This window comes from Candidatus Nanopelagicales bacterium, assembly GCA_041393815.1.
Taxonomy (GTDB): domain Bacteria; phylum Actinomycetota; class Actinomycetes; order S36-B12; family JAWKJK01; genus JAWKJK01.
In genome coordinates this window covers 55,913-112,210 of sequence record JAWKJK010000003.1, presented here as the reverse complement: position 1 = coordinate 112,210, position 56,298 = coordinate 55,913, and the positions used below count along the sequence as shown (strand labels likewise).

The 56,298-nt window shown below is 72.9% G+C and carries 58 protein-coding genes (2 of these 58 only partly in view); 37 read left to right on the top strand and 21 right to left on the bottom strand.

The window, feature by feature from the left end; all coding sequences use genetic code 11:
- Positions 1-600 carry the 5' portion of an endonuclease V gene (locus tag R2737_10145; GenBank protein ID MEZ5116616.1) on the bottom strand. It extends 114 nt beyond the left edge of the window, so only the first 600 of its 714 coding nucleotides appear in the window; it begins with the start codon at positions 598-600; its stop codon lies beyond the left edge, outside the window.
- Between the two features lie 61 nt (positions 601-661).
- Here R2737_10145 and R2737_10140 point away from each other — a divergent pair, with 61 nt between their 5' ends.
- On the top strand, positions 662-1,132 hold the full coding sequence (locus R2737_10140; protein ID MEZ5116615.1) for an SgcJ/EcaC family oxidoreductase: 471 nt from the start codon (positions 662-664) through the stop codon (positions 1,130-1,132).
- A 2-nt stretch (positions 1,133-1,134) separates the two neighbouring features.
- Here the strand turns inward: R2737_10140 and ligD are convergent, their stop codons facing one another.
- Both ligD and R2737_10130 read right to left on the bottom strand, forming a co-directional pair.
- A complete protein-coding gene (gene ligD / locus R2737_10135; GenBank protein ID MEZ5116614.1) occupies positions 1,135-2,097 on the bottom strand; it encodes a non-homologous end-joining DNA ligase in 963 nt (320 codons plus the stop codon).
- Complete coding sequence (locus tag R2737_10130; protein ID MEZ5116613.1) at positions 2,094-3,071, bottom strand: hypothetical protein; 978 nt, start codon at positions 3,069-3,071, stop codon at positions 2,094-2,096. Before R2737_10130 ends, ligD begins: the two co-directional genes overlap by 4 nt.
- A gap of 76 nt (positions 3,072-3,147) precedes the next feature.
- On the opposite strand from R2737_10130, the gene R2737_10125 reads away from it, so the two are divergent.
- The gene (locus tag R2737_10125; GenBank protein MEZ5116612.1) at positions 3,148-4,059 is read left to right on the top strand and encodes a Ku protein; all 912 of its coding nucleotides are present in this window, start codon (positions 3,148-3,150) and stop codon (positions 4,057-4,059) included.
- Between the two features lie 18 nt (positions 4,060-4,077).
- Here the strand turns inward: R2737_10125 and R2737_10120 are convergent, their stop codons facing one another.
- From R2737_10120 to R2737_10105, 4 genes are all read right to left on the bottom strand, one after another.
- Positions 4,078-4,293, bottom strand: a complete 216-nt coding sequence (locus R2737_10120) for a peptidoglycan-binding domain-containing protein (GenBank protein MEZ5116611.1) — start codon at positions 4,291-4,293, stop codon at positions 4,078-4,080.
- 92 nt (positions 4,294-4,385) lie between these two features.
- The gene (locus tag R2737_10115; GenBank protein ID MEZ5116610.1) at positions 4,386-7,289 is read right to left on the bottom strand and encodes a molybdopterin-dependent oxidoreductase; all 2,904 of its coding nucleotides are present in this window, start codon (positions 7,287-7,289) and stop codon (positions 4,386-4,388) included.
- Positions 7,290-7,332: 43 nt separating this feature from the next.
- A complete protein-coding gene (locus tag R2737_10110) occupies positions 7,333-8,850 on the bottom strand; it encodes a 4Fe-4S dicluster domain-containing protein (protein MEZ5116609.1) in 1,518 nt (505 codons plus the stop codon).
- A gap of 129 nt (positions 8,851-8,979) precedes the next feature.
- The gene (locus tag R2737_10105; protein ID MEZ5116608.1) at positions 8,980-9,381 is read right to left on the bottom strand and encodes a hypothetical protein; all 402 of its coding nucleotides are present in this window, start codon (positions 9,379-9,381) and stop codon (positions 8,980-8,982) included.
- A gap of 129 nt (positions 9,382-9,510) precedes the next feature.
- Between R2737_10105 and R2737_10100 the strand changes: the two genes are divergently transcribed.
- From R2737_10100 to R2737_10005, 20 genes are all read left to right on the top strand, one after another.
- Positions 9,511-9,747, top strand: a complete 237-nt coding sequence (locus R2737_10100) for a sulfurtransferase TusA family protein (protein MEZ5116607.1) — start codon at positions 9,511-9,513, stop codon at positions 9,745-9,747.
- Between the two features lie 6 nt (positions 9,748-9,753).
- Positions 9,754-10,137 carry a DsrE/DsrF/DrsH-like family protein gene (locus tag R2737_10095; GenBank protein MEZ5116606.1) on the top strand — a complete coding sequence of 128 codons (384 nt, stop codon included), beginning with the start codon at positions 9,754-9,756 and terminating at the stop codon, positions 10,135-10,137.
- 13 nt (positions 10,138-10,150) lie between these two features.
- Entirely contained in the window at positions 10,151-10,870 is a 720-nt protein-coding gene (locus R2737_10090) for a 4Fe-4S dicluster domain-containing protein (protein ID MEZ5116605.1), read from the top strand.
- Entirely contained in the window at positions 10,867-12,051 is a 1,185-nt protein-coding gene (locus tag R2737_10085) for a heterodisulfide reductase-related iron-sulfur binding cluster (GenBank protein MEZ5116604.1), read from the top strand. The genes R2737_10090 and R2737_10085 overlap by 4 nt, the downstream gene beginning before the upstream one ends.
- A 107-nt stretch (positions 12,052-12,158) precedes the next feature.
- Positions 12,159-13,220 (top strand): FAD-dependent oxidoreductase, encoded by a 1,062-nt coding sequence (locus tag R2737_10080; GenBank protein MEZ5116603.1) that lies wholly within the window; start codon positions 12,159-12,161, stop codon positions 13,218-13,220.
- A 10-nt stretch (positions 13,221-13,230) separates the two neighbouring features.
- Positions 13,231-13,968 carry a hypothetical protein gene (locus R2737_10075; GenBank protein ID MEZ5116602.1) on the top strand — a complete coding sequence of 246 codons (738 nt, stop codon included), beginning with the start codon at positions 13,231-13,233 and terminating at the stop codon, positions 13,966-13,968.
- 2 nt (positions 13,969-13,970) lie between these two features.
- Positions 13,971-15,269, top strand: coding sequence for a (Fe-S)-binding protein (locus tag R2737_10070; GenBank protein ID MEZ5116601.1), 1,299 nt, complete (start codon positions 13,971-13,973; stop codon positions 15,267-15,269).
- Entirely contained in the window at positions 15,262-16,260 is a 999-nt protein-coding gene (locus tag R2737_10065; protein ID MEZ5116600.1) for a hypothetical protein, read from the top strand. The genes R2737_10070 and R2737_10065 overlap by 8 nt, the downstream gene beginning before the upstream one ends.
- Positions 16,257-16,736, top strand: a complete 480-nt coding sequence (locus R2737_10060) for a hypothetical protein (protein ID MEZ5116599.1) — start codon at positions 16,257-16,259, stop codon at positions 16,734-16,736. The genes R2737_10065 and R2737_10060 overlap by 4 nt, the downstream gene beginning before the upstream one ends.
- A complete protein-coding gene (locus R2737_10055; GenBank protein ID MEZ5116598.1) occupies positions 16,733-17,707 on the top strand; it encodes a radical SAM protein in 975 nt (324 codons plus the stop codon). Before R2737_10060 ends, R2737_10055 begins: the two co-directional genes overlap by 4 nt.
- A complete protein-coding gene (locus R2737_10050) occupies positions 17,704-18,831 on the top strand; it encodes a biotin/lipoate A/B protein ligase family protein (protein MEZ5116597.1) in 1,128 nt (375 codons plus the stop codon). Before R2737_10055 ends, R2737_10050 begins: the two co-directional genes overlap by 4 nt.
- Positions 18,832-18,836: 5 nt before the next feature.
- Positions 18,837-19,937, top strand: a complete 1,101-nt coding sequence (locus R2737_10045; GenBank protein ID MEZ5116596.1) for a radical SAM protein — start codon at positions 18,837-18,839, stop codon at positions 19,935-19,937.
- Between the two features lie 9 nt (positions 19,938-19,946).
- Complete coding sequence (locus R2737_10040; protein MEZ5116595.1) at positions 19,947-20,714, top strand: hypothetical protein; 768 nt, start codon at positions 19,947-19,949, stop codon at positions 20,712-20,714.
- 5 nt (positions 20,715-20,719) lie between these two features.
- Positions 20,720-21,682, top strand: a complete 963-nt coding sequence (locus tag R2737_10035) for an electron transfer flavoprotein subunit alpha/FixB family protein (protein MEZ5116594.1) — start codon at positions 20,720-20,722, stop codon at positions 21,680-21,682.
- A 6-nt stretch (positions 21,683-21,688) separates the two neighbouring features.
- A complete protein-coding gene (locus R2737_10030; protein ID MEZ5116593.1) occupies positions 21,689-23,845 on the top strand; it encodes a heterodisulfide reductase-related iron-sulfur binding cluster in 2,157 nt (718 codons plus the stop codon).
- A complete protein-coding gene (locus tag R2737_10025) occupies positions 23,842-24,126 on the top strand; it encodes a hypothetical protein (GenBank protein MEZ5116592.1) in 285 nt (94 codons plus the stop codon). The genes R2737_10030 and R2737_10025 overlap by 4 nt, the downstream gene beginning before the upstream one ends.
- Position 24,127: 1 nt before the next feature.
- Positions 24,128-24,565: a glycine cleavage system protein GcvH gene (gene gcvH / locus R2737_10020; protein ID MEZ5116591.1), complete on the top strand. Its 438-nt coding sequence runs from the start codon at positions 24,128-24,130 to the stop codon at positions 24,563-24,565.
- Complete coding sequence (locus R2737_10015) at positions 24,566-25,021, top strand: hypothetical protein (GenBank protein ID MEZ5116590.1); 456 nt, start codon at positions 24,566-24,568, stop codon at positions 25,019-25,021.
- Positions 25,022-25,060: 39 nt separating this feature from the next.
- Complete coding sequence (locus tag R2737_10010; protein MEZ5116589.1) at positions 25,061-25,570, top strand: DsrE/DsrF/DrsH-like family protein; 510 nt, start codon at positions 25,061-25,063, stop codon at positions 25,568-25,570.
- Positions 25,571-25,572: 2 nt separating this feature from the next.
- Positions 25,573-26,292, top strand: a complete 720-nt coding sequence (locus R2737_10005; protein MEZ5116588.1) for a Rieske 2Fe-2S domain-containing protein — start codon at positions 25,573-25,575, stop codon at positions 26,290-26,292.
- Here R2737_10005 and R2737_10000 read toward each other — a convergent pair.
- A complete protein-coding gene (locus R2737_10000; GenBank protein ID MEZ5116587.1) occupies positions 26,279-27,811 on the bottom strand; it encodes a SulP family inorganic anion transporter in 1,533 nt (510 codons plus the stop codon). The two genes, R2737_10005 and R2737_10000, sit on opposite strands and share 14 nt — an antisense overlap.
- 82 nt (positions 27,812-27,893) lie before the next feature.
- Between R2737_10000 and R2737_09995 the strand changes: the two genes are divergently transcribed.
- The 5 genes from R2737_09995 (at position 27,894) to R2737_09975 (ending at position 33,081) form a co-directional block, all read left to right on the top strand.
- A complete protein-coding gene (locus R2737_09995; GenBank protein ID MEZ5116586.1) occupies positions 27,894-28,253 on the top strand; it encodes a metalloregulator ArsR/SmtB family transcription factor in 360 nt (119 codons plus the stop codon).
- Positions 28,254-28,351: 98 nt separating this feature from the next.
- Positions 28,352-30,010, top strand: a complete 1,659-nt coding sequence (gene pgm / locus R2737_09990; protein MEZ5116585.1) for a phosphoglucomutase (alpha-D-glucose-1,6-bisphosphate-dependent) — start codon at positions 28,352-28,354, stop codon at positions 30,008-30,010.
- Between the two features lie 283 nt (positions 30,011-30,293).
- On the top strand, positions 30,294-31,985 hold the full coding sequence (locus R2737_09985) for a TIGR03767 family metallophosphoesterase (protein ID MEZ5116584.1): 1,692 nt from the start codon (positions 30,294-30,296) through the stop codon (positions 31,983-31,985).
- Entirely contained in the window at positions 31,982-32,377 is a 396-nt protein-coding gene (locus R2737_09980) for a hypothetical protein (GenBank protein ID MEZ5116583.1), read from the top strand. Before R2737_09985 ends, R2737_09980 begins: the two co-directional genes overlap by 4 nt.
- Positions 32,374-33,081 carry a hypothetical protein gene (locus R2737_09975; protein MEZ5116582.1) on the top strand — a complete coding sequence of 236 codons (708 nt, stop codon included), beginning with the start codon at positions 32,374-32,376 and terminating at the stop codon, positions 33,079-33,081. Before R2737_09980 ends, R2737_09975 begins: the two co-directional genes overlap by 4 nt.
- Here the strand turns inward: R2737_09975 and R2737_09970 are convergent.
- The 5 genes from R2737_09970 to R2737_09950 form a co-directional block, all read right to left on the bottom strand.
- Positions 33,065-33,808: an SDR family oxidoreductase gene (locus R2737_09970; GenBank protein MEZ5116581.1), complete on the bottom strand. Its 744-nt coding sequence runs from the start codon at positions 33,806-33,808 to the stop codon at positions 33,065-33,067. The two genes, R2737_09975 and R2737_09970, sit on opposite strands and share 17 nt — an antisense overlap.
- Before the next feature lie 26 nt (positions 33,809-33,834).
- A complete protein-coding gene (locus R2737_09965) occupies positions 33,835-34,857 on the bottom strand; it encodes an alcohol dehydrogenase catalytic domain-containing protein (GenBank protein MEZ5116580.1) in 1,023 nt (340 codons plus the stop codon).
- A 10-nt stretch (positions 34,858-34,867) separates the two neighbouring features.
- Positions 34,868-35,698, bottom strand: a complete 831-nt coding sequence (locus R2737_09960) for a universal stress protein (GenBank protein MEZ5116579.1) — start codon at positions 35,696-35,698, stop codon at positions 34,868-34,870.
- Positions 35,699-35,835: 137 nt separating this feature from the next.
- Entirely contained in the window at positions 35,836-36,699 is an 864-nt protein-coding gene (locus R2737_09955) for a fumarylacetoacetate hydrolase family protein (protein ID MEZ5116578.1), read from the bottom strand.
- Positions 36,696-37,649, bottom strand: coding sequence for a haloalkane dehalogenase (locus tag R2737_09950; protein MEZ5116577.1), 954 nt, complete (start codon positions 37,647-37,649; stop codon positions 36,696-36,698). Before R2737_09950 ends, R2737_09955 begins: the two co-directional genes overlap by 4 nt.
- 104 nt (positions 37,650-37,753) lie before the next feature.
- On the opposite strand from R2737_09950, the gene acsA reads away from it, so the two are divergent.
- The 5 genes from acsA to R2737_09925 are packed head-to-tail and all read left to right on the top strand — an operon-like array spanning position 37,754 to position 43,369.
- Positions 37,754-39,538, top strand: coding sequence for an acetate--CoA ligase (gene acsA / locus R2737_09945; GenBank protein ID MEZ5116576.1), 1,785 nt, complete (start codon positions 37,754-37,756; stop codon positions 39,536-39,538).
- Complete coding sequence (gene pdhA / locus R2737_09940) at positions 39,535-40,530, top strand: pyruvate dehydrogenase (acetyl-transferring) E1 component subunit alpha (GenBank protein ID MEZ5116575.1); 996 nt, start codon at positions 39,535-39,537, stop codon at positions 40,528-40,530. The genes acsA and pdhA overlap by 4 nt, the downstream gene beginning before the upstream one ends.
- A complete protein-coding gene (locus tag R2737_09935) occupies positions 40,527-41,552 on the top strand; it encodes a pyruvate dehydrogenase complex E1 component subunit beta (GenBank protein MEZ5116574.1) in 1,026 nt (341 codons plus the stop codon). Before pdhA ends, R2737_09935 begins: the two co-directional genes overlap by 4 nt.
- Positions 41,545-43,086 carry a dihydrolipoamide acetyltransferase family protein gene (locus R2737_09930; GenBank protein MEZ5116573.1) on the top strand — a complete coding sequence of 514 codons (1,542 nt, stop codon included), beginning with the start codon at positions 41,545-41,547 and terminating at the stop codon, positions 43,084-43,086. The genes R2737_09935 and R2737_09930 overlap by 8 nt, the downstream gene beginning before the upstream one ends.
- A 37-nt stretch (positions 43,087-43,123) precedes the next feature.
- The gene (locus tag R2737_09925) at positions 43,124-43,369 is read left to right on the top strand and encodes an acyl carrier protein (protein ID MEZ5116572.1); all 246 of its coding nucleotides are present in this window, start codon (positions 43,124-43,126) and stop codon (positions 43,367-43,369) included.
- 141 nt (positions 43,370-43,510) lie between these two features.
- Here the strand turns inward: R2737_09925 and R2737_09920 are convergent, their stop codons facing one another.
- The gene (locus R2737_09920; protein ID MEZ5116571.1) at positions 43,511-44,446 is read right to left on the bottom strand and encodes a class I fructose-bisphosphate aldolase; all 936 of its coding nucleotides are present in this window, start codon (positions 44,444-44,446) and stop codon (positions 43,511-43,513) included.
- A gap of 148 nt (positions 44,447-44,594) precedes the next feature.
- Here R2737_09920 and R2737_09915 point away from each other — a divergent pair, with 148 nt between their 5' ends.
- Positions 44,595-45,101, top strand: a complete 507-nt coding sequence (locus tag R2737_09915) for a macro domain-containing protein (protein MEZ5116570.1) — start codon at positions 44,595-44,597, stop codon at positions 45,099-45,101.
- Positions 45,102-45,134: 33 nt separating this feature from the next.
- Here R2737_09915 and R2737_09910 read toward each other — a convergent pair whose 3' ends face one another.
- The 3 genes from R2737_09910 to R2737_09900 form a co-directional block, all read right to left on the bottom strand.
- Positions 45,135-46,718, bottom strand: coding sequence for a sulfatase (locus R2737_09910; protein MEZ5116569.1), 1,584 nt, complete (start codon positions 46,716-46,718; stop codon positions 45,135-45,137).
- 144 nt (positions 46,719-46,862) lie between these two features.
- Positions 46,863-47,843: a DUF6206 family protein gene (locus R2737_09905; protein ID MEZ5116568.1), complete on the bottom strand. Its 981-nt coding sequence runs from the start codon at positions 47,841-47,843 to the stop codon at positions 46,863-46,865.
- Positions 47,840-49,102 (bottom strand): aminotransferase class III-fold pyridoxal phosphate-dependent enzyme, encoded by a 1,263-nt coding sequence (locus R2737_09900; protein ID MEZ5116567.1) that lies wholly within the window; start codon positions 49,100-49,102, stop codon positions 47,840-47,842. The genes R2737_09905 and R2737_09900 overlap by 4 nt, the downstream gene beginning before the upstream one ends.
- Positions 49,103-49,339: 237 nt before the next feature.
- On the opposite strand from R2737_09900, the gene R2737_09895 reads away from it, so the two are divergent.
- Together R2737_09895 and R2737_09890 are read left to right on the top strand one after the other, a co-directional pair.
- Entirely contained in the window at positions 49,340-49,870 is a 531-nt protein-coding gene (locus R2737_09895; protein ID MEZ5116566.1) for a hypothetical protein, read from the top strand.
- A gap of 34 nt (positions 49,871-49,904) precedes the next feature.
- The gene (locus tag R2737_09890; protein MEZ5116565.1) at positions 49,905-51,386 is read left to right on the top strand and encodes an AAA family ATPase; all 1,482 of its coding nucleotides are present in this window, start codon (positions 49,905-49,907) and stop codon (positions 51,384-51,386) included.
- Between the two features lie 18 nt (positions 51,387-51,404).
- Here the strand turns inward: R2737_09890 and R2737_09885 are convergent, their stop codons facing one another.
- Complete coding sequence (locus R2737_09885) at positions 51,405-51,680, bottom strand: hypothetical protein (GenBank protein ID MEZ5116564.1); 276 nt, start codon at positions 51,678-51,680, stop codon at positions 51,405-51,407.
- Positions 51,681-51,782: 102 nt separating this feature from the next.
- On the opposite strand from R2737_09885, the gene R2737_09880 reads away from it, so the two are divergent.
- A complete protein-coding gene (locus R2737_09880; protein ID MEZ5116563.1) occupies positions 51,783-52,253 on the top strand; it encodes a pyridoxamine 5'-phosphate oxidase family protein in 471 nt (156 codons plus the stop codon).
- 22 nt (positions 52,254-52,275) lie between these two features.
- Here the strand turns inward: R2737_09880 and R2737_09875 are convergent, their stop codons facing one another.
- The 3 genes from R2737_09875 to R2737_09865 form a co-directional block, all read right to left on the bottom strand.
- Positions 52,276-52,641 (bottom strand): STAS/SEC14 domain-containing protein, encoded by a 366-nt coding sequence (locus R2737_09875; GenBank protein ID MEZ5116562.1) that lies wholly within the window; start codon positions 52,639-52,641, stop codon positions 52,276-52,278.
- Positions 52,638-54,272 (bottom strand): MFS transporter, encoded by a 1,635-nt coding sequence (locus R2737_09870; protein ID MEZ5116561.1) that lies wholly within the window; start codon positions 54,270-54,272, stop codon positions 52,638-52,640. The genes R2737_09875 and R2737_09870 overlap by 4 nt, the downstream gene beginning before the upstream one ends.
- Positions 54,273-54,344: 72 nt before the next feature.
- Positions 54,345-55,775 carry a wax ester/triacylglycerol synthase family O-acyltransferase gene (locus R2737_09865; protein ID MEZ5116560.1) on the bottom strand — a complete coding sequence of 477 codons (1,431 nt, stop codon included), beginning with the start codon at positions 55,773-55,775 and terminating at the stop codon, positions 54,345-54,347.
- 135 nt (positions 55,776-55,910) lie between these two features.
- On the opposite strand from R2737_09865, the gene R2737_09860 reads away from it, so the two are divergent.
- Positions 55,911-56,298: the 5' portion of a DUF6325 family protein gene (locus tag R2737_09860; protein MEZ5116559.1), read on the top strand. It continues 62 nt past the right edge of the window; the window shows 388 of its 450 coding nt (coding positions 1-388); the start codon lies at positions 55,911-55,913; its stop codon lies off the right edge, out of view.

Sequence of the window (56,298 nt, the reverse complement as noted above, 5' to 3'; positions counted from 1 at the left end):
GGCGGCGTCCGTACGCCAGCCGGCGTGCGCGACCACCGGGCGGGCGCCGGGCACGGTGCGGATCCAGCGCGCCACCTCGACCCCCGCCAGCAACAGCGCCGAGGAGTCCCCGCGGGCCGGCCCCGGCGGGTCCCCGGTCGCCCGCAGAGGCCGGTGCGTCACTCCGACCGAGGGCAGGTCGAGCAGCGCCCCCAGCTGCAGCGCCAGGCCCGCGCCGCGTTCGTGGTCCCGGCCGGTGCCATCCACCAGCAGCATGTCCGGCCGGCGTGGCAGGGCCTCCACCGCTGCGGCGAGCATCGGACCCTCGCGCAGCGCGAGCAGCCCAGGGACGTACGTCGCCCCCGCCACCCCCTCGACCACCCGCTCGGCCACGACCCGGGTCCCCTCCGTGAGCACTGCGCCGACCCAGGCCCGGTCCCCTGGCTGCCCCGGTCCCTGCTGCCCGCGCAGGAACGCGACGAACGCCGCACCGACCAGCAGCGGTCGGTCGGGCGGGGACCACGGCGGCGCGGTCAGTCCACCCAGCCGGCGCTGCTCCGCGACCAGCGCGTCGGCGTCAGCCGGCCACTCCAGGCGCGAGGCCCTTCCGACCGTGGTCACGGCCACTCTCCCGTCGTCGCGAGCCGCGCCACCGGTACGGCCCGGTGACTATCGTCCCGCCATGCGCACGCTCCGTACCCGCCTCGTGGTCTCGGCTGCGTCCGCGGCCGTCCTGGTGACGTCGCTCCCGGTTCCGGCCCACGCCGGTGACGCGTCCCCCGGGTCCGTACGAGCCGCCTACGACGGCTGGGTACGTGTCCTCGAGGACGCCGAGTGCGACGGGACTGCGGTCGCTCGCCGCTACACGTCCGACGCCATCCTGCTCGCGACGTTCACGTCCTACGTGCAGGGTCGCAGGGCCATCACCGGCTACTTCGACGGCCTCACCTGCAAGGAGGACCTGCGGGTCAGCACCCAGCGCATCACCGTCGCCCGTGAGGGCGCGATGGCCTACGCGACCGGCCTGTACGCGTTCAGCTACACCTCCGACGACGGGCAGCGGGTCCGCGTCCCCGCCCGCTTCACGTTCGTCTTCGTGGCGCGGAACGGGTCGTGGCGGATCGCGAACCACCACTCCTCGCAGGTCCCCTGAGTTCACCGCAGCCCGCGGGTGGGGTCGATCCCGCGTGCGAGCCGCCGCAGCGCCTCGTCGTACGTCGCATGCGCCAGCGTCCCGGCCTCGACCTCATCCCAGGTCACGGGTGTCGCGACCGTCGGGAGCTCGGTGCCGCGCAGCGACCAGGGGCAGATCGTCGTCTTCCCCGGGTTGTTCTGGCTCCAGTCGACGAACACCTTCCCCGGCCGGGCCTCCCGCGCCATCCGCGTGATGACCAGGGCTGGGAACGCGCGCACCAGGGCCTCGCCGAGCGCGTGCGCGTAGTCCGAGGTGCTCCCCGCCCGCGCCAGCACGTCACGGCCCTGCTCGTTGCCGGGCGGCAAGGGCGCGTAGAGCTGCATCCCCTTGCGCCCGCTGGTGACCGCTACCGGGTCCATCCCGTGGGCCACCAGCATCCGGCGCGCGACCAGCGCGACCTCCGCGCACTCCCGCAGCCCCGCGGGCGGTCCCGGGTCGAGGTCGAGGACGAGCCGGTCGGGTGGCAGCACGGGGTCCGTGCCCGCGGCGGCCCCGCGGTCCACGCGCCACTGCGGCGCGTGCCACTCCAGCGCCCCGGTCTGCACGAACCAGGCCAGGGTGGCCACCTCGTCCACCAGCGGGTAGGTGATCTCCCCGGGACCCTTCCCCGAGCGCCTGCCGCTGGTCGGTAGCGCGACCCGGGCCACCCAGTCCGGCACGCCCGCCGGGATGTTCTTCTCGAAGAACGACTCCTGCGCTACGCCGTGCGGCCAGCGGATCCGGGTGACCGGGCGGTCGCGGACCAGCGGCAGCACGGCGTCGGCCACCCCGACCGCGTACTGCAGCAGCTCGGCCTTGGTGGTCCCGGTCTCGGGGTACATCACCTTGTCCAGGAAGGTGACCCGCAGGGTGCGGCCGCCGACCGAGACCGTCGTGGCCTCTCCGTCGCCCGGCGGCCCGGCCGTCGTCGGTCCGGGAGTCACGGGGACACCTCCTGGTCGAGCACGTCGTCGTACGTCAGGTCCGGTCGCAGCCGCACGACCGCCGGCTGGCGCAGCCGCCCGTGCCCGCTCCTGCCCAGGTGCGCGACGTCGACGACGAGCACCGGCTCGCTCCAGCGCACCACGGCGGCGTCGACCCCGTCGGGCACGCCGGTCCCCACGGCGCCGGACTCCGCCTCGAACGGGGAGTCCGGCCGCTCGAGGTCCGCGAGCACCCGGAGCAGCGCCGACCTCTCGGCCGCACCGAGCCCGGACCCCACCGCTCCGTCGTACGCCAGCAGGTCCTCCCCCACCGGCGTTCCGACCAGGAGGGACCCGAGCCGGTCCCGCGAGCCGGTCTCCGCCTTCCAACCGCCGACGACGAACGACCGGGTGCGCCGGTGCGGGACCTTGACCCAGTCCGGGCTGCGCACGCCGGGCCGGTACGGCGAGCCCCGACGCTTGGCCATCACGCCCTCCACGCCCGCGTCCCGGGTCGCGTCGAGCAGGGCCTCGCCGTCCTCGAAGCGGCCCGGCACCTGCCAGCGCGAACCGGCCAGGCCCAGGGACTCCAGCAGGTCCCGGCGCCGGTCGTACGGCTCGCCGAGCAGATCGGCGCCGGCGCGCGCCAGGAGGTCGAAGGCCACGAACGTGGCCGGTACGGACGCGGCGAGGGCCGCGGCCCGCCCGGAGCGGGCCACGTGCAACCGCGGCGCCAGCGCGGCGAACCGGGGAACCCCGGCCTCGTCCATGCAGACCAGCTCGCCGTCCAGCACCGGGTCGCCCAGCCCGGCGAGCACCGTGCCCAGAGCGGCCAGCTCGGGGAACGCACCGGTCAGGTCGGACCCGCTGCGGCCGGTGATCCGCAGCCGTCCGGAGGCCCCCGAGCACAGCGCCCGGACCCCGTCCCACTTGACCTCGTACGACCACTCCGGCCCCACGGGTAACGCTCCAGGGGTAGCCAGCATGGGGCGCATGGGGCCATCCTGGGTGATCACGGCCCGGTCGCAGGGGTACTCCTGCGGTCTTCCCCCCGCCGTCGAGGAGGAGCCCATGCGGGCGATGTGGAAGGGCGCGCTGTCCTTCGGCCTGGTCAACGTGCCGGTCAAGCTGTACTCGGCGACCGAGGACCACGACGTCCGCTTCCACCAGGTGCACGCCGCCGACGGCGGTCGGATCCGGATGAAGCGGGTCTGCACGGTGTGCGGGGAGACGGTGGACTACAAGGACCTGGCCAAGGCGTACGAGGCGGACGACGGCCGGGTCGTGGTCATGGACGACTCCGACTTCGCCGACCTGCCGGTCCCGGGCCGCCAGGACATCGAGATCGTCGAGTTCGTGCCGCGCGAGCAGGTCGACCCGCTGCTGTTCGACCGCTCCTACTACCTCGAGCCCGACGGCCGCTCGGTCAAGCCGTACGTCCTGCTCCGCGAGGCGCTGCAGACCACCGAACGCACCGCCATCGCGCGCGTGGTGCTGCGCAGCAAGCAGCAGCTCGCGGCGCTGCGGGTGCGCGACGACGTGCTGGTGCTACAGACGATGCTGTGGCCCGACGAGGTGCGCCAGCCCGACTTCGGCGCGCTCGAGGAGGACGTGGAGATCCGGCCGCAGGAGCTGCAGATGGCCGAGTCCCTCATCGACAACCTGGCGGCCGACTTCGACCCGTCGCAGTTCCACGACGAGTACCGCGAGGCGCTGCTCGCCGTCATCGAGGGCAAGCTCGCCGGCGGCGAGGGCGTGCAGACCGCGGTCGTGGTGGACCAGCCCGAGGGCCCCGTGGTGGTGGACCTGATGGCCGCGCTGCAGGAGTCGGTGGAGCGGACCCGCGCCGCCCGCGCCGCCAAGGAGGGCGAGGGTGCCACCCCCACCCCTGCGGCGCGTACGCGGACGACCGCCGCGAAGGTGGACGACGCCGAGGTGGCCGAGAAGCCGGCCAAGCCGGCCCGCAAGCGCCGCAGCGCCTGACCGCGGGGGCGGGGTCGGCTACGGGAAGCAGACCACCCGCTGCAGCGAGCGCCAAGTCTGCAGGCCGGTGATGCCGTCGACGACGAGCCGGTGGTCGCGCTGGTACGCCTTCACGGCGCGCCGGGTCACCGGCCCGTAGCCCCCGTCCACCGGGCCGACGCGGTAGTCCAGGAAGCGCAGCGAGTACTGAAGCAGCCTCGTCCCGCCGGACGGCGCGGAGGCGTTGCGCAGCACCGGGAGCTGGCGCGCCGGCGTCTCGCACAGCGCCTCGAGGACACCACCGGGGTCGAGGTCCCACGTGCACCGACGGCGGAACCGTACGCCGGTCAGCCCTGCTCCGCCGCCCCGTCCGCGTAGAAGGCGCGCCGCACCGGCTTGACCGGGCGCATCAGGAACTCCGGGCGCCGCAGCCCGCTGGCCGACGGACCGGGCCGGGTCATCGCCATCCACTCCCGGTAGACCTCGCGGGAGCGGGCGGTGTCGACCACGACGTCGCCGTAGCGGTCCTCCGCGTGCGCCCGCTCCACGGTCACCTTCTGGTGCCAGCAGTGCATGCCGGACCAGGGGTCGGGGTGCACGCCGAAGGCCAGGTTCTGGTGGACGCCCGGGTCGTCCCAGTAGATCCGGGAGGAGTCCGGGTCGTCGCTGGCGAACGGGCCGACGCCGCCCTTGTAGCGCAGCCGCCACCGGCCGTCGGGCAGCTTGCCGATGTCCACCAGGCCCATCACCCAGCGGCTGCCGGCGTTCTCCGTCGTCCGCCAGCGGCCCATGTGGTGGGACAGCGCCACGACGCCGGGACGGATCGCCTCGGTGGACCAGATCCGCGCCACGAAGTACCCGATCTCGGTGCTGACCCGGACCATGTCCCCGGTCCGCAGCCCCATCCGGTCCGCATCCGCGGAGTTCATCCACATCGGGTGCTTGTTGCTGATCTCGTTGAGGTACTTGGCGTTGCCCGAGCGGGTGTGGATCAGTGTCGGTAGCCGGAACGTCGGCACCAGCACCATCTCGCCCTTCGCCGGGTCCACCTGACGGGCGCTGACGTGCGACTCGATGTAGCCGGGGGTCGCGTGCTCGGGCCAGCCGAAGTCGGCCATCGCCGAGGAGTACAGCTCCAGCCGCCGGGACGGGGTCAGCCAGCCGGCCACCTGCGACCCGTCGTCGAGCACCACGCCCACCGCACCCGCCTCGCCGACCAGCGGCGGGGTGGAGTCCATCGTGGTGGGCTTGCGCAGGACCCCCTTGTCGTCGGGCGCGGCGCCGTCCAGCTCCGCAGCCGTCAGCGGGCGCTCGTCCTGGCGATACAGGTCGCTGACCACCTCGACGACGCCGTAGCGCCGCATGTACTCCAGCGGCGTCATCCCCTCGGCGGCCGCCTTCTCCGGCAGCCCGGGGACGTTGTTCTCGAACACCCAGCCGTAGTAGTCGTCGATCGTCACCTTCTCGCCGGGCCGGCCGGGCGCCTCGAAGTAGCGCCGGATCCCCAGGGACCCGTCCGGGTCGATGCGCCAGGACAGCTCGAACCAGAACTCGTTCTCCTCCCACACCTGGCCGGGATTGGTCTCGCGGGTGTCGTCGACCTGCTTGCCCAGGCGCTCCTGCGCGACCCGCAGCACCGGCTGTCGGAAGCCGAGCCACTTGCCGGCGTACTGCTCGTAGGACTGGGTGTCGTGCCGCTCGGTGCTGTGCCCCATCGGCAGCACGTAGTCGGCGAAGGTCGCCGTCTCCGACCAGGTGGGCGTCAGGGCGACGTGCAGGCCGACCTTGCTCTCGTCGGTGAGGGCCTCGATCCAGCTGAACCCGTCGGGGTTGGTCCAGATCGGGTTGTAGACCCGGGAGAAGTAGACCTCCACGTGGCCGCGACCGTCCTGGAGAAGGTGCGGGAGCAGGATCGACATCTCGTTGGTGGACAGCGGGAACTCGCGCGGCCAGAGCAGCTCGTTCCAGACGTCGTGGCCGCCGGGCATGTCCGGGCCGTGCGGGATGATCTTGTTCCAGCCGTTGGGGCTGGTGCCGCCCTTGGTGCCGACGCTGCCGGTCAGGACGGTGAGGAAGAACAGCGCCCGCGACACCATCCAGCCGCCGAGGTTGCCGGCGGTGGCGGAGCGCCACACGTGGGCGGCCAGCCGCCCGTCGGCGGACGCCACGGTGCGGGCCAGCCGATCGACGTCGGCGACCGGGATGTCGCACTCCGCCGCCGCGTACTCGAACGTGTAGCGGTCGTAGTCGGCGGTCAGCCGCTGCTGGAACGCCGCGAAGTCGGTGGGGTCGACGTCGGGGTGCAGCGCGCGCAGGTAGTCCTGCCAGTTCACCCATCGGCGTACGTAGTCCCAGGCCACCGTCCCCGTGCGCAGCAGGTACGAGGCCACGGCGAGCAGCAGGGCGGCCTCGCTGCCGGGCCACGGGGAGATCCACTGGTCGGCGTGGGACGCGGTGTTGGACAGCCGCGGGTCGACCACGACCAGGGTCGCGTCGCCGTGGATCTTGCCCTCCATGATCCGCTGGGCGTGCGGGTTGAAGTAGTGCCCCGCCTCGAGGTGGCTGGAGATCAGCAGCACGACCTTGGCGTTGGCGTAGTCCGGTGAGGGCCGGTCGTAGCCGCCCCACAGCGTGTAGCCCAGGCGCGCCCCGGCGGAGCAGATGTTGGTGTGGCTGTTGTGCCCGTCCACCCCCCAGGCGAGCAGCACCCGCTCGGCGAACCCGTCCTCCCCCGGTCGGCCGACGTGGTAGATCACCTCGTCGCGCCGGTCGTCGACGATGGCCTGCCGGATCCGGGCGGCGATGTCGTCCAGCGCCTCGTCCCAGGACACCGGCTCGAACTGCGCGCTACCGCGCTCCCCCACCCGCTTCAGCGGGGTCAGGATCCGCTCCGGGTCGGACAGCTGGTTGATCGTCGCCGGACCCTTGGCGCAGTTGCGGCCTCGCGAGCCCGGATGGGCCGGGTTGCCCTCGACCTTGCGGACCTCCATCGTCTCCTTGTCCACGTACGCCAGCAGGCCGCAGGCGGACTCGCAGTTGAAGCACGTCGTCGGCACCAGCATGTAGTGCTTCTCGACCTTCCGCGGGTGGGCCTTCGCGTCGTACAGGACGACGTCGTCCCAGGTGTCCACCGGAGGGAAGTTCGAGACGGTCTCGCGGATGCGCAGGCCGTGCCGCTCCGGCCGGTCGCTCCCCACGGGGGACGCGGCGGGCGTGCCGGCCGTCCCGGTCCTCGTGTCGCGAGGCGTCATGGGCGGTGTGCTCCTTCGGTGCCGAGCGGGCGGACGGGACGGGCTAGGAGAGCGGGACGTCCTGGCCGGCCTTGATGAACACGGTCTCGTGGGCGAGCAGACCGACCTGGACCACGACCCCGGCGACCACCCCGAACCACACAGACGCGCCGAGCGCCGTGGGGATCGCGACCGCCGCGGCCACCGCCGTGAGCAGGACCGAGCCGGACCAGAAGGTCCGGGCGTAGCGGCCGTGGGTGATCATGTGCGCCGCCACCGACGCCTGCCGGGTGGGGTGCTTGCCGCCGAACTCGACCGCCGTGATCAGCAGGTGCGCGACGACGCCGGCGACCAGGGCCCATGCCAGCCAGCGCACGCTGGCGTCGTCCGGCCGGATCGCCGCGGCGAGCACCAGCAGTGCGCCGGCACCGGTCATGACGGCCTGGGCCTGCAGATGCCAGAAGAGGACCGGGGACTGCCACAGGTCGCGGCCCTCGGCCTGCCCGAGGAGGAAGGCCGTGTAGCCGGCCGTCATCACGCCCGCGGGGATGGCGACCCACGCGAGCCAGGGGATGGCGGACTCCAGCCCGAACACCCCGGCCAGGAACCACAGCCCGCCGACCGCCGCGAAGATGCCGAGGAAGATGCCGCCGAGCGCGAGCCACGAGGTCAGGTGCGGCTTGGTCAGCAGGAACCAGAAGCGCTCGGGGCGCTTGAGGTCCCACACCAGCAGCACCGCGGTGGCCAGCAGGAACACCTCGGTCGTCAGCGGTGCCGCGATGGTGAGCAGCCCGGACCGGTCGGTCGACATCAGCACCAGGAGTGCCGCCAGCGCGAGGACGCCGGACGCGACGGACTTGGTCCACAGGTAGGTCCAGACCTTCCAGCCCCACGGCCGCGGGTGCGCCGTGTTGAGGGTGGTCCGGGCCGAGGAGACCGGGTCGCCGGGTAGCTCCGCGGCCGTCTCCAGCCGCAGCGGGTCGGCGTCGGCCCACAGGTAGGTGCCGTCCACCGGCGCGGCCAGCGGGTCGAGGACCGTCTGGTCGGCGCCCACGTAGTAGACGTTGGGGCCGGTGTTCTGCTCCGGCGCCCGGACGCTCACCGGCTCGATCGACAGGAACCGGTTGATGCTGCTCAGCGGGTTGTCGAGGTCCCCGACATGGATCGACTCGGTCGGGCAGACGACGACGCACGCCGGCTCCAGGCCCTGGTCGATCCGGTGCGCGCAGAAGTTGCACTTCGCAGCGGTGTGCGTGTTCTCGTCGATGTAGATCGCGTCGTACGGGCACGCCTGCATGCACATCTTGCAGCCGATGCAGCGCTCGTTGTCGAAGTCCACGATCCCGTCGTCGCGCGTGAACAGTGCCGTGGTGGGACAGGCCTTCACGCACGGGGCGTCGGTGCAGTGGTTGCACCGCAGCACCGCCATCTCGCGTGTGGTCGACGGGTACTTGCCCTTGTCGACGTACTTCACCCAGGTGCGGAACTGGCCCAGCGGCACCTCGTGCTCGGTCTTGCACGCGACCGTGCACGCGTGGCAGCCGATGCAGGTGCGCTGGTCGATGGCGAAGCCGTAGCGCACGTCAGACACTCCTCGGTGGACTGGCCGCGACTGTAGGACGCGGGCGGACCGGACGGAAGCACTTCGGCCCATCAGCGTGTGCGCATACGCGGGCGCGTGCCGGACGGCGGGACCAAGGTCCCGGGAGGCTCACGACGACGGTCCCTCGCGGTCGGCGAAGGGCATCCGGAAGGTCGCCGGGTCGAGCTTGGGCTCGACCGTGCCGAGCCGGTTCAGGAACTCGGCTGCGTGGGGCGCGCACAGCCGCCAGTGCTCGTCGGCGCCCGAGCGGCGCAGGTGCAGTGCCTCCCAGCGACCGCAGACCGCCCCGCAGGCCGAGCACCGCCCGGCCTCGCGGTGCTGCAGCCCCTCGGTCCACCGCAGCCAGCAGTCCGGGCAGGCCAGGCCGGCCGAGTCCTGCAGGGCCACGTCCCCGGGGTGGTAGGCGAAGCGCACCCCCAGGACGCCCCCGGGGACGAGGTCGGCGTCGGCGGGGAGCGGCCCCCCGAGCAGCCGGTCGCAGCCGTCGCAGCGCAGATTCATCACAGTCACTCGGCGGAACTCCTAGCCCTCGGCGGCTTCGTGATGTAGAACACATACCCACACCAGAACATACGCATCCACTGATATGTCCGTCCCGGCTTCGGCCGGTCACCCCAGCTCCCCGACGAAGGGTCCCCCATGAGCCAGACCGCCGACCAGGTCCTGGACTGCTCGGGCCTGCAGTGCCCGCTTCCGGTGATCAAGACCTCCCAGAAGATCAAGGAGATGGAGGTCGGTCAGGTCCTCGAGCTGCTCGCCACCGACCCGGGGGTGGAGCCGGACATGAACGCCTGGACGAAGCGGACCGGAAACGAGCTGCTGGGGATCACCCGCGACGGCGAGGTATTCCACGTCCTCATCCGCCGGGCCCGGTGACCCCCCGTGTGGACCGGTGACTACGACGCGAAGGTGCTCTACGTGCAGACGCACGGGGTCAACGACCCCGGGCGCAGCGCCACCCCGTTCTTCCTCGCCGCCTCGGCCGCCGCGATGGACTCCGAGGTGATGATCTACTTCACGATGTACGGCCCGACGCTGCTGCAGAAGGACGTCGTCGACAAGATCGGTCCCAAGGGCGACCGCGGCCAGCCGCTGCGGTACTTCATCGAGCAGGCCACCAACCTGGGCGTGCGGCTGCTCGTCTGCCAGCCGTCGCTGGACCTCAACGACCTCGCCCTGGACGACCTGATCGAGGGCACCGAGATGATCGGCGGGGCCGCGTTCAACGACCTGGCCATCAACGCCGACGCCGTGATCAGCTTCTGAGGCCGGGGCCGACGTGACCGAGACCGAGACCTCCGCGATCTACAAGGCCCCGAACGTCGCCGGCTTCGCCGACGTCCCGTTCGAGGAGAAGCAGCGCCTGTTCGACGAGGTCCGGGCGGACCTTCGCTTCGACGACTACCTGTACGGCTGCTACGAGTGCGGCATCTGCGTCGCGGTCTGCCCGTCGGCGAAGTTCTACGACTACAGCCCGCGGCGGATCGCCCAGGCCCTCGCCCGCGAGGACGTCGAGCTGGTCTACCAGCAGATGCAGGAGGACATCTGGGACTGCTCCCAGTGCTTCTCCTGCCTGCGCTGCCCGCGCGGCAACAACCCCGGCGGGCTGGTGACGATCATGCGCGAGGTCGCGGTCAACAACGGGCTGGCGTCGGCCAAGGAGGCCCTCGGGGGCTACTCCCGCATCATCTACAAGATCATGTCGACGGGGACCCAGGTCTCGCCGGACATGCTGCAGCCCGACGCGTTCCCCGACTGGGGCCCGGAGACGGCCGACGTCAGCCTCAACCTGGACCTGTGGCGCCGGGCGCTGCCGTCGGAGACCCTGCACACGACGTCCACCGGCTGGGACGTCGCCGACTCGACCCTGGTCGAGCTGTACCTGATCTGGTTCCACACCGGCGCACTGGACGTCATCTCCGACGTCGACTCCGGCCTGCACTCGATCCTGCAGGAGATCATGGAGGAGCGCCTCGAGGACGAGGGCATCGAGCTATGACCATTCCCCTGGAAGCGCTCCGGCAGAAGAAGGCCTCGTTCTCGCGGGACCCCGACCGCTACCCCGACTTCCGCGAGGAGCTGTTCGCGCTCGCCGACGCCGGGGAGATCGTGGTGCAGCGGGTGCACGGCGACGTCGCCGAGGTCCCGACGAGGTACGGCCGCCCCAAGGTGATCCAGAAGGGCCACCTGTGGCACCACAAGTCCTGCGGCCAGTGCGGGCACATCCCGGGCTACTCGACCTCGATCTTCTGGATCATGCGGAAGCTGGGCTACGAGTACCTCGACCCGCGCGACCAGACGTCGTGCACGGCGTGGAACTACTACGCCAGCGCCACGTCGAACGCCGCCGCCCAGGCGTCGGTGGCGGTGCGCAACTTCGCCGCCGCCTACGAGACCGGCTACTACCCGCTGATCCACTGCGGCACCTCCTACGGCCACTACAAGGAGGTCCGGCACGAGCTGCTCCACCACAAGGAGTTGCGCGACGAGGTCCGCGGCGTGATGGACAAGCTGGGCAAGCCGCTGGTGCTGCCGGAGGAGATCGTCCACTACTCCGAGTGGCTGCACGCCCTGCGGCACGAGATCAAGGCGCTGCAGGTCCGCGACCTGTCCAACATCGCCGTGACGGTGCACCCGGCCTGCCACTACTACAAGCTGGTGGAGGGCGACGCGATCTACGACGAGGACGTCTACGGCGGCCAGCGCACCGCGATCGTCAGCGGCCTGGCGCAGGAGCTCGGCGCCGAGGTGCGCGACTACTCGACCTGGTTCGACTGCTGCGGCTTCGGGTTCCGCCACATCCTGGTGCAGCGCGACTTCACCCGGTCGTTCGCGACGCTGCGCAAGATCGAGCGGATGAAGGAGGAGGCCGACCCCGACGTCGTGCTCACCCACGACACCGGCTGCGTGACGACGCTGGACAAGAGCCAGTTCGCCGCGCAGGCACACGGCCGCAACGTCGGCGTGGCCGTCCTCAGCGAGGCCCAGTTCGCGGCGCTCGCGATGGGTGCGCACCCCTACAAGGTCTGCCAGCTGCACTGGCACACCGCCGACTACCGCCCGCTGCTGGAGAAGATGGGCATCGACCACGAGAAGGCCTGGGCCGACTTCCAGGTCGACCTGGCCCGGCTCGAGCGCGGCGACAAGCGCTACCTGGACTGGGACGACGTCGACTCCTGACGGTCCCGCACCCGGCATCGCCGATCGCGGGCCGATCCCACCCGCCGTTCTCGAACGCGCCAACCCCCACGACCCCGACCCGTCCCGCCGACACGAACGAGGTAGGTATGCCGTCCGAAACCGTCGCCGTCATCGGCGGTGGCCCCGCCGGCCTCCGCGCCGCGCAGGTCGCCTCCGACCTGGGCCAGCGGGTCGCGCTGATCGAGGCGCGCGAGCGCCTCGGCGGTCGCCCGATCCTGGAGAACTACGCCGGTATCACCCCGCACGGCGAGCCGGCCGAGCCGCTGCTGCTGGGGATGGCCGCGTCGGTGACCGACTCCCCGCTGGTCGACGTGCACCTGTCCAGCGAGGTCGTGGCGGTCGAGGGTGACGCCGGCGACTTCCGGCTGACGCTGCACGGCCCCGACGGCGAGCGGCACGTCGAGGCGGGGTCGATCGTCCTGGCCACCGGGTTCCAGCACTTCGACCCGGGCCGCGAGACCCAGATGTACGGCTACTACGAGTTCGACGACGTCCTCGCGCTGCAGGACCTCGAGGCGATGCTCAAGCAGCACCAGGTCGTCCGGCCGTCCAATGGGCAGCCGCCGCGCAGCCTGTGCTTCGTCCAGTGCGTCGGAAGCCGCGACCGGCGCATCGGCAACGAGTACTGCTCGAAGGTGTGCTGCGGCGTCGCCTCCAAGGAGGCGATCGAGGTCCGCCAGCTGGTGCCCGACTGCAAGGTCTACATCTTCTACATCGACATGCGCACCTACGGGTACTGGGAGAACCAGATCTACTGGCCCGCGCAGGAGCAGCACCACGTCCAGTACGTCAAGGGCGTCATCACCGAGGTCCTGCCCAAGGGCGACCGCCTGGTCGTCCGTGGCGAGGACACCACGATGGGCCGGCCGATGGAGCTGGAGATGGACATGGTGATCCTGTCCGTCGGGATGGAGCCGTCGCCCGGCACCAAGGCGATGGCGCAGCTGTTCGGCGTGCAGCAGAACAAGTACGGCTTCATCGACGCCAGCGGCGCGCCGCTGGACCCGGTGGGCACCAGCCGCGAGGGGATCTTCGTCTGCGGCGCCGCGCAGGGACCGGCCGACCTCGAGGACAGCGTCTCGTCCGGCGCCAACGCCGCGGCCCGGGCCGTGGCATCGCTGCGCCGCGCCGCTGCCGTCACCGGCTGAGCGGGTCGTCATGCCCTCGGGTCCGGTCGTCGACACCCTCACCGCGCAGGACTTCCTGGCGGAGGCGCTCGCTCGCGCCTCCGCCGAGGACCTGCGCGCGGTGGGCGCCGACCTGCGCACCAAGACCGAGTCGGTGCGCCGGATCCTGGGCGACTCCCCCGAGCGCCTCGACGCCGAGGCGCTCGCCCGGCTGATGGGCTGGACCTTCTCCACCCGACGGCACGCAGCCGAGGTCCTGGAGGCCACCGGTGCCGACGAGCTGGCCGCGGCGGTCGCCGACCTGGTCACGTCGACGGACGCACCCGACGAGCGGGTGCGGCGCTTCGACGCGGCGGTCCCGACGCCCCGGGCGTTCGACCTGCCCGGCGAGATCCTGCACTTCTCCGCCCCGGACTCGTTCTGGCTGTGGACCCGATGGATGTGGGACCCCGACAACGACACCGGCGCCCTGCGGCTGGTCACGCTCGACGAGGTCGAGCTGGCCGGCGCCGACCGCGGGGAGACCTACCTGCTCGTCGGGCAGGCGCTCGCCTTCGTGGAGGAGACCGGCAAGGCCCGCGGCTTCACCGCCCTCGGCGAGGGCCTCTACGGCACCGACGTCTTCCTCGCCAGCGTCTACGCGGTGTACCTGCACACCGTGCTCGGCATGCGCATGACCCGCGAGTTCACCCGGCTCGCGCCACCCGTCGCCGAGCTGGTCCGTCGCCTGCTCGGCGTCCACTCCCGCACCACGGTCCAGGAGGGCTGACCATGCCGGTATCCGGCCGCAAGATCGCGCCCGAGGTCGTCGAGGTCGAGACGGCCACGGTCGCCTCCCCCATCAGCGGGCGGACGGTCGACCTCAGCGGCATGTGGAACCGGATGTTCGAGCCACGGGTGCTCGACGAGACCGGGCCGGACGGGTTCCTGCGCCTCAACGAGCTGCCCGGAGCGGAGTCGCTCGAGCGGTGCTACGGCTGCGGGAAGTGCGTCCCGGTCTGCCCGGTGGACGTGGTGGGCGAGTACGGGCCGCGCAAGCTGCACCGCAAGGTGCAGACCGGCACCGACCTGATCAGCGACGACGCCCTGTGGATGTGCACCACCTGCGGCAACTGCCTGCGGGTGTGCCCCAAGGAGGTCGACATGATCCAGATCATGCCGGCCGTCCGCGAGGAGGCGCTGGCCCAGGGATCGGTCCCGGCCGAGCTGCAGACCGTCTTCGAGAACACGTTCCGCTACGGCAACGCCCTGGGCGCCAACCCTCGCCGTCGCCCGGCGTGGGCGAAGACGTCCGGCATCCACGTACCGATCATGGCCGACCTCGGCCGCCCGGTGGACGTGCTGTTCTACGTCGAGGACTACTGGAGCTACCACCCGCGCGGCAACGCCGCGGCCCGGGCGATGGTGCGGGTCCTGCACGCCCTCGGGATCGACTTCGCGATCCTCGGCGCAGAGGAGAAGACGATCGGCGACTCGCAGCGGATGGCGGGCGAGAAGGGCCTGTTCGACGCCCTGGTCGAGGACGTGACGGCCACCCTGTCGAAGTACGAGTTCAACCGCATCGTCACCCCTGACCCGCACGCGTTCAACGCGCTGGTGAAGGAGTACCCCAAGCGCGGGTTCAACTACGACGTCCTGCACTACACCCAGCTGCTCGCGCCGCTGGTCGACCAGATGCACTTCAGCGGGACGATCGAGTCCAAGGTCACCTTCCACGACCCTTGCTACCTCGGCCGCCACAACGGGGAGTACGACGCGCCCCGCACCCTGCTCAACGCCATCCCCGGCCTGGAGCTGGTGGAGATGGGCCGCTGCAAGGCCGCCGCCTACTGCTGCGGCGGTGGCGGCGGCGGCATGTGGCTGGACGGCTTCATGAGCGGCCACGTCAGCGAGCGGCTGTCGGAGCGCCGGGTCCGCGAGGCGGTCGAGTACGGCGCCGAGATCCTGGCCGTCGCCTGCCCGTACGAGGTGTCCCGGTTCGAGGACGCCGCGAAGTCCACCGGCAACGAGGAGCTGCAGGTTCGCGACGTCATCGAGCTGATCGACGCTGCCATGGGCCACGGTGAGTAGCCCGCGCACGCTGCGGGTCCTCGACCTGGGCCACGTCGACGGCCTCCGCAGCCAGACCGCGTGGCATGCCCTCGGGCACGTCGCGCCGCGGCCCGGTGAGGTCACGCTGTCCTTCCAGCGCTCGCGCGACCCGTACGTGTGCCTGGGCCGGCACCGTTCCCGCGACGAGCTCGACCTCGAGTACGTGGCCGCCCAGGCACTGCCGGTCTTCCGGCGGATGGTGGGCGGCGGTCCCGTTTACCTGGACCGCGACCAGGTGTTCTTCCAGCTGTCGCTGCCCGCCGCGGAGGTCTCGCCCCGCCGCGACGTGGCGCTGGCCACGCTGCTCGAGCCCGCGGCGGCGGCGCTGCGGACCTGCGGCGTGGACGCCGTGCTGGACGCCGCGGGTGAGATCAGCGTCGGTGCGGCGAAGGTGTGCGGCCACGGGGCCGGCCAGATCGAGGACATGGTGCTCGTGGTGGGCAACCTGATCCTCGGGTTCGACCACGAGCGGGCCGCCCGCGTCCTGCGCACGTCGTGCGAGGCCACGACCGACGAGCTGCTGCGGCTGATGCGGCGGTACGTGCACCCGACGCCCGTCGACGCGGGCACGTGGCAGCGGGCGATGGTCGACGCGTACTCGGCCGCGCTGGCGGTAGACCCCGTCGCCGGCGGCCTGCGCCCGGACGAGGTCCGCGAGATGGAACGACTCGACGGGGTACTGGCCCGCCCGGACTGGGTCGACGCGGTGCGCCGTCAGGCCCGCGACGTCCGCACGCTGAAGGTCCGTGCCGGGGTCTGGGTGCACGAGTGGACCCACGAGGCCGGCTGCCTCGTCGTCAGCGTGGCGGACGGGCATGTCGACAACGTCCTGGCCGTCGGGTCGGGCCCGCAGCCGCGGGCGCTCGTCGGCGCCCCCGTCGACCGGGCCCGCGAGGCGCTGACCCGCGACCGGATCGAACCCCTGGCCGCGGCGCTCGCGGCCGTCCCGACAGGAGGCGTGAGCCGATGACCGCGGAGCCGCAGCCGCAGGTGGAGAGCGTGACCGTCGAGGGCTTCACGCTGCCGGCCGACCGCCTCTACGACCCGGTCACCCACGTGTGGGCGCTCCCGATGCCCGACGGGACGGTCCGGCTGGGCCTGGACGCCCTGAGCGTGGAGACGACGGGGACCCTGGCCGGCCTGGACTTCCTGCCGGAGGGCACGCCCCTGCAGCGGGGCACCGCCTACGGCACGATCGAGGCGGCCAAGTTTGTGGGACCGCTGGCCTGCCCGCTGTCGGCGACGTTCGTGCGGGGCAACGCCGCCGTGCTCGCCGACCCCGGCCTCATCGAGCGCGACCCGTACGGCGAGGGCTGGCTGGCCGACGTCGCCCCGGCCGACCTCGACGGCGAGCGGGTCCTGCTGCTGTCCGAGCCCGGCGAGCTGCTCACCTGGCTGACCGGCGAGGTGGCCGACTACCGCGAGCGGGGGCTGATCGCCGAATGACCTCCGTCCTGGAGACCGAGCCCGCCCGCCGGCACGACCCGGCGGTCATCGACTTCTACGCGCCGGGGCTGAAGCGCTGGCAGACCTCCGAGTGGGTGCCGGAGTCCCCGCAGCGGTTCCTGCCCATCTCGGTCACCGGCTCCGCCTGCGCCCTGTCCTGCGACCACTGCCAGACCAAGGTGCTCGACGGCATGGCCGCGATCCCCGCGGGCGAGGACCTGTTCACGGTCGCCGAGCGGATGCGGGCCAAGGGCAGCGAGGGGATCCTCGTGTCCGGCGGGTCCACCCGCACCGGCGGCGTCCCGCTACTCCCTCACCTCGACCACGTCCGGCGGATCCGGGCCGAGCTCGGGATGAAGGTCATCGTGCACTCCGGCGTGGTCAGCCCCCGCCTGGCCGAGGGGCTCGCCTCCGCGGGTGTCGACGGGGTGATGCTGGACATCATCGGGTCGACCGACACGGTGCGCGACGTCTACCACCTCGACCTGACCGCGGAGGACTTCGACCGGTCGCTGGAGGTGCTGTCGGACAACGGGTTGCGGATCATCCCCCACATCGTGCTTGGCCTGCACTACGGGGAGTTCCGCGGTGAGCACGCCGCCCTGGAGATGGTGGCCCGCTATCCGGTGAGCACGCTGATCCTGGTCGTGCTCGTCCCGCTGGTCGGCACCCCGATGGCCCACCTCCCGCCGCCGCCCACCGACCAGGTCGTCGGGTTCTTCGCCGAGGCCCGAGCCGCCGTACCCGAGCTGCCCGTCAATCTCGGCTGTGCCCGCCCGATGGGCCAGGCGAAGCGGGAGATGGACATCGCGGCCGTGGACCTCGGCCTGGACGGGATCGCCTACCCGGCCGACGGCGTCATCGCCTACGCCCGCGAGCAGGGCCGCACCCCCCGGCTGTACGAGTACTGCTGCTCGCTGACCTGGACCGGCGACGACGTCGCCTACGACCGGGTGGAGGTCGCCTCGTGACGACCGCGACCGGGCGGCCGGTCGTACGGCTGCTGCACGACGAGGAAGTCGGCGCGGCGGACGGCCTGGCCCTGGACGAGGCACTGATGGCCTCGGTCGGGCGTCGGGCCGCCGAGCCGATCCCGACGCTGCGGCTCTACACCTACCGGTCCCACTGCGCGCTCGTCGGCCGCTACCAGAGCCTGTCGGCCGAGATCGACATCGACCGCTGCGTGGCCACCGGCACCGAGTTCGGCCGCCGGCCCACCGGTGGCGGAGCGATCGTGATGGGCCGCGACCAGCTCGGCGTGGCCCTCGTCGTCCCCGCTCCCCCGCGCACCCCGCAGCAGCTGATCCGGCACTGGGCGGCCGGGGTGCAGCAGGGGCTGGCGCTGCTGGGGATCCGGGCGGAGTTCGGCGGGAAGAACGACCTGCTCGTCGACGGGCGGAAGATCGCCGGTCTCGGCGTCTACACCGACGGCGACGGAGCGGCGCTCTTCCACGCGAGCGTGCTGGCAGACCTCGACGTGCGGACCATGCTCGACGTGCTGCGCATCCCGGCGGCCAAGCTGGAGCGGCACGGGGTCACCGCGGTCCAGCAGCGGATCACCACCGTGACGCGGGAGACCGGGATCGCGACCGACGCCGACGGTCTGCGGGCATCGATCGCCGCCGGCTTCGCGTCCGCTCTCGGCGTCGACCTGGTCCCCGGCACCGTGACGGCCGACGAGACCGAGCGCGCCGCCGAGCTGGCAGAGACGGTCTATCGCTCCGACTCCTGGCTGTTCCCCGCCGACACCGCACGCGACGGCACCGGCAGCGCCACCTTCCGCTCGCCGGAGGGCCAGGTCCGCGTCTTCCTGGCCGTGCGCGAGTCCCTGGTGAAGAGCGCACTGTTCACCGGTGACTTCACCGCTCCCCCGCCGGCGCTGACCGCGCTGGAGGCCGCACTGCGCTGGGAGCGGCTGGACCGCAAGCACGTGACCCGCGCCGTCGTCGCCGTGCGCGAGCGGTACGACCCGGCCTGGGACGACGACGACGTCGTCGTGACGGCCCTGCTGACCGCGGGCGAACGGGCCCGCACGCATGCCGCTGCGCACCCCGCGCGCACCGGCGGTTCCTGCTACTTCCCCGAGGTGGGCTGACGCCGATGACGACCATCCCCCTGCCCATCACGCCGGTCGGCGCGGCGGTCGAGGAGCAGCGCGACAGCCCGGACTGGGTGCGCATCTCGATGGCCAGCGCCTACGCGCTGCGCTTCATGTCGGGACGCTTCACCCGCGACTTCGACTTCGGCGGCATCAACCTGCTGCTGAACTACGACAACGGGTGCCTGTCCGACTGCGGCTACTGCGGCCTGGCCCGCACCCGCCCCGGCACGTACGAGGACAAGTCCTTCATCCGGGTGGACTGGCCGCTGGTGGCCACCGACGAGCTGATCGACCGGATGGCCCGCTACGAGGACCGGCTGACCCGGCTGTGCATCTCGATGGTGACGCACGGGCACGCGTTCGCCGACACCTGCGAGATCACCCGGCGCATCCGGGCCCGGGTGCGCACCCCGCTGTCGATCCTCGTGGCACCGCCCACCCTCAACCGCGACCGGCTGGAGACGTTCCGCGACCTCGGTGTCGACATGATCGGCATCGGCCTGGACGCCGTCACCGAGCAGCTGTTCCGCTCGATCCGCACCGACGTCCCCGCCGGCGGGCTGTCCTGGGACAAGTACTGGGAGGTGCTCGCGGACTCCCGGGAGCTGTTCGGGCCCTGGAAGGTCAACGTGCACACGCTGGTCGGGCTCGGTGAGACCGACCGGGACATGGTGGACATCTTCTGCCGGCTACGGGACCAGCAGATCTACTCGTACCTGTTCTGCTTCAACCCCGAACCCGACTCCCGGATGGCCGAGCACCCGAAGTCGACGCCGCAGCGGTGGCGCCGGATCCAGCTGGCCCGCCATCTGGTCGAGGTCGAGGGCTACCAGGCCGAGGACTTCCGGTTCGACGACGACGGGTTCCTGCTCGACGTCGACGGCGACGTGCCGGTCGTCACCGCGGCCATCGACTCCGGCATCCCGTTCATGACCAACGGCTGCCCGGGCGAGCAGGGCGAGCCGGGCTGCACCCGGCCGTACGGCTCCTACCGGCCCTCCGAGGGCTTCCGCGACTACCCCTTCCTGCCCACCGCCGACGACCTGGTCGAGATCCGCGAGCAGCTGGCGCTGCCCGCGCTCGCGACCGACCCCAGCTAAGGAGAAGCGATGCGTGTCGCCGTGATCCTCAAGGCCGTCCCCGACCTCGTCGAGGAGATGGAACTCAACGACGACGGGACCGACCTGGACCGCGAGTACCTCAAGTTCGTCAGCAACGAGTGGGACGAGCAGGCGCTGGAGGAGGCGCTGCTGCTCAAGGACTCCGACGGCGTCGAGGTGACGGCCGTCGGACTCGCCGACGACCAGGACATCGAGCAGGCGCTCTACACCGCGCTCGCCAAGGGCGCCGACGCCGCCGTGGCGGTCGACGGCGCGGCCGGCATCGATACCCGCAGCCGGGCCGCGGCCCTCGCGGAGTGGCTGTCGGGCCAGCAGTTCGACCTGGTGCTGACCGGCGTGCAGGCCCCGGACGACCTCGACGGGCAGCTCCCGTCGGCGCTGGCGGCGGCCCTCGGCTGGCCGCACGTCTCCGTCGTGGTGTCGGTCGGGGTCTCCGGCGGCACCGCCACGGTGCGGCAGGAGTTCGCGGCCGGTCGGGCCGCGGACCACGAGGTCACCCTGCCGGCCGTGATCGGCGTGCAGGTCGCGCGGCAGGCCCCGCGCTACGCCCCCGTGACGCGCGTGCGACAGGTCATGCAGGCCGGGGGCCTCGGCACCGGCTCGGTGTCGCCCGCCGCCGCCGACTCGGGGCTGAAGGTGCGCCGGATGTACCCGCCGGAGACGTCCTCGCACGCCGAGATGCTCGAGGGCAGCCCCGAGGACGTGGCCGCCAAGATCGTCGAACTGCTGCGCTCGCGCGGCCTGGTGAAGGGGTGACGGGGATGACCGCGAACGTACTGGTGCTGGCCGGGCACATCGGCGGCCAGGTCGACGAGGCGACCTACGAGATGCTGGGCAAGGCCAAGGAACTCGCGGCCGCCTGGGGCGGTCAGGCCGAGGTCGCCGTCCTCGGGGCCACGGGAGCCGCGTCGCAGCTCGGTGCCGCGGACGTGGTGGTCACGATGGACCACCCGGCGCTGGCCGACTACAGCCCGCAGGCCTACCAGGAGGCGCTGTCGGCGGTGCTCGCCGCCCGGGAGCCGCGACTGCTGCTCCTGCCCAACGACACCATGGGCCTGGACCTCGGCACCTCCACCGCCGTGGTCTGGGACGCCGCCCAGGTCGCGTACGTCATGGGGCTGGAGGCCGACGGCGACGCCGCCGTCGCGACCGCCCAGATCCTCGGCGGCAAGATCCTCGCCGAGGTCGAGATCACCGCACCGCGCGGCGTGTGCACGGTGATCGGGGGGTCGTTCCCCGCGGCCGCGGGCCAGGGCGACGGGTCGCCGGAGGTCGTCACCGTGGACGCCCCGGCCGCGCTAGGCGACCTGAAGGTCCGCCTGGTCGAGACGATCGAGGCGCAGGGCGGCGACGTCGACATCACCGCGGCCGACCTGCTGGTCTCCGCCGGCCGCGGCGTCGGCTCGGCCGACGACCTCGAGACCGTGCAGGAGCTGGCCGACGCGCTCGGGGCGCCGCTGTCCGCGTCCCGGCCCGTCATCGACGCCGGCTGGCTGCCCAAGAGCCGCCAGGTCGGCAAGTCCGGCCAGAAGGTCAAGCCGAAGGCCTACCTCGCCTTCGGCATCTCCGGTGCCCCCGAGCACCTGGAGGGCATGCGCAACGCGGACCTGATCATCGCCTGCAACACCGACGAGAAGGCGCCCATCTTCGACGTGGCGCACTACGGCACGACCGTCGACCTGTTCGACCTCGTGCCCGCGCTCGTCGACGAGATCGGAGGGTGACACGCGGTGGGTGGCGCTGAGGAGACCCGCGAGGTCTTCGACGGCTTCAGTCCGGCGGCCCAGATCACGTTCTACGTGCTGGGGACGCTGGCGATCCTGGTGTTCCTGTACGGGGCGTGGCTGCGCATCCGCAAGTACCGGCGCGGGCGTCCGGCGCTGCGCGGCAAGGTGATCTGGCACAACCTGAAGCACCCGTTCAGCATCCGCGACAAGGACACCGTGTCGGTCGGCCGGCTGGCCGCCAACGGCACGATCGTCAAGCGCAACCACTGGATCGGGCTCGCGCACTTCGCCGTGTTCTGGGGTTTCATCGCGCTGTTCATCGGCACGGTGATCCTCACGATCGACGCCGACATCGTGCGCAAGCTCAGCGCCACCTTCGGCGACGAGGAGGTGTCCTTCTTCCAGGGCACCTTCTACCTCGCCTACTCGTTCATCCTCGACACCCTCGGCCTGGCCGCGGCGATCGGGCTGATCTACCTGGCCGTGCGCCGCGGCCGGGCCCCCGCCCGGCTGGACTACACCCGTGCGGAGCAGCCGGAGGAGGGCTACTCCCGCAAGAACATCGTGCTCGGCGACTGGGTGTTCATCGGGCTGTTCGCGGGGATCCTGCTCACCGGCTTCGTCATCGAGGGACTGCGGATCGTCGAGTACGACTTCCCGCCGTGGGAGGTCTGGTCACCGGTCGGCTGGATCCTGGCGCGAGGGTTCGCCGCGCTGGGCATGACCGCGGCCGTCGCCGGGACGCTGCACCTGTGGTTCTGGTGGATCCATGCCCTGCTCGCGCTCGGGTTCATCGCCTACATCCCGTTCTCCAAGGCGATGCACATCATCATCGACGCGGTCAACCTGCTGGCGACCGACAAGAACTCCGTCCGGCACCTGCCCGACCAGGACAAGGAGTCCGGACACATCGGCTACCGCCAGCTGTCCGACTTCACCTGGAAGGAGCTGCTCGACCTCGACGCCTGCACCAAGTGCGGCCGCTGCCACGAGGTGTGCCCGGCCCGCACGGGCGGGGCACCGCTGTCACCGCGGGACCTGATCCTCGACCTGCGGCAGTGGGTCGACACCCAGTCCGGCGGGGTCACGCTCCTCGACCGGGAGGACCGCGACCAGGCGACCGGACCGCTCGCGGGTGCCGACGCCACGGTCGCCGGCGACGTCATCAAGGCGTCCACGCTGTGGTCGTGCACGACGTGCATGGCCTGCGTCGAGGCCTGCCCGGTCGGGATCGAGCACGTGCCGACCATCGTCGAGATGCGCCGCACCCTCGTCGACGAGGGGACGATGGACCCGACCCTGCAGCAGACGCTGCAGAACCTCGCCTCCCAGGGCAACTCCTTCGGCAAGTCCGCCCGGCAGCGGGCCCGCTGGACCAAGGGTCTCGACGTCAAGATCAAGGACGCCCGCAAGGAGCCGGTGAAGTACCTGTGGTACGTCGGCGACTACGCCTCGTTCGACGAGCGGCTGCAGGCCAACACCCGGCTGCTGGCGACGGTCCTGACCGAGGCGGGCGTCGACTTCGGGATCCTGTACGAGGGCGAGCGCAACACCGGCAACGACGTGCGGCGGGTGGGCGAAGAGGGCCTGTTCGAGATGCTCGCCGAATCGAACATCGAGGCCCTGCAGGCGGCCGAGTTCGAGGAGATCTTCACCACCGACCCGCACACCCTCAACGCCCTGCGCAACGAGTACCCCGAGCTCGGCGCCTCGTACATCGTGTGGCACTACACCGAGTTGCTGGTGCGGCTGATCGAGTCCGGGGACCTGCGGGTCGGGTCGCTGGACCGCAAGGTCACCTACCACGACCCGTGCTACCTCGGCCGCTACAACGGGGTCGTCGACGCACCACGTCGGCTGCTGGAGCTGATCGGCTGCGAGCTGGTCGAGATGCCGCGCAACAAGAAGAACTCGTTCTGCTGCGGGGCCGGCGGCGGCCGGATCTGGATGGACGACAGCATCCTGACCGAGCGGCCCAGCGAGAACCGCATCCGCGAGGCCGCGACCCTGGACGTGGGCAGCTTCGTCGTGTCCTGCCCCAAGGACATGTCGATGTTCTCCGACGCGGCCAAGACGACCGGCCACGACGAGGCGATGACCGTCATCGACATCGTCGGCCTGGTCGACGAGGCGATGGTGCGGGAGGGAGTCCCCGCATGACCTGCCCCTGGTGCGGCGTGCAGACGCAGGGCCCACGCTCCCTCCTGGAGCACCTGCGTGACGAGCACGCCGACCAGGTCCGGATCACCGAGCAGAACGACCAGGTCTTCTACGAGATGCCGTGCCCCCTGTGCGACCAACGGCACCGGCAGCGGATCAAGAAGGGCGGCGACCCGGACTTCCTGGCCCGACACGACGCGCAGGTCCGGCTGGTCGCGCTGGACATGCTCGTCACCCACCTCATGGCCGAGCACGAGCCCGGCATCGCAGTGGAGGCATGACATGGCATCCGTACGCAACTGCAACATCCCCGAGGACCTGTACTACGTCGTCGACAAGCACGTGTGGGCGCGGCCGGAGGGTGACCTCGTCGTCGTCGGGATCACCGACGTCGCGCAGAACCTGGCCAAGACCCTCATCGCCGTCACGCCCAAGAAGATCGGCCGCGCGGTGCGGGCCGGGCAGAACGTCGCCACGGTGGAGTCCGGCAAGTTCGTCGGTCCGGTGCCCGCCCCCGTCGGCGGCGAGATCGTCGAGGTCAACCAGGCGGCCGTCGACCGGCCGGCGCTGGTCAACGAGGACCCGTACGGCGACGGCTGGATCGCCAAGCTGCGCGCGTCGGACTGGGACGGCGAGTCCGCAGCCCTCGCGACCGGTGACTCCGGGGTGGCGGCGTACGACGCCTTCCTGGCCGAGCAGGGCATCTCCTGCGAGGACTAGATGACCGAGCGGATCTGGAGGGGGTGCGTCGTGCCGGACGACCGGTTGTACGACGTCGACCTCAACGTCTGGGTCCGCCTCGAGGGTGACGAGGCCGTCCTCGGCATGACCGACGTCGCGCAGTCCATGGGCGGCCGGATGGTGTCGGTGTCCTGGAAGCGCCCCGGGAAGCGGGTGGAGCGCGGCCGCCCGGTGGCCGTGATCGAGAGCGCCAAGTGGGTGGGGCCCTTCCCCACCCCGCTGAGCGGCGAGGTCGTCGCGGTCAACCGCGAACGGTTCGACGCCGATGTCGCGATCGCCAACCGGGACCCGTACGGAGAGGGCTGGCTCGTCCGGGTCCGCCCCGACCAGCTGGAGGAGGAGCGCGGCCACCTCGTCGACGGGGTCACCGCGTACGAACGGCTCAAGGACTACATCGACGAGCACCAGGTCCACTGCATGCGCTGCGAGGACTGACCCGACCCGCCTGAACCACCGACCCTCCCAGGAGGAGCCATGTCCGACCCGACCGACGACTTCGTGCCAGAACCCGGCAAGCGGCTGGCCATCATCTGCTGGAGCAACGACCTGGACCGGGTGTGGCCGGTCATGATCCTCAGCACCACGGCGGCCGCGTCGGGAATGGAGGTGGATGTCTTCTTCACCTTCTGGGGACTGCGGGTCCTGCAGCGCAACGAGATCCGTGTCACCGGCAACAACCTGATGCAGAAGGGCGAGTCCCTCGTCGACCGCGGCGGCACAGAGCACCTCAAGCTCGGCAAGATCAACTTTGCCGGGGCGGGCACCCGGATGATCAAGGCGCTGGCCAAGGAGCACAAGGTCGCGAGCCCGACCGAGCTGATGGAGATGGCACTCGACCTCGGGGTCCGGATGTACCCCTGCCAGATGACGATGGACCTCTACGGCCTGTCCAAGGACGACTTCATCGACGGGCTCGGTCCGACGATGGGCGCCGCCTCGTTCCTGGACATGGCCGCCGACGCCGACATCACGCTGTTCATCTGACGGTGACCGAGCGCGCTGCCCTCGTCGGGGTGCTCGTGGCCGATGCCGGCTGGGTCGCGCGCGCCGTCGACCCCGCACTGGACCGTGCCGGGGTCGTGGTCGACTGGCGCCCGCGCGACGCGGCGGTCGCGCGTGCGGGCGCGCCCGACGTGGTGCTGGTGGACCTCGACCGGGCCGACGCCCTGGACGTGGTCGACGACCTGCGCGCCCGGTGGCCGACGGCGGTGGTGTCCGGCTACCTGTCGCGGCCGGACCCGGAGCGTTGGGTGGACGCCCAGCGCCGCGGGTGCGACCTGGTGGTCAACAAGGGAGCGCTCCCCCGCGCCCTCGGCCGTCGGCTGGCGTCCGCGGGGACCGCCCGGCTGTACCCGCTGTGCGATGCGGCGGACCTGGCCGGTCGACTCGGCCTGGTGGCCCGGGTCGACGACACCCCGGTCGGGCCGGTGGCGGTCTACCAGGTGGACCGGCACGTCGTCGCGTCCGCCGACCGCTGCCCGCACGCCGGTGCGGTGCTGTCCGAGGGAGAGCTGGAGGGCGCCGTCGTCACCTGCCCGCGGCACGGCAGCCGGTTCGACGTCATCACCGGCGCCCGCGTGCGCGGGCCCTCCGACGACCCGATCGCCGTGCACCGCACCGTGACCACCAACGGCCAGGTGTTCCTCGTCCTGCCCGACGGCGGCACGCCGTCCGACAGCGGCACGTCCGGCGTCAGTCGTCGGTGAGGATGTCGACCCGATGGCCGGCGAGCACCGTCCCCACGATGCGCTGGAGGCTGGGCGGCACGTCGCACACGCCCGCGTCGATCCCCGCCGACCGGGCCTCGTCCAGGAGCTCCCGCAGCGACAGCGCCCCGGTGACGTCCACCCGACCCAGCTTCTCCAGGTGCACCAGCAGGCGCGTCACGTCCGGGTTGTCGGCGAGCAGGTCGTTGACCCGCTGCTCCAGCGAGGGGGCGGAGGCGAAGTAGAGCACCCCGGCCGGGTGGACGTGCAGGGTGTGGCCCTCCACCTCGACGTCGACCTTGAGCTGCAGCTCGCGCCACAGGTGCACGACCGCGGCCAGCCCGATGCCGAGGATCACGGCGATGTCGACGCGCGGCGCCAGCGCGAGCGTCGCGACGAACGTGGTGGCGGCGACCCCGAACTGGACCTTCGACAGCCGCCAGAACTCGATCACCGGCCGGGGGTCCACCAGCTTCACCACGGCGGCGATGACGATGCCGGCGAGCACGGCCTTCGGCAGGGTCGCCAGCCACATCGTGAGGGGCAGGATGGCCAGGACGGTCAGGCCCGTCACGGTGCCCGACCAGCGCGTGCGCGCCCCCGCCAGTCGGTTCAGCATGCTGCGCGAGAAGGATCCGCCCACCGGGTACCCGCCGACCAGCCCGGAGGCCAGGTTCGCCGCCCCCTGGGACACCAGCTCCCGGTCGGGGCTCCAGTGCTGGCGGGTCTCCGCGGCCAGCCGCCGGGAGATCGCGACCGGCTCGGCGAAGCCGACGAGCGCGATGACGACGGCGGGTACGAGCAAGGCCCCGGTGGACGACCACGGCAGGTCCAGCGGGTTGGGCGGCGTGGCCACCGGGAGCTCCCCCACCTGGGGACCGCCGAGACCGGTGGACGAGCTGAGCACGATCGCCAGCACGACGATGATCGGGACGATCGGGAAGGTCGCGGGCAGCCGGCGGACCAGGAGCATCGCCGCGACGGTGACGAGCCCGAACGCCACCGCGCTCGCGCTCCAGGCCCCCGGGTCCCCGAGTGCGGCCAGCGCCGAGGTCACCGGGCTGCTGGTGGTGGCGGACACGCCCAGCAGCGACGGCACCTGCGACAGCAGGATGATCAGGCCGGCCGCGGACGTGAAGCCCACCAGCACCGGCTGCGACATCAGGTACGCCAGCACCCCGGCGCGGGCCAGCCCCAGCGCCAGCCGGACCGCACCGACGAACACGGCCAGCAGGGCCGCCAGCTGCACGTACTCGGAGGTCTCGGTGGGCGCGAGGCCGGCCAGTCCGCCGAGCACGAGCAGCGAGGTGATCGCCACCGGACCGGTGGCCAGGTAGGGCGAGGAGGCGAAGAACGATGCGGCGATCGGGGCGGCAGCGGCGGCCAGCAAGCCGGATGAGGGGGGCAGGCCGGCGAGCAGGGCGTACGCCACGGCCTGCGGGATCAGCACCGCAGCGACGCTCACCCCGGCGACGAGGTCGTGGACCGAGGGACGCACCGGCGCCTTCTGCCGTGCCACGTCACCTCCTGCTGGCGGTCCCTGCACCCATGCGCAAGTATGTATGCCTCATGCGCCGGAGTCGGCCCGGAAGGGAGGTCTGATGGACCGCGAGACCGCGTTGGAGATCCACGACCTGCACGCGCGACTGTGCAAGGCCATCGCCGACCCCAAGCGCCTGCTCATCATCAACGAGCTGCGCAACGGGCCGATGACGGTGGGCGAGCTGGCCGACGCGCTCGGCATGGGCCAGCCCAACACCAGCCAGCACCTCGCCGTCCTCCGCGAGCGCAGCGTGGTCCAGGCCGAGCGCAGCGGGCCGCACACCTTCTACTCGCTGAACGGCGACAAGGTCGTGCAGGCGATCGACCTGCTGCGGCAGTTCATGGCCGAGGAGCTCGGCAGCGCGAGCAAGCTGGGCCGGGTGGCCGCGCGGACGCCGCCGGCGATGTCGCAGCTCTGATCGCACCGCTCCCTCCCCCGTTCGTCCCTCACCAGGTCCGCCTGCGTCGCCCGCGGCGGGGCTGACACGATGGGGCGTCCGCGAGCGAAGGAGTCCCCGTGAGCAACCTCGACCCGCGCGCCGGGACCCCGGCCCTCCCGAGCGACCTCGTCGACGTCCCCGCGCTGGTGACGGCGTACTACACGCGGCACCCCGACCTGGCCGACCCGGGCCAGCGGGTGTCGTTCGGGACGTCGGGCCACCGCGGGTCGGCCCTGGACGCGGCGTTCAACGAGGACCACATCGCGGCCACGACGCAGGCGATCTGCGACTACCGCTCGGCCCAGGGCATCGACGGCCCGCTGTTCCTGGGGCGCGACAGCCACGGACTGAGCCTGCCGGCGTGGACGACGGCGCTGGAGGTGCTGGCGGCCAACGGCGTCACGGTGCTGGTGGACAGCGGTGAGGGGCTGACCCCCACGCCCGCTGTCTCGCACGCGATCCTCGCCCACAACCGCGGCAGGGGTCCGAACGACCCGGCGCTGGCCGACGGCATCGTGGTGACCCCGTCGCACAACCCGCCCCGCGACGGCGGGTTCAAGTACAACCCGCCGGACGGCGGGCCGGCCGGCTCGGACATCACCCGGGTCATCCAGGACCGGGCGAACGCCTACCTCGAGCAGGGCCTGGAGGGGGTGCGCCGCACCCCCTTCTCCCGCGCCCGCGCCGCCGCCACGACCGAGGCCCACGACTTCCTCGGGCGCTACGTCGACGACCTGCCCGCCGTCGTCGACATCGACGCGATCCGCGCCGCGGGCGTACGGATCGGCGCGGACCCGCTGGGCGGAGCCAGCGTCGACTACTGGGCGGCGATCGCGGAGCGGCACCGACTCGACCTCACCGTGGTCAACCCGCTCACCGACCCGACCTGGCGCTTCATGACACTGGACTGGGACGGCAAGATCCGGATGGACTGCTCGTCGCCGCACGCGATGGCGTCGCTGATCGGGCAGCGGGACCGCTTCGACGTCGCGACCGGCAACGACGCGGACTCCGACCGGCACGGCATCGTGACCCCCGACGGGGGGCTGATGAACCCCAACCACTTCCTGGCCGCCGCCATCGACTACCTGTTCGCGCACCGGGACGGATGGCCCGCGTCCGCGCAGGTCGGCAAGACGGTGGTGAGCTCGTCGATGATCGACCGGGTCACGGCGGCGCTGGGGCGGGGGCTGCTGGAGGTCCCGGTCGGGTTCAAGTGGTTCGTACCGGGGCTGCTCGACGGGTCGGTCGCGTTCGGCGGCGAGGAGAGCGCGGGGGCCTCGTTCCTGCGTCGGGACGGGTCGGTGTGGACCACCGACAAGGACGGCATCATCCTCGCGCTGCTCGCCTCGGAGATGCTCGCCGTGACCGGGGAGACGCCGTCGCGACGCTACGCCGGGCTGACCGAGCGGTTCGGGGCGCCGGTGTACGCGCGCGTGGACGCCCCGGCCAGCCGGGAGGAGAAGGCGGTCCTGGCCGCCCTGTCCCCCGCCCAGGTCACGGCCACCGAGCTGGCCGGCGAGCCGATCACCGCGATCCTCACCGAGGCGCCGGGCAACCACGCGCCGATCGGCGGGCTGAAGGTGGTGACCGTGGACGGCTGGTTCGCCGCCCGCCCGTCCGGCACCGAGGACGTCTACAAGATCTACGCGGAGTCCTTCCGCGGACCCGAGCACCTCGCGCTGATCCAGCAGCAGGCCCGCGAGGTCGTCTCCGCGGCCCTCGGCTCCCCGTAGCCCGCCCCACTTCCCGTTGTGGTGCCGGTTCCGTCAGCTACAGCACACGGAACCGGCACCGCAACGGATGGGGCGACACGGGGCGCGACACCGGGCCGGATCGCACGCAGCGAGCCGAGGCCCGCTGCTACGGTCGCACGCACGCCGTGGCGCTCGGGCGCCCCGTCGGGAGGAGGCTGCTCTGACCGGTCTGTCACGCCGCGCGTTCCTGGCCACGGTCGGGGCGCTCGCCGCCGCCTGGGGGCTCCCCCGTGCCGCCGTCGGGGCCGCGCTCGCGGCCCCGATGACGCCGTCGGAGGCCCCGACCACCCTGCTGGAGACGATCCGGCTCACCGCTCCGCGGTACAAGCAGTACCGCACCCTGGTCGCCGCGCCCGGGGAGCCGCACGTCGTCCGCGAGGACCTGCTCGGGGCGGCCCCCGCCGACGACCGAGCGTCCCGGCGCCGGTCACTGACCTACCTCGGCCACCTGTCCGACATCCATGTGATGGACGCCCAGTCACCCGCGCGGCTGGAGCCAATGGCGGGGCAGAGCGCGAGCCTGTGGGCCGGCGTGGTGCGGCCGCAGGACACGCTCACCCTGCACGTCACCGCCGCGATGGTCGCCGCGATGTCCGCCGCCCGGGTCAGCCCGGTCACGGGCGCGCCGATGGCGGCAGCGGTCGTCACCGGTGACGTCGCCGACCAGCTGTCCCAGCTGGAGCTGGAGTGGTACATCAGCAGCCTCGACGGACAGACCGTCACCCCCGACAGCGGCCAGCCGGGTGTCTACGAGGGCGTGCAGGTCTGGGACGAGGCCACCTACGCCTACCACCCGGACAACCCCGACGGGGACTGGTTCGGGGAGTACGGGTTCCCGCGCATCCCCGGCATGCTCGAGGCCGCGATCAGCTCGCCGGTGGAGTCGGTGGGCCTGCCGGTCCCCTGGTACGCCGTCTACGGCAACCACGACACCACCCTGAACGGCACGTTCTCCATCAACTCCCAGCTGAAGGCATGGGCGCTCGGGTCCCGCAAGGCGTCGACGTGGACCGCACTCGGCGAGGCCAGCTTCGAGGGCCTGGCGATGGACACCAGCCCGTTCGGCCGCCTGGTCAACTCGGTGATGAACAACTTCGGGTTCCAGCCGGGCATCCACTCGGTCACGCCCGACCCGGCGCGCAAGCTGCTCGAGCAGACCGACTTCATGGCCGCGCACTTCCAGACCACGCCGGTCCCCGGTCCGGTCGGGCACGGCTTCACCCAGCGCAACCTCGACACCGGCGAGACCTGGTGGTCGGCGGACATCAGCCCGTACGTCCGCGCCTTCGGCCTCGACACCTGCAACCAGGTGGCCGGGCCGGACGGGGCGGTGCCGCAGAGCCAGTTCGACTGGCTGAAGGGTCAGCTGGCGCAGGCCCAGGCCGAGAACAAGCTGTGCGTGGTGCTCAGCCACCACAACAGCACGACCCTGGAGAACGGCGCCACCGCGGTCTTCAACCCCGGCGAGAAGCTCTACCACGCCGAGGAGTTCGTGGCGATGCTCAACGAGTTCCCGAACATGGTCGCGTGGGTCAACGGCCACACCCACATCAACACGATCTTCGCCCACCACCGCGAGGGCGGCGGCGGCTTCTGGGAGATCACGACCGCGTCGTGCATCGACTTCCCCCAGCAGCAGCAGATGATCGAGATCGTCGACAACCGGGACGGGACGCTGTCCATCTTCACCACGACGCTGGACCACGCATCCCCCGCCGCCTGGACCGAGGGCGACCTGTCCGCCGTCGGGCTGGCGTCGCTGAGCCGGGAGCTGTCCGCGAACGACTGGATCGAGAACCCGCCGATGCGGCTGGGCTCCCCGCTGGACCGCAACTGCGAGCTGCTGCTGCCGGCTCCGTTCGACCTCAGCACGATCACCGACGCCGACCTGGAGCGCGCGCACGCCGAGCAGCGGGCCCGCCTGGTCGCCTACGAGCAGGGGCAGCCGTCATGACCGGCGTCCGCACCGACCCGCACCGCCGTCGACGGAGGGGCCCGGTCGCCGTGGTGCTCGCGGCCGCCGGGCTGGCCGGGCTGGCCGCGCTGCTGTCCGGGTGCTCGCAGGTCGACGCGCTCGCCCAGGTCTCGGGCGTCCCGGAGGCCACGCTGCGGATTGCGGCCAACGACCTGCTGCTCGAGCAGGACGTCGCGATCCTCGAGGCGCCGGTGTGCCGCAAGGAGACCGACAGCTACCGCTGCGAGGGCACGACCCAGGACGGAGACCCGATCGAGGTGATCGCGCCCCTCACCACGCCGCTCACCATGACGCTCACCGTCGGGGGCACGCAGCTGTACTCCGGGGACGTGCAGGCCGTCATCGACCGCAACGCGGAGGCCACGTCGTGAGCGCCGTCGAGACCGTGGACACCCCCGCACCGGTGGAGCGTCGGTACGGGTTCTCCGTGCTGCTCAGCGGGTTCGCCCGCATGGTGCGGGCCTGGCGTCCGGTGCTGGTGGCCGTCGTGCTCAACACGGTGGTGCAGGCGCTGCTGACGTGGCCCGACCTCACGCCCGGGCTGTCGCTGTGGTTCCTGCTGGCGTCGGCCGTGTCGTTCGCCGCGTTCCTGCTCGCCCTGGCCCTGCAGGTCTCCGCCGCGCTGCACGCCGTCGACGGCCCGGTGAGCCTCGGAGCGGCCATGGCCACGGCCCGGGAGCGGCTGGGGTGGTTCAGCCTGCACGCGGTGCTGCTGCTCGTGGCGGTGATGATCGGCCTGATGCTCTACACGGTCCCCGGACTGGTGGTCATCGCGCTGACCCCGTTCGTGCTGCTCGCCGCGATGGACGGGCGCCGCAACGTGGTCGCCACGAACTTCCACGCGATGGGTTTCCGCTTCGGGCGCTGGCTGCTCACGACGGTGGTCCTCGCCGTCGTGCTGTTCGTGTTCTTCCTGCTGGCCGCGCTCAACTCGTTCTTCATCGGCGGGGTGATCGCGTCGGTGATCGCGTGGCTCGTGCTCGGGCTGCTCTCGGCGTGGCTGCTGTGCGCGTGGGCCACGGTCTACCGCAGCACCCCGGCGGGCGCGCAGGAGCAGGTCAGCTCGGCAGCCTGAGCCCGGTCATCCCGCCGTCCACGGCGAGGATCGCACCGGTCGTCGCACCCGACCCCGGTGAGGCGAGGAACGCGATCGCGCGCGCCACCTCCTCGGGGGCGACGAGCCGCCCGATGGCCTGGCGCTGGCGGAGCCTGCGCATCGCCTCGTCCGCGTCGCCTGACGACGCGAGCAGCCGCTGCACCCACGCGGTGTCGGTGGTGCCCGGAGCGACGCCGACGACCCGGATGCCGTCCCGGACGTAGTCCGCGGCCATGGCCAGGGTCAGCGCGTGCACCGCCCCCTTGCTCGCGGTGTAGGCCGCCCGCTCCGGGACGCCGACGCTGACGACGGCGGATCCCACCGTGACCACGACGGCGGACCCCGAGTCACGCAGGTGCGGCAGCGCGGCGGCGGTCACGCGCGCGACCCCGACGACGTTGATGTCCAGGACCCGGCGCCACTCCTCGTCGTCTCCCGCCGCGACGTCGCCCACGGCTCCCACCCCGGCGGCATGCACGAGCACGTCCAGGCCGCCGTACGACGACGCGATCTCCGCCACGGCGGCCTCGACGGAGCTGCGGTCCGTCACGTCGCACCACAGCGACCGCCACGGCCCGTCCAGCGCCTCAGTGGTGTCGAGGACGACCACGCGTGCACCACGGTCCGCCAGCTCGCGAGCCGTCGCGGCCCCGATCCCGCCGGCCCCGCCCGTGATCGCCGCGACCAGCCCGTCGAAGTCCGTCATGCGTCTGCCTCCTCGGTCCTCGGCCCTCAGGCCGGTGGGATGCGGGGGTCCACGTGCACCTTGGGTCCCGGCCCGCTGCCCTCCGGCCGCTCCCCCGCCAGCACCGCCGCGACCCCGTCGAGGCCGACCGTGGCGGCGACCAGCGGCCGCGGGTCGACCTGCCCGCGCGCGTACGCGTCGATCGCGCCGGCCAGCCCGGGCGACGCGCTCAGCACGCCCACCGCGGTCACGTCCTTCAGCACCAGGGTGCGGGTGTCGATCGGGCTGGGCTCCCCGGCGAGGCCGATGTAGACCACGTGCCGGCCCGGCTCGACCAGGTCCAGGGCGCGGGCAGGCACGTCGGCGCCGTAGGTCGCGTCGATCACCGCGTCGTACGGACCCTCCGGCGACGCACCGGGGTCGTGCACGTGGTCGACGCCGAGGTCGCGGGCCAGCGCGAGCGTCACCGGGTCCACGCCGGCGAGGTGCACCTGCGCCCCGGTCCGGCGGGCGAACAGCGCGCACAGCATGCCGATCGTCCCGCTGCCCCAGACCAGCAGACGATCACCGGGACGCAGGTCCGCGCCCTCGACGGCCCGCAGCGCGTTGCCGCCCGGCTCCACCAGCGCACCGGCGGTTGCGTCCACCGTGTCGGGCAAGCGGTGCAGCGCCCGCACGGGTACGGGGAGCCGCTCGGCGAGCGCGCCCGGCCAACCGCCGCGGATACCGATCTCGTACCGGTCGGCGCACACGTGCTGGCGGCCGCTGCGGCAGCGGGCGCACGTGCCGCAGCCGAGCATGGTGTCTCCGGTGACCCGCGAGCCGACCCAGCCCTGGTCGACCCCGGGGCCGGTCTCGACCACGGTCCCGGCCCACTCGTGGCCCAGCCGCAGCGGGTACGCCGCGTGCCCCTGGTGCAGGTAGGCCATCACGCCGGTGAAGAACTCCACGTCGGTGCCGCACACCCCGACCCGGTCGACCTCGACGACCGCCTCGCCGGCGCGCGGCACCGGCGCGGGCACGTCCTCGACCACGCCCCGCCCGGCTCCGGTGACGACGAAGGCCCTCACCCGGCGCACCCTAGACGGCCGGGTCCTCCTGCGTGCGGGCATGGGTCAGCAGGACGGTGCACGACGCATGCCGGGCCACCGCGCTCGCCGTGGAGCCCAGCCGCAGCCGGCGGAAGCCGAGCAGGCCGCGGGTGCCCAACGCCACCACGTCGGGTCGCACCTGGTCCATCAGGTCGAAGAGGCTGGCGCGTACGTTCACCACCAGGTCCAGCTCGCCGGGGCGCACCAGGCGACCCTGCACGACAGCTCCCGCCGCGGCCAGGGCCTCCGCGGACTCGGCGACCGCGGGCTGCGGATCGTGACCCCGCTCGACGACGCCCGCCACGACCACCTCCAGGCCCTCGAGCCACGGCAGCGCGAGCAGCGTGTCGCAGGCGGCCCGCGCGTGCGGCGAGCCGTCCACGCACAGCAGCACGCGCCGGGTCGTGCGCGCGGAGCGCACCATCACCAGCGGGACCGGGGGCTGCTGCAGGAGCCACTCGGCGGTGCTGCCGATGTGCAGCGCCTTCCAGACCCCTGCCCCGCGGTGACCGATGACGAGCAGGTCGCCACCGGCGTGCGTGAGCACCAGCCGCGGGTCCCCGTCGGCGCGCAGGTACTCGACGCCGTCGAGCCCGGACTCCTGGAACGCGCGTCGCGGCTGCGGCGGCTCCCAGCCGTGCAGCCGCGCCTCGTCCTCCGGCGGCGGCGGCCCGATCTCGGGCAGGTGGGCGTGCACCACCCGGGCCGACCATCCCGGCCACACGTGGTTGTTCACCCACAGCCACGCGACGTCGGCCCCGTCCGAGCCGTCGTCGCCGAACGTGAGGACCCGTCGTACCGGGCCGCTGAGGGTCGTCATCTCGGGCCTCCCGACATCGGTGGCCGAACGGGAGCGCGGCCGCCCTCCCTGACTCCAGCCCACCACGGCGCGGCCGGCTCCGCCGGAGGCGTTGGTCCCCGTCCGGGTGCGACGCGGCACCCCGTCGTGCGGGCCCGTCAGGGGGCCGCGACCACCCGCTGCCGCTGGGAGCCCAGGCCGTCGATGCCGAGCGTCACGACGTCTCCGACCTGCAGCCACGGGGACGGCGACAGCCCCAGCGCCACGCCCGGTGGCGTGCCGGTGCTGATGAGGTCCCCGGGCTCGAGCACCAGGAACTGGCTGAGGTGGTGCACCAGGAACGTCGGCGTGAAGATCATCGTCGCCGTCGACCCGTCCTGCCGCCTCTTCCCGTTGACCTCCAGCCACAGCCGCAGCGCGGTCGGGTCCGGCACCTCGTCGGCCGTCACCAGCCAGGGCCCGCACGGGGTGAACGTCTCCGCCGACTTCCCCTTGCCCCACTGGCCCCCGCCACGCTCGAGCTGCCAGGCGCGCTCGCTCACGTCGTTGACGACCACATAGCCGGCGATGGCGTCCCGGGCCTCCTCCTCGTCGGCGAGGTAGCGGCAGCGCCGACCGACAACGACGCCGAGCTCGACCTCCCAGTCCAGCTTGGTGGCCCCGCGCGGGAAGAAGACGTCGTCGTCGGGACCCACCATCGAGTTCGGCGGCTTGGTGAACACGATCGGCTCGGCCGGGATGGGTGCGCCCGCCTCGGCGGCGTGGTCGGCGTAGTTCAGGCCGATGCACAGGACCTGGTGCGGCCGCGCGATCGGCGCGCCGACCCGCTCCCCCGACCACGGCGTGACCCGCCCCGCGGCGACCCGCTCGTCGACCACGGCCGACAGCCCCGCCAGGGCGCCGGAGCCGAGGAACCGCTCGTCGACGTCGGGCACGACGTCGGAGACGTCCACGTAGCCGGCGTCGCCGACGTGCACCGCGGGCCGCTCCTGGCCGCGCTCGCCGATCCGCATCACCTTCATGCGAGGTCCTCCGGAGTGCCCGTCGCGACGAGGTCGCCGGACAGGAAGCGCACCACCGTGTCGGCCAGGACCGGGCCGCGGTCCTCCTGCAGGAAGTGGCCGGCGTCGCGGATGGTCACGTGCCGCACGCCGGCCGCCCCGGGCACGGTCCGCTGGAACACCCGCTCCCCGCCCGCGGTGATGGGGTCGGAGTCGGAGAACGCGGTGAGCAGGGGGCGGTCCCACGCCGCGAGCACCTCCCACGCGCGCCGGTTCGCGTCGGCCGCGGGGTCGTCGGGCGAGGTGGGCACCAGGGCGGGCAGGGCGCGGGGGCCGGCCTTGTACGACTCGTCCGGGAACGGCGCGTCGTACGCGGCCACGACCTCCGGCGCCAGCGGCGTGCGGCATCCGCCCGACACGATGCCGCCGACGGGGAACTCGGGGGTCTCGCGGGCGAACCGCTGCCAGGCCGCGAAGGCGTCCGTCAGCGGTCGGTCGCCGGTGGGGAGGCCGGTGTTGGCGACTACGGCGGCGGTGAACCGGTCCGGGTTCTCGGCCAGCACCCGCAGGCCGATCAGACCACCCCAGTCCTGGCCCACCAGCGTCACGCCGTGCAGGTCCAGGCCGCCGCCCTGGTCCCCGAGCACCGCTGCGGTGACCCAGCCGACGTGGCGTGCATACGTGTGGTCCTCGGGTCGTGCCGGCTTGTCGGAGCGGCCGAACCCGACCAGGTCGGGAGCGACGACCCGAAGCCCGGCGTCGACCAGCACCGGGACCATGGACCGGTAGAGGTAGGACCACGACGGCTCGCCGTGCAGCAGCAGCACCGGCGCCGCCGCCGGGTCACCGACGTCGAGGACGTGCACGCGCAGCGCGCCGCCCTCGTCGTCGTCCACCTCGACGTAGCGCGGGGCCCACGGGTAGTCGGGCAGGTCGGCGAATCGCTCGTCCGGCGTCCGGAGTACGTCCATCGCGCCACCGTAGCCCGTGCCGGGCGGGCCCTCCGGCCCTGCCGCGCGGACGGTCGGCGGTGGTCTGCTGGGCGGGAGACCGCCTCGCCCGCGGGAGGTGCGTCATGGGGTGGCCCGTCATCACCAAGGACCCGACGATTGCGGCCGCGGCCGTGCTGCCGGACTACGACGCCGTCGCCGCCGACTTCACCTGGGACCGAGCCCGCGACTGGCTCGACGGCCTGCCCGGCGGCGGGCTGAACATCGCGTACGAGGCGGTCGACCGGCACGTCGCGCACGGTCGCGGCGACCGGGTCGCGCTGCGGTTCCTGCGGCGTGACGGGGTGGACGCCGAGCTCACGTACGCCGACCTGGCGACGGCGACGGGCCGGTTCGCGCAGGTGCTGACCGAGCTCGGCGTGCAGCCGGGCGAGCGGGTCTTCACCCTGATGGAGCGCAAGCCCGCGCTGTACGTGGCACTGCTCGGCACGCTGCGGCACCGCGCGGTGTTCTGCCCGCTGTTCAGCGCGTTCGGGCCCGAACCAGTGCGGCAGCGGCTCCAACTGGGCGACGGTGCCGTGCTGGTGACGACGCCGGCGCTGTACCGGCGCAAGGTGGCACCGATCCGCGACGAGCTGCCGGCCCTGCGGCACGTGCTGCTGGTGGGCCCGGGACAGGAGAGGGTCAGCGATCCGACGGCCCAGGACTTCGACGCGGTGATGGCGGCGAGCGACGCGGTGGAGCCGTTCACCGACACCGATCCCGAGGACATGGCGCTCGTGCACTTCACCAGCGGCACGACGGGAACGCCGAAGGGTGCGGTGCACGTGCACGACGCGGTGGTCGCGCACCACGCCACCGCCCGGTTCGTTCTGGACCTGCGCGACGACGACGTGTTCTGGTGCACCGCCGACCCCGGCTGGGTCACGGGCACGTCGTACGGCGTCATCGCCCCGCTCACCTGTGGCGTGACCGTCGTGGTGGACGAAGAAGAGCTCGACCCCGACCGCTGGTACTCGCTGCTGGAGCAGGAGCGGGTCACCGTCTGGTACACGGCGCCCACCGCGCTGCGGATGCTGATGAAGGCGGGGCTGGACCGAGCGCAGCAGCACGAGTTCCGCGACCTGCGGCACGTCTGCAGCGTCGGTGAGCCGCTGAACCCCGAGGTGGTGCTGTGGGGCGAGGAGGCCTTCGGCCGACCCATCCACGACACCTGGTGGCAGACGGAGACCGGCGCGATCATGATCGCGAACTACGCGAGCGTGCCCATCCGGCCGGGCGCCATGGGCCGCCCCGTCCCGGGGATGACGGCGGCCATCCTGTCCCGGGAGCCGGACGGGTCGCTGTCGCTGGACTCCGACGGGCTCCCCGTCGTGGTCACCGAGCCGGACACCGAGGGCGAGCTCGCGCTGGGCACGCCGTGGCCGTCGATGATGCGCGGCTACCTCGGCGCCCCGGACCGCTACGCCACGGCCTTCCGCGGCGGCTGGTACCTCAGTGGGGACCTGGCCAAGCGGGACGCTGACGGCTGGTTCTGGTTCATCGGGCGCGGCGACGACGTCATCAAGTCCGCCGGCCACCTGATCGGCCCGTTCGAGGTGGAGAACGCGCTGCTGGAGCACGAGGCGGTCGCCGAGGCCGGGGTCATCGGGGTGCCGGACCCGGTCGCCGGCGAGGTCGTCAAGGCCTTCGTGGCGCTCAACCCTGGCTACGAGCCGTCCGAGGAGCTGCGGCTGCAGCTGGTCGGCTTCGCCCGCTCACGACTGGGTCCCGCGGTCGCCCCCCGGGCCATCGACTTCCGGGACGACCTGCCGAAGACCCGCAGCGGCAAGATCATGCGCCGCCTGCTGCGCGCCCGCGAGCTCGGGCTGCCGGAGGGCGACCTGTCCACCCTCGAGGGGGCACGATGACCACCGCGGTTGCGCTGACCAGGGAGTCAGCATTGTCGCTGCACCGGGAGATGCTGAGGATCCGCCGGTTCGAGGAGCGCTGCGTCGAGCTCTACAGCGCCACCAAGATCCGCGGCTTCCTGCACCTCTACATCGGTGAGGAGGCGGTCGCGGTCGGGGTGCTGGCGCACCTGCGGCCCGACGACGCCGTCGTCAGCACGTACCGCGAGCACGGCCACGCCCTCGCGCGTGGCGTGCCGATGGACGCGGTGATGGCGGAGATGTACGGCCGGGTCGAGGGCGTCAGCCGCGGCCGCGGGGGCTCGATGCACCTGTTCCACGCGCCCGCTCGCTTCTACGGCGGCAACGGAATCGTCGGCGGCGGCCTACCGCTGGCGGTGGGTCTGGCGCTGGCCGACCGGATGCGCGGCGACGACCGCGTCACGGTGTGCTTCTTCGGCGAGGGCGCCGTGGCCGAGGGCGAGTTCCACGAGTCGATGAACCTGGCCGCACTGTGGGGCCTGCCGGTGCTGTTCCTCTGCGAGAACAACCTCTACGCCATGGGCACCGCGCTGGCGCGGTCGGAGTCGGAGACGAACCTCACCCTCAAGGCCGCGTCGTACGAGATGCCGGCGTGGACGGTCGACGGCATGGACGTCGCCGCGGTGTGGGAGGCCGCCCGGCGTGCCGTCGAGTCGGTGCGCGACGGCGGCGGACCGCTGTTCCTGGAAGCGCGGACCTACCGGTTCCGGGCGCACTCGATGTACGACCCGGACCGCTACCGCGACAAGGCCGAGATCGAGGCCTGGCGCGAGCGCGATCCGCTGCTGCTGTCGGCCCGGCGGCTCGAGGCCGACGGGTTGGCCGACGCGGACGCGCTGGCCGCGATGGACCAGCAGGCCCGCGACGAGGTGGAGGCCGCGATCGAGGCGGCCGAGTCCGGCACCGACGAGCCGGTCGAGGAGCTGTTGCGCTTCGTCACGTCCGAGCTGGTGGGAGGGGGTGCGTCATGACGCGCAGGCGCACGCGGCCGGATCACGCCGAGGCCGAGATGGTGAAGACCACGTACCGCGAGGCGATGCGGGAGGCCATCCGTGCGGCGATGCGCGCGGACGACCGGGTGTTCCTCATGGGCGAGGACGTGGGTCCGTACGGCGGCGCGTTCGGCGTCAGCCTGGGCCTGCTGGAGGAGTTCGGCGAGGACCGGATCCGGGACACCCCGCTGTCGGAGTCGGCGTTCGTCGGCGCCGGCATCGGGGCTGCGCTGGCCGGGATGCGACCGATCGTCGAGGTCATGACGGTCAACTTCTCGATGCTCGCGATGGACCAGATCGTCAACACCGCCGCGTCGATGCTGCACATGAGTGGCGGGCAGTTCCACGTCCCGCTGGTCATCCGGATGACCAGCGGGGCCGGCCGCCAGCTGGCCGCGCAGCACTCCCACTCGCTGGAGAACTGGTACGCCTCGGTGCCCGGGCTGCGGGTGCTGGCGCCGGCGACGCTGGAGGACGCGCGCGGCATGCTCGGCCCCGCACTGGCGGACCCCGATCCCGTGGTCATCTTCGAGCACGGGTCGCTGTACAACGCCGCCGGAGACCTGGCCGCCGACGCGGGCGACGTCGACATCGAGCGGGCAGCGATCCGCCGCGAGGGCGACGACGCCACGGTCATCACGTACGGCGGATCGCTCCCCGCGGTGCTGGACGCGGCGGACCTGCTGGCCACGGACGGGATCCACGTCGAGGTCGTGGACCTGCGGGTGCTGCGGCCGCTGGACCGGCCGACCTTCGTGTCGTCCGTGCGCCGGACGCACCGCGCCGTCGTCGTGGACGAGGGCTGGCGGACCGGGTCCTTGGCCGGCGAGGTGTCCGCGGTCCTGATGGAGGAGGCGTTCTTCGACCTCGACTCCCCCGTCGCGCGCGTCTGCACCGCCGAGGTGCCGATCCCGTACGCCCGGCACCTGGAGCTCGCGGCGCTGCCCAGCCCCGAGCGGGTCGTGGCGGCGGTGCGCGAGGTGGTGGGCGACCGTGGCTGAGTTCGTGATGCCGTCCCTCGGCGCGGACATGGACGAGGGGACCCTGGTCGAGTGGCTGGTCGCCCCCGGCGACCACGTGCACCGCGGCCAGGTCGTGGCCGTCGTGGACACCTCCAAGTCGGCGATCGAGGTGGAGGTGTTCGAGGACGCGGTGATCGAGGCCCTGCTGGTGGACCCGGGGACGACCGTGCCGGTCGGGGCCCCGCTGGCCCGGCTGGACACCGCGGGCGCGTCCGCCGGACCTGAGGGCGTGCCGGCGGCGGAGCATGCGGACGAGGCCGCCGGGGCACCGGTCGCCGCGATGGCGGCGGTGGGTGCGCCCTCGCGTCCGACGGCGGTCGCCGCACGGGTGCCCCCGACCGTGCGGCACCTGGCGCACGAGCGCGGCGTGGACCTGGAGTCGCTGCACGGCACCGGCCCCGAGGGCGCGGTCACCCGAGCCGACGTCGAGGCCGCCGCACGCGCGGCGGCCCCGCGGACACCGGCCGCGGAGGCGACCCCGGCCGCGCACACGCCCGCACCCGCGACGAAGACGACGCGGCGTCGCCGTCCCGCGGCCGCGCGGGGACGGGTCGCTGCGTCCCCGTACGCCCGCCGGCTGGCGGCCGAGCGCGGCGTGGACCTCGGCGCCCTGCACGGCACCGGGCCGGACGGGACGGTCCGGGCCGAGGACGTCCTCGCCGCAGCGACCGCCGAGAGCCCGGCACCCCCGGCGGCCCCACCGGCGGACACCGCCACCGCTCCCCCGGCCGCTGCGCCGGGCGTTGCGCCGGCCACCGAGCCGGACCGCGGGCGGGCCGGACGGGAGCCCGGTCGGAGCCGCGCGCTGGCTCCCGTACCGCTGACCGCGGAGGGGGCCGGCGACGACCGGGCCGCCGCGATGCGGGCGGCGATCGCGACGCTGATGTCGCGGTCGGCGCGCGAGATCCCGCACTACTACCTGCAGACCACGATCGACCTCGGGCCGGCGCTGGCCTGGCTGCGCGAGCACAACGCCGACCGGCCGCCCGCGGCGCGGGTCGTACCGGCGGCGCTGCTGCTCAAGGCCTCGGCCGCCGCGGCCCGGAAAGTGCCGCAGGCCAACGGGTTCGTCGTGGACGACGTGTTCCGTCCCGCCGAGCACGTGCACCTCGGCGTGGCGATCTCGCTGCGCGCGGGCGGCCTGGTCGCCCCGGCGATCCACGACGCGGACACCCGCGACGTCGACGACCTGATGGCGGCGCTGAAGGACCTGGTGGCCCGGGCCCGAGCCGGCCGACTGCGCGGGTCGGAGATGGCCGACCCGACGATCACCGTGACCAACCTGGGCGACCAGGGGGCCGGACTGGTGCACGGGGTCATCTACGCCCCGCAGGTGGCGCTGGTGGGCTTCGGCCGCATCGTCGAACGCCCCTGGGCCGTCGACGGCATGCTCACGGTCCGCCCGGTCGTCACGGCCACGCTGGCCGCCGACCACCGGGTCACCGACGGGCACACCGGCGGGCTGTTCCTGGCCGCGGTCGACGCGGCGCTGCGCGACCCGGGCAGCTGGTGACGGCGGCCCGCATACCCATCCGACACCGGAGGCGGACATGAGCACCGAGACCGCGCGCGCGAGCGTGCAGGCCGCGCTGAGCCGGATCGCCCCGGAGGTCGACCTCGACGACGTCGACCCCGCGGCGGACCTGCGGGAGGAGGCGGACCTGGACTCCCTGGACTTCCTCTCCCTGGTCGAGGCCCTGGCCGCGGACCCGGGGGTGGAGATCCCGGAGTCCGACTACGCCCGGGTGCGCAGCCTGGACGACCTGGTCGGCTACCTCGCCACCCACGGCGCCTGACCCGGGGCCTGCCCCACCCCGCGACGGAATGAGTCCGGGCGTTGCTTGCGGGCGCGAATTCGGCCCCCAAACAACGTGGGGACTCATTCGGTCGCGGTAGACGGGCCGGTCGAGGGGGCGCTCGCGCGACGGGCGCACCTGTCAGGCGTCGTCGGGCCAGGTGGTGGCGTGGATGTCCTGCACCGCGTGCAGCAGGGCGACGGCCTCGTCGTGCGGGCGCTGGAAGGAGTTGCGGCCCATGATCGTGCCGAAGCCGCCGCCGAGCGCGGTCTGCCGGTTCTCCTCCAGCACCGCCTCGGTCCCCTTCGCCGCCCCGCCGGAGAAGATGACGATCCGGCGCCCGTCGAAGGCGCCCTGGATGACGTGCCGGACCCGGTCGGCCAGCGTCCCGAGCGGCACCCCGGCCTTCTCCAGCGCCTCCCGGGCGGCCGGGTTCTCGATCCGGTCCGTCGGCGGCTTGACCTTGATGATGTGCGCGCCGAGCTGGGCGGCGATCTGCGCGGCGTACGCGACCACGTCGACCGCGGTCTGGCCCTCCTTGGACAGGCCCGAGCCGCGGGGGTACGACCACACCACGACCACCAGGCCCGCGGCCTTGGCCTCCGCGGCGAGCTCGCGCAGCTCCTCGTACATCTCGTTGCGACCGGCGGACCCCGGGTAGATCGTGAAGCCGATCGCGGTGCAGCCCAGCCGCAGCGCGTCGTCGACCGACGCCGTGACCGCGGGCACCGGGTCGGGACCGGAGTACAGCGAGTCGGAGCTGTTGGCCTTGAGGATCAGCGGGAGCTGGCCGGCGTAGGTCCGGGCCCCCGCCTCGAGGAAGCCCAGCGGGGCGGCGTACGCGTTGCAGCCGCCGTCGAGGGCCAGCTGGAAGTGGTAGCGCGGGTCGTAGCCCGCCGGGTTCGGCGCGAAGCTGCGCCCCGGCCCGTGCTCGAAGCCCTGGTCCACCGGCAGGATGACCAGCTTCCCGGTCCCCGCCAGCCGGCCGTGGTTCAGCAGCCGGTAGAGGTTCCCCAGCGTCCCGGGGTTGTCGGCCCCGTACCAGGACAGGATCTCCTGCACGCGCTGCGTGGTCATCCCCGCCGCCTCCTTCGGTTCGCGGGCATCGCGAGCAGGAGCTCTCGCGGGCCCTCTCCCCCAGCCTGGTCCCCGGGTTCCCCCCGCTCCCAGGGCCGCAAGGCCCCGACCGGCTGCGCCGAGCCGGGGGCTGGGGCAGGGTGGACGGGTGCGGCTGCGGGTGCGGCACGGGACGCTGCAGGCCGAGGCGACCGACGCGGTGGCCCGGTCGGCCCGGCCGCGCCTGGTGGACTCCTCGCAGCTCATGCGCGCGGCCGGCCCCGTGGTGGCGGAGGCCTGCGAGGACCTGATCCGGCACGAGCCGCGCTACCACCACGGGGTCCCGGCGGGCGAGGCCGTCGTCACCGGCGCCGGGGCGCTGCCGGCGCGCCTTCTCATCCACGTGGTCACGCCCGACTTCTCGGTACGCCAGGACCGGACCCACCTGCTGGCCCAGGCCTACCGGTCCTGCCTGGCGGTCGCCGACGACTACGGCGTGCGCAGACTGTCGCTGACCCCGCTGGGCTCCACCTACCCGTACTGGCCGCTGCCGGAGGTGATCCGGATCGCCCTCACGACCCTGGAGAACACGCCCACCGGCGTCGACGTCGCGACCCTCGTCGTGCCCACCCCGCAGGCGCTGGAGGTCTTCGCCGAGGCCCTGGCCCGGCGGTGACGGCCCCGCCGGCCGGATGCGCGCAGCCGCGTCCTACCCGCCAGCGATCGCCGACCGCGACGGCGGCCCGCCATCCGCGGACCGACACACCGGGCCCGAGCACCGGGACATCGCGCTCATCCACCGCGACAACCGGGCGAGCACGGCCGGGCTGGCCCGTTTCGCCCGGTTGTCCAGCTGGTAGGTGTCGGTGGTGAGGAACAGCTGGCGGGACCCGTCGAGGTACTCCGCGTACACGTAGTCCTTGGTCCGCAGCGAGGTGAACGGCCGCGGCATCACCCGGGTCTGGTAGTCCGGGTCCCCCGGCAGCGCGTAGCCGAGGTGCTCCACCAGCACCCGCGCGCGCCAGGGACGCCCGGGGTCGGTGAGCAGCGGCAGCAGGCTGCGACCGTCGACGAAGTCGGGCACGCTGGCGCCGAGGGCCTCCGCGATCGTCGGCGCCAGGTCCACCCCGGACGCGAGCGCGGGCACCTTCTGGCCGGCCGGGATCCCCGGCCCCATCATCACCAGGGGGACGACGACGTCCTCGTCGTACACGGTCTGCTTGCCCGCCCCGAGCCGGTGCTGCCCGAGGTGGAACCCGTTGTCGGAGGTGAAGACGACCAGCGTGTCCTGGTCCTTGCCGGTCGCCCGCAGCGACTCCTGGACACCGATGACGAGATCCGCGATGGACTCGCTGGAGCGCAGCTGCTTGCGCCACAGGTCGTCCATGTACGCCTTGAACTCCTTGGTGGCTGCGGGCTTGCGGGACAGCCACCGCGGCGACCAGCTGGGGTCGCGCACGTCGTACGACGGGGTCCGCGGTGCCTTCATGCCGGCGTACTTGGTCTTGTACTGCTTGGCCGGGGTGGCCGGTTCGTGCGGCGTGAACGGCGCGACCACGAGGAAGAACGGGTCGGGCGTGGCTTCGATGAATCGGATCGCGTCCGAGCGCATGACGTCGGTCAGGTAGTCCTGCGGCTGCCAGCCGTAGGCGTAGATCTGACCGTCGACGTTGACGTTGTAGCCGTAGCCCTTGTACGAGGTGCCGAACGGGCCGAACCAGTGGTCCCAGCCGTTCGGCACCGTCTCGCGCGGGGAGTCGCCCGGGTAGTCGTTGAGGAACTTGCCGATGTAGCCGGTGGTGACCCCGGTGCGCCTGACCCAGGTGGCCAGGTCGTCCTGGTCGTAGCCGTAGTCCCGGTAGGCGGGCCACCCGCCCTCGGGCCGGACGTTGCCGGCGATGTCGTGGTTGTGCAGGTACTGCCCCCGCAGGAAGCTGGTGCGCGACGGGCAGCACAGCGAGTCGGCCACGGCGTAGCGGGTGAACGTGGTCCCCTGCTGCTCCAGCGCCTTGAGCCGCGGGACGGTGTTGAACACGTCGTAGCTCATGTCGTCGGCCATGACGACGACGACGTTGCGGTACGGCCGTACCGGCTCGACGGGGGCAACGGGGTCGCCGCCGGGCGCGCCTGCCTCGGTGCTGCCGTCGTCGGCACGCGAGGTGCCGGTGGGGACGGCCACGAGCAGGGCCGCGAGCAGGGCGACCAGCAGGGCAACCAGCAGTCCCGGGCCGCCGAGGGGCACGACGCTGCGGGCGCGGCGGCGGGCGCGCGGGGGCACGATGGTGGAGGTCATGACCCCTCCATGAAAACCCATGCGGGGTGCCCGGCTCGACACCGACACCGGGACCGGGCGCGTCGGCCGGGGTCGAGGCACCGCGCCGCGCGGTCCGCAACGCGGCCCGAGCGCGGCCCGGAGTGGGGCCGACAGCCGCTCTCCTCAGCGTCGGATCGCCCCCGGCAGCACGAAGTCGTAGCGGCCGCGCAGCACCCGGGTCCGCAGGAACCGGTCGGCCCGACGCAGCCGCAGGAACAGCTCCAGCTGGTCGGCGTCGGCGCGGTAGTAGTCCGACACCTCCTGGGCGGTGACGGCCGCGTCGCCGGGTCGGTGCACGGCCAGCCAGCCGTTCACCGCGTCGAGCAGCACCGGGAGCCGCTCGGGCTGCCCCTCCTTGTGCACGTTGCCGAGCAGGTCCACCGCCACGGTGCGGGCGTCGAAGTAGTCGTCGAGGTAGGCCTCGACGGCGCGCTTGCGCCGGTAGTAGGCCCGCAGCCCGGGCGGGACGGCGGACAGGAAGATCTCCACGTCCAGCCGGTATCCGTCGCCGTCCCGGACGAACGGGGTGCCCACGTCCAGCAGGGCCAGCCGCGGCGTCCCGTCGGGCCCCGCCTCGCCGGTCAGCGCCCAGTTGGACAGCTGGGCGTCGACGGCCGACTCCAGCCCCCCGGCCTCGTTGCCGGCCAGCACGGTGTCCACCCGCCCCAGCACGGCGTCGACCAAGGCGCCCAGCGCCGCGTCGTCGGCGCCGGCGAGCGCGGCGTGCCCGAGCCGGTCCGCCGCGACCAGCGGCTGCAGCAGGTAGACCACGGGCGGCTGGCCGGCCCGGTCCACCGTCACCGGGAACGTCGGCACCGTGTCCACGCCGAGATCGGCCAGGCGGTCCAGGTAGGACCGCACGAGGTTGACGTAGCGCTCCGCCGCGGCGGCGTCGGTCAGCCCCGACATCCGCTTGGCCACCCACCCGGGCAGCCCGGGCAGCACGAGCGCGGCGCTGACCTCGCCGTAGGCGAGCACCCGCAGTCCGTCGACCCGCTCGGGGTGCGCGGGATCCAGCTCGGCCTCCAGGTCGCGCAGGGCCGCGGGGGCCTGCGCTGGCGGCGAGGCCGCGCCCCAGGGGGCGCCGGCGGCGTCCCCCGTCACGCCGCCCACCCCGCCGCGACCGCCATGGCCCGGTCCATCGCCTCCGCGGCGCGGTCCAGCAGCGCGTCGTCGAGCAGCAGCCCCGGCTTGACCTGCAGCACCGACGGGTCGAACCCGGCGAACATGGCCCACACCCCCTGGTCGTACAGCGCCCGGGTCATCAGCGGTCCCCCTTGCTCGTGGGCGAACCGCAGCCCGACGACGAGCCCGGTCTGGCGCACCTCGACCAGCCAGTCCGGGTGCCGCGCCTGCAGCTCGGCCAGCGTGTCCGTCACGCGCGCGATCAGGTGCCGCACGTGGTCCACGGTCTCCGGCCTCGTGGTGATGTCGAGGACGGTGCGCGCCACGGGGCAGCCGACCTCGGCGCCGCCGAAGGTCGAGATGTGACCCCATCCGTCGTCCTGCAGCCAGCCGGCCACGGCGGGGGCCAGCACGGTGGCGGCCATCGGGTACATCCCGCCGGACAGACCCTTCCCCGTCACGAGCACGTCGGGGACGACGTCGAACAGCTCCACGCCCCACAGCCGGCCGGTGCGCCCGAGCCCGGTCTGCACCTCGTCGGCGACCAGCACGGTCCCGTGCCGGTCGCAGGCGGCGCGCACCCCCGGCAGGAAGTCGGGGTCCGGTACGGGGAACCCGAGGGTCGCCGGCACGGTCTCGACGATGACCGCGGCGACGTCCTCCCCGGCGAGCGCGACGTCGACCGCACCGGCGTCGCCGTACGGCACGCGGGCCACGTCCGGCGAGTCGCTGAGGAACGCCGACGCCGCGCGCTCGTCGCCGGCGGCCAGCGCGAGCCCGGTGTGGCCGTGGTAGGCCCCGCTGAGGGACACCACCCGGCGCCGCCCGGTCACCCGCCGCGCGGTCTTGAGCGCGACGTCGATGGCCTCCCCGCCGCCGCTGGCCAAGACGCTGTACGTGAGGTCGCCGGGGGTCAGGTCGGCCAGGCGCTCGGCCAGCAGCGCCCGTTCCGCGCTGGGGAAGTGGTGGTTGCCGATGTCCAGGTGGCCCGCCGCCTGCACCAGCGCCTGCACGACCTCGGGGTTGCGGTGGCCGAGGTTGTAGACCCCGCCGTTGAGGTGCAGGTCGAGGAACTCCCGGCCGTCGAGGTCCCAGAACCGGTAGCCCTCGCGTCGGCCCATCACCAGCGGCAGCCCCATGGCGGTGAGCGTGCGGACCCGGTTCGGGCACACGTACCGCTCGGCCAGGTCCAGCGCCGCGGGCGCGTCGAGCGGGGGCACGGGTTCGGTGCGACTCATACCGGCGATGATCCCGCGCCGACGGGAGCGGGAGGACGCGATCGCCCCGATGCCGGGCGGGCGCATCGCTCACGCTGAGCAACGGCATGGTCACGGCGGGCGCCGGACGGATCACGACGCCGTCGTGTCCAGGTCGCGAACTCGTCACGAATTGGGACCAAAGTCCCTTGGCTCACGGGCCGAACGGGGGAATAGTGAGGGGACCCTGACCTGATCCACTCGAGGAGGCTCAGACCGGTGGTGGCCCCCGACGACGTACGCCCGCAGGCGCCCGTGCCCGCGCACGAACGCCCCCGCGTGGTCCCGGACGTCAGGACGGCCGCGACGCCGCCGGCGGAGGCGCTGCCGACCGGAGCGGTGCCGACGGAGCTGCCACAGGTGGTGTCGGCACCCGCCGACGCCTCGGCGCTGCTCCCGGATGTCGCCGTCCCCCCGACCCCGGCCCCGCCGGTGTCGCTGCCCGACGTGACCCGGGTCGAGATCGAGCTGGGGTCCGGGACCATCCGGCGCGGCTCCCTGCTCGGCGCGGTCGCGACCGTCGAGCGGCACGGCCCCGGTGGCTGGGTCCCGCTGCCCGACGCCCTGGTCCGGCTCACGTTCACCCCCCTCGGGGGAGGCGATCCGGTGCGGTCCTCGGCCGTGACCGACACCCGCGGCCGGGCCCGGTTCGCGGCCCGGCACGACGCCAGCGGCACCTGGTCGGCCACCGTGGAGTCCTCGACCGGCACCCCCTGCTCCACGGCGCGGCTCGTCGTCGTGCACGACTGACCAACCGCCCGACCTCCTCGCTAGCCTCGTCCACGTGGACGACTCGAACGACCTGCGCGGTCTGTTCGCCTCCCACCACGGCCTGATCGTCGCCGACGTCCGGGAGGAGTCCCGCTTCCTCGCCGAGGTCCGCGACGCGGCCGCGTCCCTGCAGTACCCGGTCTGGACCTGGTCGGTGACCCGCGGGCTCGCGCGGGACGGGATGGGTGCGCAGACCAACACCGTCGATCCCCGAGGCGCCCTGGGGTTCGTGCGCGACGTGCGTGCCCCCGGGGTCTACGTCTTCCTCGACGCCCACCCGTTCTTCGAGGACCAGGTGGCGGTCCGGCTGGCCAAGGAGCTTGCCCTCGGTGCGGCACCCGGGCAGACGGTGGTGCTGACCGGTCCGGACCCACGGGTGCCCCCGGAGCTGCGCGGGGTGGCGCTGCCCTGGCGGATGCGACCACCCTCCCGGGCGGAGATGCGGGTCCTGGTCGAGCAGGTGGTGGCCCGGCTGCGCAACTCGCACTTGACCGTCACCCTGCCCGAGGGCGGCGTGGACGCGCTCACCGACGCGGTCGCGGGACTGACCACCGCGGAGGCCGAGCGCGTCATCCTGCGCGCGGCCTTCGATGACGGCGGGTTCGTCGACGGCGACCTGGAGCGCGTACGCCGGGCCAAGGCCGAGCTGCTCTCCGCCGACGGCCCGCTGGAGCTGATCACGCTGGACGCCTCGCTGGACCAGGTCGGGGGCCTGGACCGGCTGAAGGCGTGGCTGGCCGAGCGCGGCCGCGGGTTCGAACCGGCCGCGCGCGAGTTCGGCCTCGAGCCGCCCCGCGGCGTGCTGCTCACCGGCGTCCCCGGCTGCGGCAAGTCGCTGGTGGCCAAGTCGCTGGCCCGCACCTGGCACATGCCGCTGGCGCTGCTGGACGCCGGCCGGCTGTACGGGTCGTACGTCGGCGAGTCGGAGTCGCGGCTGCGGGCGGGGCTCGAGGCGGTCGAGGTGATGTCCCCGGTGGTGCTGTGGGTCGACGAGATCGAGAAGGGCTTTGCCCCCCAGTCCGGTGCGGGCGACGGCGGCGTGAGCCAACGGGTGCTCGCGACGTTCCTGCGCTGGCTGCAGGAGCGCCCGGACGGGGTGTTCCTGGTGGCCACGGCCAACGACGTGGACCGGATCCCGCCGGAGCTGCTGCGCCGCGGCCGCTTCGACGAGATCTTCTTCGTCGACCTGCCCCAGCGCGGGGAGCGCGAGCAGATCGTCCGGCTGCACCTGGCCGACCGCCGGCGCGACCCGGCGGTGTTCGACCTGGCCGCGATCGCCGCGGCCACCGAGGGCTTCAGCGGGGCCGAGATCGAGAGCGTGGTGGTCGGCGCCCTGTACCAGGCGTTCGCGTCCGGCGGCGACGTCACGACCGAACTGCTGCTCGCGGAGGCCGCGGAGACCGTGCCGCTGTCACGCATGCGCTCCGAGGACGTGGCCCGGATCCGGGCGTGGGCCACGTCGCGGGCCGTCGCGGCGTCCGCGCCGGAGCTGTGACGGCGGGCCCGCTCCCGGCTACTTCTTCCCCGGCTCGTCCCGGCCCGCCAGCTTGCGGAGCCCGCCGCGGACGAGCCCGCCGAGAAGCACTCCGAGCGCGAACACGATCAGCACGAGCAGCCAGGTGGGCAGGCTGAAGTCCAGCCAGAGGAACTGCACGGACGACGACTGCAGGTTCTGCACCAGGAAGACCACGAGCACGACCACGATCGCTGCCACGGCCACGGCCCGGCCGGACAGCCCGCCGGTGCTCCCGTGCGGCGCCACCCGCTGCTGGCGGCTCTCGTCCGACATCGCCCACGCTCCCGATCCCGATGGTGCTGCCTGGCGGCTCACGGTAGCGCCGGCGGGCGAGTCCCGGTGCGGGAGCGGAGCGGTCCGCGGCAGAGTGTCCCCGTGACCGCGCAGCCCACCCCGCTGACCCGCGCCGAGCTCGTCCGTCGCCTGGGCGCCGCCCGGGTGTGGTGGCTGGTGTCCGCCGATGCCGAGCACGGGCCGCACGCCGTCCCGGTGTGGGGCGTCGCGGTCGACGACACCCTGGTGACGTACGTCGACCCGAGCGCGCGTCGCTACGCGCAGCTGAAGGCCGACCCGCGCTGCGTCGTGCACCTGGAGAGCGGCACCGAAGTACTGATCGTGCGCGGCACCGCCACCGACATCGGGGCGCCGGCGGAGCACCCGGCCGTGGTCGCGGCCTACCGTGCGGACTACCCGGGCGAGGGGGACGCCGAGTTCCTCCCGGACGTGCCCGAGATGGCCGGCATCAGGTTCCTGCGGATCGACCCGACGTCGGCGATGGCGTGGGACGTCGACGACTTCTTCGCGTCCCAGCGCCGGTGGAGCGCGGGCTCCCCCGCCGCTGAGTGACGCGCCCAGGGGCCTGCGCGCGCTAGTCCTCGCTCACCCAGACGGCTGCGGCGTCCTGCTCGACCACCGGGAACACCCGGATCCGCGCGGGCATCATCCAGGCGAAGGCGTGCACGCTGTGCCGGACCCAGTCGGTGTCGGTCACGACCGCGATGCGCTCCCAGCGGGAGAAGTGCTCCGTCCCGACCTTGGCGTCCTCCCACATGCCGCCACCGCTGTAGCCGGTGAACTCCGGACCGAGCACGTACATCACCCGGATCCGGTCGTGCCGCGACAACGCAGCACGCAGCGCCGGGTCGAGCACCTCGGTGTAGTCGCGCGCGGTCACCTCGCCCTTCGCGACGAACCCGACCACGTCGTCGGGCAGCCCAGGGATGAGCTCGATCATGCGTCCTCCGTTTCCTCGAGGGTCTCCTCGGCCTGCTCCACGTCCTCCTCCGACCTGCCCGGCGGCAGGGCGAGGGTGGCCAGCAGGCCGATGAACACGAACCCGGCGGCCGCGAACGCCGTCCGCCGGATGGAGTCTGCGAACGCGACCTCCGCCGCCTGGGCCACCGGCTCACCGCCGGGCTGCTGGGCCAGCGACGGGATGACGGTGCCCGCGGAGGCCTGGACCGTCTCGGCCACGGTGGCCGCCTGCGCCGGCGACACACCTGGCACTTCGGACACTCGCGACTGGGTGTCGTTGGCCAGGCCGACGAACAGGATGGTGCCGAGGATGGCGGTGCCCAGCGCCGAGCCGACCTGCCGCGCGGTGCTCTGCGTGCCCGATGCCTGGCCGCTCTTGCGGACGGGGACGTCCACCAGGATCAGTCCGGTCAGCTGGGCGCTGGCGTAGCCGACGCCGGCGCCGTACACGACCAGCCAGGCGCACATGACCCAGATGGAGACGTCCACGGAGATGGTGGCGCCGAGACCGACGATGCCCACGATCTCCAGGACCAGGCCGAGCCGTGCGACGAACCGCGGGCTGCGCCGCAGCGCGAGCTGGGCGGCCGTCGGCCCGGCCAGGAACGCGCCCAGCGCCAGCGTCGCGAGGATCGCGCCGGCACCCAGGGCCTCGAAGCCCAGCGCGGACTGCAGGAACAACGGCAGGGAGAACAGGATCCCGAACTCGCCCAGCGACACGATGAGCGCGGCCAGGCTGCCGAAGCCGAACGTCCGGATCCGGAACAGGTCGAAGTCGAGCAGCACGGTGCGCTGCCGGCGCTCCCGGCGCGTCTCCACCACGTAGAGCAGGACGAGGGCGACGGCCGAGACCGCGAACGACACGGGCACCGGCGAGATGCCGCCGGCCGGGTAGTCCACACCCAGCAGCCGCTGCTCCCCCAGCGCGGACCACCACCCGTAGTTGCGTCCCTCGATCAGGCCGAACACCAGCAGGCCGATGCCGACCGCGGACAGCAGCGCGCCGACGACGTCCGTACCGGGGCGGTCGCGCTCGTCGCGGCTCTCGGGCACGTACAGCAGGGAGCCGACGACCAGGACGACAGCGACGGGAACGTTGATGTAGAAGGCCCACCGCCACGAGTGGTACTCCGTCAGCCAGCCGCCGAGCAGCGGCCCGACCGCGGCCATCCCGCCGATGATGGAGCCGTAGATCGCGAAGGCGATGGTGCGGGCCCGACCCTGGTAGGTCGCGTTGATCAGGGACAGCGACGTCGGCGACATCATCGCCCCGCCGACGCCCTGCAGCGCCCGAGCCGCGATCAGCGCATTGCCGGAGTCGGTGCGGGCGGCGAGCATGCTGGCGACGCCGAAGACGATCGCGCCGAGGATGAACACCCGGCGACGGCCGAACCGGTCGCCGATGCGGCCGAAGATGATGAGCAGCGCCGCGAAGACCAGCGAGTAGATGGCGTTGACCCACTCCGCGTCGACGGAGTCGATGCCGAGCTCACGGATGATCGACGGCAGCGAGACGTTGACGATGGTCGCGTCCATGATGACCATCGAGATGCCGAGGCCGATGAACAGCATCGGCGTCCAGCGACCACCGCGTGCCGTGGTTGGGGTCACGCGTCGACCGTAGGGGCCCGGGCCGGGTCGTTGCCCGGCGAATCGGACGCCCGGCGGGAACTGTCTTCGGCCTCAGCCGAGGCGGTGCAGCGCGGAGACGACCGCGTCGGCCACGACGTCGACGTCGGGCGACGACGCCGCGTCGCCGGTGACGCCGACGTCGATGCGACCGTCGTAGCTGAAGATGCCGACCGTCGTGCGGCAGTGGCCGCCGACCGGGATGACCGGGTGCATGGCCCGCACCCGCCGCCCCATCAGGTACAGCGGGAACTGGGGCCCCGGCACGTTGGTGACGATCGTGTCCATCAGCCAGTCGACGGCGCTGAAACCCACGGCGGGGACCACGGCGTCCTGCACGGCCGAGGGCATGGTGTGGTCCACGACGTACGTCAGCACCGAGCCGAGCACATAGGCGTGCGCCGCCTTGAGGTGCTGGCACTCGTCCACGCACGCCTCGAGCCGGCGCAGCGGGTCGTCCTCCCCCACGGGCAGGTGCACCAGCAGCGCGCTGATCTGGTTGTCCGCGCTGCCGTCACCGGCGGCGCGCAGCGACACCGGGACCAGCGCCCGCACGGTCTGTCCGGGACGCAGGTCCCCGCGTGCGTCGAGCAGCTCGCGGAAGCCCTCGGTGACGACGGCGAGGATGACGTCGTTCACGGTGCCGCCGTGCAGGCGGGCGACCCGCTTCACCTCGTCGAGGTCGAGCTCGGCGGAGGCCCAGTGGCGCCGGTCGCCCACCGCCCCGGTGAGGCTGCTCGGCGGGTGCGGCACGACGGACCCGACGGCGGCGGACAGGTGCGGCAGCATGCCGATCGCGCGGCCGAGCGCGCCGACGGCCGCTCCGGCCAGGTGGGCTCCGCCGGACAGCATCGCGGTCAGCGGGTCGCGACGGCCGCGGTCCTCCGCCCGGTCCGGGCCCGCTCCGGATGGCGCAGACCGGGAGCCGTGCTGAGGACCGTCCACCTGGGCCTGCGCCACCATCTCGCCCAGCGTGCGCCCACCCTCCGGCTCGAGGTCGAACCCGTGGCCGAGCACGGCCATCGCGCCCAGGCCGTCGACGGCGGCATGGTGGATGCGCCAGACCAGCGCCCAGTCGCCCTCGGGCAGACCATGGACGAGCCACGCGTCCCACAGCGGCCGGTGCCGCGGCATCGGCACCTCCATCACGTGGGAGACGGCCCGGTCCAGCCGCGACCGCTGGCCGGTCCGGCCGTCCTCGGGGACGGTGCGGGCGTCGAGGTGGTGCACGTGGTCGTGGACGTCGGGATCGACGGGGACCCAGGTGGGCCGGCGGACACCGGCCGGGTCGGGGACGATCCGCTCGGAGAGCCGGGGCATCATCGGCAGCCGGGAGCGGATCATCGCGACCAGTTCGTCGTCGCCGGGCACTCGGCCCTGGCACACCGCGGTCACCCCGATGGCGATCGGGGGACCGTCCGCATCGACCTCCAGCCACAGCGTGTCGAGGGCCCGCAGGCGCTCCGGTGCGACCGAGTCGTCCATGGGGACCACTGTGCTGGCGGGCGCCGGCGACGGCCACCGGTCCAAAGCCCCCACCTCGGAGGGAGGCGGTCCTCCCGCAGCGGCCACCGGACCGCTACCGTGTGCCCCCACGCCACGTGCCCCCAGGAGGCTCGCATGTCGCTCGGTCCGGTCGAGGTGACCGTCCTGTCGTTCCCCGGCAGCCAGTTCAACGGTCAGGTCGCCCCGGCGCTGCGCCGCGTGGTGGAGCGCGGGGACATCCGCGTCATCGACCTGGTGTTCCTCAGCCGGGACGAGAACGGCACGCTGGTCTCCACCGAGGTCGCCGACCTCGCCGACGACGACCTGAACGTCGTGGACGCGATCGTGGAGGACATCGCCGGCCTGATCTCCGAGGACGACATCGACCTCATCGCCGAGGAGATCGAGCCCGGCTCGTCGGCCGCGGTCCTGGTCTTCGAGCACGCCTGGGCCCGGGAGCTGGCCGACGCCATCGCCGGCTCCGGCGGCCACGTCGTGATGAACGAGCGGATCCCCCGCGACA

Bases quoted from the DNA above. Each gene is read 5' to 3' on its own strand.
- R2737_10040 (MEZ5116595.1), top strand. From the start codon at position 19,947: ATGCGTGTCGCCGTGATCCTCAAGGCCGTCCCCGACCTCGTCGAGGAG.
- R2737_10010 (MEZ5116589.1), top strand. From the start codon at position 25,061: ATGTCCGACCCGACCGACGACTTCGTGCCAGAACCCGGCAAGCGGCTG.
- R2737_10085 (MEZ5116604.1), top strand. From the start codon at position 10,867: ATGACCATTCCCCTGGAAGCGCTCCGGCAGAAGAAGGCCTCGTTCTCG.
- R2737_09920 (MEZ5116571.1), bottom strand. From the start codon at position 44,446: ATGACCACGCAGCGCGTGCAGGAGATCCTGTCCTGGTACGGGGCCGAC.
- R2737_09985 (MEZ5116584.1), top strand. From the start codon at position 30,294: ATGACGCCGTCGGAGGCCCCGACCACCCTGCTGGAGACGATCCGGCTC.
- R2737_09980 (MEZ5116583.1), top strand. From the start codon at position 31,982: ATGACCGGCGTCCGCACCGACCCGCACCGCCGTCGACGGAGGGGCCCG.
- R2737_09885 (MEZ5116564.1), bottom strand. From the start codon at position 51,680: ATGTCGGACGAGAGCCGCCAGCAGCGGGTGGCGCCGCACGGGAGCACC.
- R2737_09935 (MEZ5116574.1), top strand. From the start codon at position 40,527: ATGACGCGCAGGCGCACGCGGCCGGATCACGCCGAGGCCGAGATGGTG.
- R2737_10130 (MEZ5116613.1), bottom strand. From the start codon at position 3,071: ATGCGCCCCATGCTGGCTACCCCTGGAGCGTTACCCGTGGGGCCGGAG.
- R2737_10060 (MEZ5116599.1), top strand. From the start codon at position 16,257: ATGACCGCGGAGCCGCAGCCGCAGGTGGAGAGCGTGACCGTCGAGGGC.
- pdhA (MEZ5116575.1), top strand. From the start codon at position 39,535: ATGACCACCGCGGTTGCGCTGACCAGGGAGTCAGCATTGTCGCTGCAC.
- R2737_10025 (MEZ5116592.1), top strand. From the start codon at position 23,842: ATGACCTGCCCCTGGTGCGGCGTGCAGACGCAGGGCCCACGCTCCCTC.
- R2737_09910 (MEZ5116569.1), bottom strand. From the start codon at position 46,718: ATGACCTCCACCATCGTGCCCCCGCGCGCCCGCCGCCGCGCCCGCAGC.
- R2737_09970 (MEZ5116581.1), bottom strand. From the start codon at position 33,808: ATGACGGACTTCGACGGGCTGGTCGCGGCGATCACGGGCGGGGCCGGC.
- acsA (MEZ5116576.1), top strand. From the start codon at position 37,754: ATGGGGTGGCCCGTCATCACCAAGGACCCGACGATTGCGGCCGCGGCC.
- R2737_10080 (MEZ5116603.1), top strand. From the start codon at position 12,159: ATGCCGTCCGAAACCGTCGCCGTCATCGGCGGTGGCCCCGCCGGCCTC.
- R2737_09960 (MEZ5116579.1), bottom strand. From the start codon at position 35,698: ATGACGACCCTCAGCGGCCCGGTACGACGGGTCCTCACGTTCGGCGAC.
- gcvH (MEZ5116591.1), top strand. From the start codon at position 24,128: ATGGCATCCGTACGCAACTGCAACATCCCCGAGGACCTGTACTACGTC.
- R2737_10055 (MEZ5116598.1), top strand. From the start codon at position 16,733: ATGACCTCCGTCCTGGAGACCGAGCCCGCCCGCCGGCACGACCCGGCG.
- R2737_09925 (MEZ5116572.1), top strand. From the start codon at position 43,124: ATGAGCACCGAGACCGCGCGCGCGAGCGTGCAGGCCGCGCTGAGCCGG.
- R2737_10015 (MEZ5116590.1), top strand. From the start codon at position 24,566: ATGACCGAGCGGATCTGGAGGGGGTGCGTCGTGCCGGACGACCGGTTG.
- R2737_10100 (MEZ5116607.1), top strand. From the start codon at position 9,511: ATGAGCCAGACCGCCGACCAGGTCCTGGACTGCTCGGGCCTGCAGTGC.
- R2737_10125 (MEZ5116612.1), top strand. From the start codon at position 3,148: ATGCGGGCGATGTGGAAGGGCGCGCTGTCCTTCGGCCTGGTCAACGTG.
- R2737_09995 (MEZ5116586.1), top strand. From the start codon at position 27,894: ATGGACCGCGAGACCGCGTTGGAGATCCACGACCTGCACGCGCGACTG.
- R2737_09865 (MEZ5116560.1), bottom strand. From the start codon at position 55,775: ATGGACGACTCGGTCGCACCGGAGCGCCTGCGGGCCCTCGACACGCTG.
- R2737_09955 (MEZ5116578.1), bottom strand. From the start codon at position 36,699: ATGAAGGTGATGCGGATCGGCGAGCGCGGCCAGGAGCGGCCCGCGGTG.
- R2737_09900 (MEZ5116567.1), bottom strand. From the start codon at position 49,102: ATGAGTCGCACCGAACCCGTGCCCCCGCTCGACGCGCCCGCGGCGCTG.
- R2737_10045 (MEZ5116596.1), top strand. From the start codon at position 18,837: ATGACGACCATCCCCCTGCCCATCACGCCGGTCGGCGCGGCGGTCGAG.
- R2737_10140 (MEZ5116615.1), top strand. From the start codon at position 662: ATGCGCACGCTCCGTACCCGCCTCGTGGTCTCGGCTGCGTCCGCGGCC.
- R2737_09875 (MEZ5116562.1), bottom strand. From the start codon at position 52,641: ATGATCGAGCTCATCCCTGGGCTGCCCGACGACGTGGTCGGGTTCGTC.
- R2737_10070 (MEZ5116601.1), top strand. From the start codon at position 13,971: ATGCCGGTATCCGGCCGCAAGATCGCGCCCGAGGTCGTCGAGGTCGAG.
- R2737_09950 (MEZ5116577.1), bottom strand. From the start codon at position 37,649: ATGGACGTACTCCGGACGCCGGACGAGCGATTCGCCGACCTGCCCGAC.
- R2737_10075 (MEZ5116602.1), top strand. From the start codon at position 13,231: ATGCCCTCGGGTCCGGTCGTCGACACCCTCACCGCGCAGGACTTCCTG.
- R2737_10035 (MEZ5116594.1), top strand. From the start codon at position 20,720: ATGACCGCGAACGTACTGGTGCTGGCCGGGCACATCGGCGGCCAGGTC.
- R2737_10115 (MEZ5116610.1), bottom strand. From the start codon at position 7,289: ATGACGCCTCGCGACACGAGGACCGGGACGGCCGGCACGCCCGCCGCG.